The organism is Stenotrophomonas sp. 116085_Sma, assembly GCF_056479585.1.
The window spans coordinates 4,725,869-4,780,000 of record NZ_CM151057.1; the positions used below are offsets into that span (position 1 = coordinate 4,725,869).

Here is a 54,132-nt window from a genome sequence, read left to right on the forward strand (position 1 = left end):
GCACCACCTTGCCGCTGATCGCCGCGCGCGCCTGCGCCTGCAGCCTGGCCTGTTCGGCGGCCGGAACAGTATTGGGCAGCTTCTTGAACGGCGCATACAGCGGCGATTCGGTCGGGTCCTTCAGCTCGGCGACGGTGGCGATGGACACCTCGCGGCCATCGAGCACCGCACGCGGCACGCTGAAACCACGCTTCAGGCCGGCGCGCATGTTCTCGGTCTGCTGACCGAAGTAGCGCGGTACGTCATTCAAGCGTGCGATGTAGTTCTGGTAGTCCTGCACGGTCTTCATCTCGCGCCGCGCCATGAAGGACAGGTTGGACCAGAACGAGGAGTCGGCGTTGAACGGCATCTCATAGCCGCGCAGGCGCACTTCCTCGGCCAGGTTGAACACCTGGTCGTGGTAGATCGCGTAGTTGACCTGGTTGTCGGGCGAGAGCGTCTTCGGATCGATCTTCTTCAATGCGGCCAGGGTTTCATCCCAGACCTTCAGGCGCGCCTGCTGCGCGGCCGGGCCGACGTCGGGCATGCGGGTGGCGTTGGCCGGGGCGTCTTCGTCCTCGCTGGCCTCGCCGCCGCCTTGCTGGCGCCATTTCCATTCCTTCTCATACAGTGCGCGGAAGGCGGCATCGGCAGGCGATTCGGTGGCGACGCTGGCCGGCGCGGCGGCGGGCGGCGCGGCCAGGGCCACGGCGGGGGCGGACAGGGCGATCAGCAGGGCAACGGCAAGACGGGTTTTCACGAGCACAGGTTCCCGGGAAGGCAGACCCCGATCATGGCACCCCCCACCGCCCGTGGCATGGGACGAAGGTCCTGCCTGCAACAAGGCAGGACCGGGCACCGGCCGCAGGCCGGGTCCCCAGCGCCGACCAGGTAGAGCCGACTGTTAGTCGGCTGCTCTTCTGCCAGATGTGGCAAAGCCCGCGCTCCGCGCGAAAGTCGACTGACAGTCGACTCTACCCACAGCAGACCGCGTCCCGGCGCAGCCTCAATGGCCGGCTTTGTCGCGTTTCCAGCCGCGGTGCTTGATGTCCAGGTGCAGGCTGTACAGCGCGGTGAACGCCGGGAACAGGTTCTGCAGCACGCCTACCGAGTCCTGCTTGGCCGAGAACAGGAAATAGCTCAGCGTCATCAGGCTGCCGATCACGCTCATGTACCAGAACAGGCGCGGGATGACCGGCTTGCCGGCGCGCTTGGAGGCAATGAACTGGACCAGCCAGCGGCCGCCGAACATCAGCGCGCCGGTATAACCGATCAGCTTCCAGCCGGTCACATGCAGGCCGGTCCAGTACAGCCAGGTCAACGGCTGGTCCAGCCAGTGCAGCTCCAGATCCATCAACGCTCCTCCACCGCGGTGCGCTTGCTGCGGGTGATCAGCCACGCCACGCCGCGCAGGTCGCGGATGCCGACCAGCGCGCGACCGAGGTTGTTGTACTTGGACACGCCTGCGGTGCGGTGACGGTGGTTGACCGGCACGCTGGTGGTCTTCCAGCCGGCGCGCTGCATCAGCGCCGGCAGGTAGCGGTGCATGTGGTCGAAGTACGGCAGGTCGAGGAACGCGCTGCGCTCGAACAGCTTGATGCCGCAGCCGGTATCGGGGGTATCGTCGCGCAGCATGCGCGCGCGGATGGCGTTGGCCCAGCGGCTGGCCCAGCGCTTGCTGCCGCTGTCCTGGCGGTTGACGCGCCAGCCGGCGAACAGCTTCACCTGGGCCTCGGCGGCATCGCGCGCGGCCAGCAGCTTGGGAATATCGGCCGGATCGTTCTGGCCGTCACCATCGAGGGTGGCGATCCACGGTGCGCGCGCGTGCTTGACGCCGGTGCGCACGGCGGTGCTCTGCCCGCTCTGGTTCACGTGGTGCAGCACCCGCAGTTCCGGCGTGGTCGCCTTCAGGCCCTGCAGCACGGCCAGGGTGTCATCGCGCGAGTGGTCGTCGATGTAGACGATCTCGAACGGCAGCCGGCCGCGCAGCGCGGCGGTGATTTCAGCGACCAGCGGGGCGACGTTGTCACGCTCGTTGAACACTGGAACGACAACGGAAAGCTCGGGTTGGCTCATAAGGCACTCGGCCAAGGGGGGACAAAGAGCGCGCATTCTCCGAAACCGAGGTTATCCGAAGATGAACCCCGTGGCGTGAGGATCCATCCTCAGGCGCGATCGCCAAAATACTCGCGGCACCACTGCACCACAGGCGGCAGGCCTTCTTCGATCGGGGTCACCGCATCGAAGCCGAAAGCGTCATGTGCGCGCCGGGTATCGGCCATCGTGCGCACCATGTCGCCGGGCTGCATGGGCTTGTAGACCTTCTGCGCGGGGCGGCCGGCGGCCTGCTCGATGACGCTGATGAAGCGCTCCAGCTCGACCGGCGTATGGTTGCCGAGGTTGAACACCCGGTGCGGCACCGGGCCGTCGGCCGGATGCGCGAGGGCGCCGAGGATACCGGACACAATGTCGGAGACATGTGTGAAATCACGCTGCATGCGGCCTTCGTTGAACACGTCGATGGGGCGCCCGGCCAGCACCGCGCGCGAGAACAGCAGCGGTGCCATGTCCGGCCGGCCCCACGGGCCATACACGGTGAAGAAGCGCAGGCCGGTGGCATGCAGGCCGTACAGCTGCGCGTAGGTGTAGGCCATCAGCTCATTGGCCGCCTTGGTCGCCGCGTACAGCGAGCGCGGCTGGTCCACGCGCTGGTCTTCGGAGAACGGCGGCGTGGCCGAATCGCCGTACACCGAACTGCTGGAGGCATACACCAGGTGCTGCACGCCGCGATGACGGCACAGTTCCAGCATGTTGACGAAGCCGACCAGGTTGCTGTCAACGTAGGCCTGCGGGTTTTCCAGCGAATAGCGCACGCCGGCCTGCGCGGCCAGGTGGATCACTGCGGTCGGCTGCACTTCATCGAACAGCGCGGCCAGGCCGTCGCGGTCGGTCAGGTCCAGCGTGCGCAGGTCCAGCGCCGGGCACAGCGCGGCGACGCGGTCGCGCTTGATCTGCGGGTCGTAGTAGTCGTTGAAGTTGTCCAGGCCGACCACGGACTGGCCGGCCTGCAGCAGCGCGCGTGCGGTATAGGCACCGATGAAGCCGGCAGCGCCGGTGAGCAGGATGGTCATTGCAGTTGCCTGGAAATCAATGGGTACAGGTGCAGAGGATACGCTGCGGGCTCAGAACAGCCCGAAACGCTTCTTGGCCACGTTGCCGCGGCCGGGTTCGATCACGTCCTGGATCTTCTTCGCATCGAAGCGGTCGAGCAGCGCTTCGGCGCCCTTCTTCAGCTTCAGGTCCATCTCTTCCGGGTACAGCGGAACCAGGGTCATGAAGCTGATGATCTTGCCGTCGTCCAGTTGCAGCGTGGCGAAGTCCTCCGGGGTGGTCACCGGCGGCAACACGATGGCACCGTCGAAGCCCACCCCCGGCGCATAGGGCTCGCTGGGATGGCCGTTGGGAATGGTGTGGCCGAAGCCCAGCCAGGTGTCGTACTCGTGCGGCAGCCGCGCCATGCCCTTCAAAAGGCGCACCGGCCAGTAGTTGCGCTCGTCCTCGAAGGCGTCCTGGGAGATCGGCCAGTCGGCCGGCAGGGTCACCATCAGCTCCATGTAGCGCGGCACGTCCGCATCCACTTCCGCTGGCACGGTCATCGGCAGGTCGCTCATGCCGGAGGTGACCAGGCGCAGGTACGGGAACTGGTCATTGGCCGGCACCACATGCACGTCGATGTGCACCAGGTCGGAGATGATTTCGTGGAAGACACCGGAAACCGGGCCGAGATGGCGCTCGATGTGGGCGCTGATCGCCTCGATGTGTGCTTCGCCCTGCGCGGGGCTGAAGTCTTTCTGGCGGCTGTGCACCATGATCGGGCTGCCGCCCGGACTGACGTCGTCGAATGTGTTGCTCATGTCCTGCTCCCTGGATGAGGCCACGGACCGGAGAGCAGTGCATCCCCCGGCGCGCGCGGCGGTGCGTTCCCTGTCATCTACAGGACGCAGCAGGAACAGGCCGCATCCCCTGGCGCTGCGCCGGGCTCAGCCCTGGCGCGTACGCAGTTTTTCCAGCACGCCGTCCAGGGTATCCAGATCGGTGTAGTGGATGATCAGCTTGCCCTTGCCGCCGCGGCCGTGGCTGATCGCCACCTTGGCACCCAGCGCTTCGGACAGTTCGGTTTCCAGCGACGCGATGTCGGCCTGCTGCACCTTCGGCGTGGCGACCGGGCGGTTGCTCGGCACCTTGCCGGCGGCGAAGGCCTGCGCCCGGCGCTCGACTTCACGCACCGACCAACCCTCATCGGCCGCTTCCTGCGCCAGCTTGCCGGCCAGCTCGGGGGCCAGCGTCAGCAGCGCACGGGCATGGCCCATTTCCAGGCGACGGGTTTCCAGCAGCAGGCGGATGGCCACCGGCAGCTCCAGCAGGCGCAGCAGGTTGGACACCGCCGCGCGCGAGCGGCCGACGGCCTCGGCGGCCTCGGCATGGGTGAGGGTGAATTCGCTGATCAGGCGCTGCAGCGCCTCGGCTTCTTCCAGCGGGTTGAGGTCTTCGCGCTGGATGTTCTCGATCAGCGCCATCGCGATGACGGTGCGGTCTTCCAGCTCGCGCACCACCACCGGCACTTCGTCCAGGCCGGCCAGCTGCGATGCGCGCCAGCGGCGCTCACCGGCGACGATTTCGTAGTTGCCCGCCGGCAGCTGGCGCACCAGGATCGGCTGGATCACGCCCTGCGACTTGATCGAGTCGGCCAGCTCGGACAGCTTGCCCTCGTCCATCTCGCGGCGCGGCTGGTACTTGCCCGGCTGCAGCTGGCCCACGGCCAGCTTGCGCAGCACTTCACCCGGCAGCGGCTCGATCACCGCGGTGGTGGCCTGCACCTGGCTGACCGCTCCCTTGGGACCCAGCAGCGCATCCAGGCCACGGCCGAGGCCTCGCTTCTTGGCTGCCGGCTTGCTGCTGGTCATCAGACGGTCTCCACGGCCTTGGCGGCCTTGTTGCGTTCGTTGTTGCGGCGGATGATCTCGCCGGCCAGGCCCAGGTAGGCCACGCCACCGCGCGAGGCGCGGTCGTAGCCGACGATGCTCTGGCCATGGCTGGGCGCCTCGGCCAGGCGCACGTTGCGCGGCACGATGGTGCGGAACACGCGGTCGCCGAAGTGCTCGGTAAGCTCGGCCGACACCGCGTTGGCCAGGTTGTTGCGCACGTCGAACATGGTGCGCAGCACGCCTTCGATCTCCAGCGCCGGGTTGAGGTTGGCACGCAGCGCTTCGATGGTTTCCACCAGCGCGCTCAGGCCTTCCAGTGCGTAGTACTCGCACTGCATCGGCACGATCACCGAATCGGCGGCGGCCAGCGCGTTGAGCGTCAGCAGCGACAGTGCCGGCGGGCAGTCGATCAGGATGTAGTCGTACTCGTCGCGGATCGGTGCCAGCGCGCGCTTCAGCCGCTGCTCGCGCTCGCTCTGCGCCATCAGCTGGATCTCGGCGGCGGTCAGGTCGATGTTGCCGGGCAGCAGGTCGTAGCCTTCGGCGGTCTGCACGCGTACATCGGCGGCGCTGGACTCGCCCAGCAGCAGATCGTAGGTGGAGGAGACCAGCTCACGCTTGTCCACGCCACTGCCCATGGTCGCGTTGCCCTGCGAATCCAGGTCGACCAACAGCACGCGCTTGGGTGCGTTGGCCAGGGAAGCGGCCAGGTTGACGGCGGTCGTGGTCTTGCCGACGCCACCCTTCTGGTTGGCGATGGCGATGATGCGGGCCATGCGGGTGTGCCTCGTCGACGTGTGCTGGGACCGGTCATTATGCGTACAACCGGCCCCTTGCGGAAATCGTGAATCGCCAACCCGTTGTTCCACAAGGGGCTGGCGGCGGGAATCAGGGACCTGTAACGGTGACCAGGTGGCGTTCGCCGGCCAGGCCGGGCACGCTCAGCGGGGTCACCTCACGCACCTGCCAGCCAGCCGGCAGGTCCGCGATCTCTTCATGCGGGTAGACGCCCTTCATGGCCAGCAGCACGCCGCCGGGGCGCAGCAGGTGGCCACCGACGCGGACGATGCCGGCCAGGGTGTCCATCGCGCGCGCGGTCAGCTGGTCGTAACGACCGGCCTCGTCCAGCGCCTCGGCGCGCGATTCGGCCACGCGGGCGTTGTCCAGGCCGAGCTGGCGCACGGCCTCGCGCATGAAGCGCGCCTTCTTGCCGTTGCTCTCGACCAGGGTGACCTGCAGGCCCGGGCAGGCGATCGCCAGCGGGATGCCGGGCAGCCCGGGGCCGGTACCGAGGTCGGCCAGGCTGCCATCAGCCACGAACGGCTGCATTGCCAGCGAATCGAGCAGGTGGCGGGTAACCATCTCCTGCGGGTCGCGGATGGCGGTGAGGTTGTAGGTGCCGTTCCAGCGGTGCAGCAGGGCCAGGTAGCGCAGCAGCGGCGGCGCCAGCGCGGCGTCCAGGCCCATGCTGGCCAGGCCCTGTTCCAGCGTGGCAGCCACGCTGGCGGGAAGTGGGTGTTCGCTCATGCTGCCATTATCGCTGGTTTTGCACGCTGATTCCCCGCTTCAGTGCGGATACCAAGCCAATGCGGCACGGAACTGGCCGCTGGCCTGCCATTCGTGCAGGTGCCAGCGCGCGGCCTCGCCCAGTTCCGGGTCGCACCAGCGCAGGTGCAGGGCGCCATCGGCCCCCGGCGCCAGCTGCAGGCGGTGCAGGCCGAACGAGATGCCCTGCCCATGCGCCTTCAGGATGGCCTCCTTGATGCACCACACGCGGAAGAACCAGTGCTCGCGCCCGGCCTCGTCCAGGCTTTCCAGCCAGGCCACTTCCTCGGGGTGGAAGAAACGCTGCACGATCTCCAGCAGGCGGGCCCGCGGCCGCAGCAGTTCCAGGTCCACGCCCAGCCGCACACCCTCGCCCAGCGCCACCAGCAACACCTCGCCGCTGTGGCTCCAGCCAGTGCCGTAGTGGGCCAGCGCGCCGCTCAGCTCCGGCCGGCCCTTGTCGTCGCGGACCAGCGGCAGCGCCTCCGGATCGGTACCCAGTGCCTGTGCCAGCACCTGCCGCGCCTGCGGTTCACCACGCTGGCCCGGCACATGCGGGCGCCGCCAGACCGTCACCGGACCGAAGCGCCACGGGCCGTCCAAGGTCGCTGGCAGGCTCATCCGCACGCGCCCATCACGCAATTCCACGACGGGTTCACAGCCCTGCGCGTCAACTGGTCACAGTTCCCCACCGGAGGTTCGATCATGGGCATCATCATCTGGCTGATCGTCGGCGGCATCGTAGGCTGGCTGGCCAGCATCATCATGAAGCGCGATGCCCAGCAGGGCATCATCCTCAATATCGTGGTCGGCATCGTCGGCGCGCTGATTTCCGGCTGGCTGTTCGGCGGCGGCATCAACGAAGCGATCACCATCCGCACCTTCCTGTTCTCGCTGATCGGTGCGGTGATCCTGCTGGCGATCGTCAACCTGTTCACCCGCAAGAGCATACGGTGATCTGAGGGTAGTGTCGGCCGCCGGCCGGCAGACCTTCCAGAACGGGCCCGGCAATCGTCGGGCCCCGTTCGTTCAACCCAACTGCACCCACGCCGGCGCATGGTCGCTCGGGCGTTCCCAGGTACGCGGTTCGCGGTCGATGCCCGAGGCCACCGCACTGCCCTTCAGCGCGTCGGAGACCAGGGTCAGGTCGATGCGCAGGCCCAGGTTGCGGCGGAAACCGGCGGCGCGGTAATCCCACCAGCTGAAGGTACCCGCCTCGTCATTGTGCAGGCGGAAGCCATCGTGCAGGCCCAGCTGCAGCAGCTTGTTGAGCGCGCCGCGCTCGGCGGTGGAGGTCAGGATGTGGTTGTCGTTCCACACCTCCGGATCGTGCACGTCGCGCGCGTCCGGGGCGATGTTGAAGTCGCCCATCACGATCAGCTTCGGGTGCCGCTGCAGTTCTTCGGCGATCCAGGCATGCACCGCGTCCAGCCAGCGCAGCTTGTAGTCGTACTTGTCGGTGCCGATGTCCTGGCCGTTGACCACGTACAGGTTGATCACCCGCAGGTCGCCGAAGGTGCCGGCGATGACGCGCTTCTGCTCGTCCTCGAAGCCGGGAATGCCGATCTGCACGTCCTGCGCCGGCTCACGCGACAGCAGCGCCACGCCGTTGTAGGTCTTCTGGCCGGCGAACACGCTGCGGTAACCCGCGGCGATCAGCGCCGAATCGGGGAACTTGTGGTCCTCCAGCTTGGTTTCCTGGATACCGACGATGTCCGGGCCGAACTCCTTGAGCCACTGCTCCAGGTGCGGCAGGCGGACATTGAGCGAATTGACGTTCCACGAGGCGATCTTCATGGGCGCATTCTACCTGGGTGGGCGGGATGGGGGTCGGCCCGGATTCCCGTGTAGAGCCGAGCCCACGCTCGGCTGCATTGATCGGGCACCCAGCCAAGAGCAGCCGAGCGTAGGCTCGGCTCTACAGAAGAATCGGGCCCTGATTCAGTAGAGCCACGCCCTGCCTGGGTTCACCGCAGCAGCAGCTTCAACAACCCCGCAATCTTCGAATATGGCGGCCGCAGCCGGTCGCTGGCGGCCCAGCGCGACTGCCACAGCACCGGCAGCCGCTTGCTCATTGCATCGAACCCGGCCTGCCCGTGGTACGCGCCCATGCCGCTGGCCCCTACCCCGCCAAACGGCAGGCCATCGGCGGCGAAGTGCAGCAGCGTGTCATTCACCGTCACCCCGCCCGCCACCACCTGGCCGAGGATGCGCTCCACCGTCGCCGTGTCATGGCTGAAGGGATACAGCGCCAGGGGCCGGTCACGCGACAGCACGTCGGCCAGCGCAGCATCCAGATCCGGGTAGGCCCGCACCGGCAGGATCGGCCCGAAGATCTCCTCGCGCATCAGGTCCAGGTCGTCCGGCGGGTCCAGCACCACGGTCGGCACCAGCAGGCGCTCACGGTCAGCACGCGCATCATCCACCTGCGCCAGCGGAATCACTGGCACACCGCGTTCGCGCGCCTGCGCCAGATAGCCCTGCAGGCGCCGGTACTGGCCTTCGTTGATGATGCGCGTGTAGTCGTCGGCATCGCTGAAATCGCCGTAGCGCTCGCGCACCTGCTGCTGCAGCGCCTGTACGAACTCGCGCTGGCGAACGGTATCGATCAGCACATAATCCGGCGCGATGCAGGTCTGGCCGGCGTTGAACCACTTGCCGGTGGCCAACCGCGCGGCGGCCTTGTCCAGCGGGAAATCGCGACAGACAATCGCCGGCGACTTGCCGCCCAGTTCCAGCGTGACCGGCACCAGATGCTCGGCTGCGGCCGCCATCACCTTGCGACCAACGGCCGTCGAGCCGGTGAACAGCAGATGGTCCAGCGGCAGCGACGACACCGCTGCGGCCACATCCGCCCCGCCCTGCACCACCGCCACCCGATCGGGCGGGAACACACTGGCCAGCAGATCGGCCAGGAACGCGCTGGTGCGCGGCGTGTGTTCAGAGGGCTTCAGCAGCACGTGGTTGCCAGCGGCAATCGCGGTGGCCAGCGGCACCAGGGCCAGCGTGACCGGGTAATTCCAGGGCGAGATCACCCCGACCGCGCCCAGTGGCGTCGGCCGCAGCTGCGCGCGCGCCGGCCACAGCTTCCAGCCCGCCGATGCCCGCTGCGGCTTCGACCAGCGCCGCAGGTGGCGGCGCAGGTGGTCGATGGCCGACAGCACGCTCATGCCATCGGCCAGTTTCGATTCGGTGTGGGCGCGGTGGCCGAAGTCCTCGGCGATGGCCTGGGCCATTTCGTCCAAGCGCGGCTTCAATGCCTCGCGCAGGCGGTGCAGGTCATTCTCGCGCTGGTCGAGCGAAGGGCGCTGCGACTGCCAGGCGCTGCGCAGGGTGTGCAGGATGGCGGGGAGGTCGGCTGGGGCGATGGTGGTCATGGGCCGATTGTAGGGTCGAGCCGTGCTTGGCTCGCATGCCAACCTTCACGTCCTGGCACGGGGTCTCATTCGGACACCTCCCAACCGCCTTGCATGCGTTCACCCTCGCATGCAAACCCGTCCATCACTACGCCTTCTTCTGGTCGGTAGGTTCTGCCGGGCATGACTGAGGTTCTGGCAACTCAAGCGGGATTTTGATCGGGTACTCGGGGCTGCTGTACGCGTAACAGGAGGTGGTGACCTGAATCTCATCGCAGGGCAGGAAATGCACGGTGATGCCGCAGACGTCCTGGCCGGTGTAGTCCGGGACGGGGACGACTTTGCTTTGCCTGCGCTTCTGCGCCAGGATTTTTTCTCTCCAAGCCAGAACTTTGGACCAATCTTCTGTCCCAGGAAAATCTATCGAGCTTCCTGCACCCGTTTCCCAGTCAACCCGCACCGTCAGCCCCGGATACCAGCGCTCTGGTGCACCGTAGCAGCAGCCTCCACCCCCGCCTTGATATGGGCCAATGATGTCAACGGCTGAACGACCATCGACACTGAACCGGTTGATCGCCCAGTGGGTGTGGTTGACGCCATAGATCGCACTCGCATCCACAGCGTAGGCAGACAAGAGCAGAGGTGGGCCAGCAAGAAATGCCAGCGCCACGCGCTTCAAAGCAAACATCATTGAAACTCCATAATGTATAGCCCTCATTTCTTGTCCGAGGGCACCAATGCCCTACTCAGGCGCAAACTCCCGCCTCCAGTCACGCAGCATCTCGACCTCCCGCGCGATCAGTGCTGATTCTGCTGCGGGCGCGTCGGAGAACTGTTCGCCCGACACTGGAATCCTCTTCAGGGGGACATTCCGATCACCTACGAAGAAGTGGGGTGTAAAGCAGTAAGGCTCATCCCCCGATTCCGTGGGCTGCTTCACCAACGTCGCGAACACGGCATTCGTCGGCACGCTCGGTTTGGCGGCTGAACACCACGGATGCGACGAGACGATGTCCTGAATCCGCGCACCAGCCCGACGTAACTCCGTGGGACTGAAAACCTTGCCGAGAGAGACGCGATGTACCCGATAGGTGTCGACTTCCGGTTGCGCCTCGACAAGCCATCCTGAGTTGTCATGCGATGTGCAACTGCAATCGCAGGTCACCAGCGTTGCGTTTGGTACGGCGTTGTTCCAGGACAGCCAGACCTTCTCTGTCTTGCAAAGTTGTTTGATCACGGGCGATCTTTCCTCGACTCGCAGGCTTCCCTGCGGTGTCGCACCGTCGGCAGCTACATGCGTTTCAGCGCCAGCCGCTGACGCTGAGACAGTGATGATCGCTGCCAGAAGTACCCTGCGCATGTCCCGATCCGATTCGATGAATCACACATGCTATGGGGCGTACTGACGAACAAAGGGAGTTCGGGCCATTTGCGTCAGAAGTTGGCAGTTCTTGCTAGAAGCCCCCGTCTTCCGTGTGGCTGGATACGTCATCCCGCACCGGTACGATCAAATACTGGGCTGATATGTAGATTCGTACTTGTTTCATTGCCGCACGACGTCAGCGCGCTGAAGGTAGTGTTCCACCTCCAATAACATGCGTAGATGCGACGCGTATTTGCATTTCTGACCGGATGTCTTCTCATGGCCGGAACTGCCGATGCCAGCGAGCAGTCCATTGATGTCGCGGAAGTCGGCCTGAACGCCGAGCACGAACACATCCCGTTGGTAGGCGACACCCTGGCTGCCGTCGTCGGCGATCTCGAGGGCGATGCCACACCCGGTGCCAGTATTGGCAGGGTGCTCGAGATACTTGCAGAGAGACTCGAACGTACGACCTGCTATCTACAGCCCCCCGTCAAAGACAGCTCACGTTCGTCCGGCGTGACCTGCGGCGGACCCGATGTAGACAGCGTCTTCCCGTACTACACCGCCTTGCGGCAGGCGAAGACACCAGCAGAGCACGAGAGTCGAGGCCGTCGCTTCCTGGACGCCTATACGGCGTTGCTCAGGGATGCGCCGGATGTCGCCCTCACGCGACCAAACGAAGATGAGGCGGCAGATGGGTTGTTACATGTGCTCTTCCCGTTCAAGGCCTGGGACGAGAAGCTGAACGTTCCACGCCATGACGTGTACTTCCCGTTTGTTCCTGTGTGCAACCTCGTTGTCGCTCGCGCTGCGCGCTGCCCGGAAGCCGACCAGTTGCGCAGAAAGATCGGGCAGGCAGGCGATGAGAGTGAACAGCGCTTGTTCTGCCTCAAGGAGTTCTCGAGGCGACAGCTGGCGGAGGAAGGTGAATGTCCCGAAGTGACCAACACGAGCCCCTGATGCCCATCGCATGCTCCCGCCTGAAGATGACGGTTTCCTGGAGAATGAACTTGTTGAGCTTGATCTTCACTCTGCTTGCAACACTGGCTTCAACAGAGGATACGAAGGCTGGCAGCGGGAGATGGGTGCACGCTGGCAGCAACATCACACTGCGATACGACGGCGAGGAGAGCGGTCGCTACCGGAACCTGTCGGTGATGAAGCAGGGCAAACTGGTGCGCCGCATGGCACTCGGCAAGCGCTCGTACTCTCTGTTCGAGTACGACCCCGATCCGACGACGTCCCCTGACGGTCGGTATGTGCTTGTCACTGACTTGGAATCCGGGGAGGTTGGCTTGACGGATGGGCGCGGTTCTCTGCATGAAAGGCAGTACTGCGGTTTCATCGACACACAAAGCGGCTGCCTGTTCGCGCGTCAGACCGGGCAATTCTGTGGAGGGCAGTTCAATGACGCTGGCGCCTGGGTATCTTCGGCGCTTCCAGAGCTGATCCTTGCTGATGGGCGCCCCACCGCGGAGGACTATGTCTCAGGCCGCCTGAGTCCCTCGGATGCACCCGATGGTTCCCTCGACAATCTGCTTCGCTGCGACCCACCAGGCCCAGGCAACAGGGACCACTACGGGAAGCTGATCGATGCGGGGATCTTTGACGTCCCTCCCTCGCAGAGAAGGGCACTGTACGGCGGGTAGAGCCTACTGTTGATCGACTGCACCAGGCTCTAACTTGCACTGCCTACCGCGATTGAGTCAGATCCCTTTCGCATGCGAAAGGGATCTGACCCCGGGCGCGATACGGGCTGTGGCTTCGGATGCTTGTCAACCGCGATGACGGCATTGAGTGCTGTCTGTTCGCGTCTGCGGAATTCTGTGCCGCGCGTTGCACGGTCGCCGAGCATGGCTCGGCGCTACAGGGAAACGAAAAGGCCGTGGTCTGCACCACGGCCTCTCCTTCATCTGATGAACATCATTCTTACTTGGTGATATCCACGTCCTTGGTCTCGCGCAGGAACAGGCCGCCGATCACCACCGACATCAGCGCGATGATGATGGGGTACCACAGGCCGTAGTACAGGTTGCCGGTACCGGCCACCAGCGCGAACGAGATCGCCGGCAGGAAGCCACCGAACCAGCCGTTGCCGATGTGGTACGGCAGCGACATCGAGGTGTAGCGGATGCGGGTCGGGAACAGTTCCACCAGGTAGGCAGCAATCGGACCGTAGACCATGGTCACGTACAGCACCAGCAGCCACAGCATGAAGATGGTGCCGGCGATGTTGATGCGGGCGCCATCAGCCTTGGCCGGATAACCGGCGGTGGTCAGGGCAGTCTTCAGTTCCGCACCGAATGCATCGGCCTTGGCCTTGCCTTCTTCCTTGGTCAGGCCAGCGGCCTCATACGAGGTGACGCTGGCACTGCCCACGTTCACCATCGCCAGCGAACCGGCGGCGGCGGGCTGCACGTCGTACGGCACACCGGCCTTGGTCAGCGCGGCGGTGGCCACGTCGCAGGAGCTGGTGAACTTGCGCAGGCCCACCGGATCGAACTGGAACGAGCAGGTGTTCGGATCGGCCACGACCAGCGCCGGCGAGCTGCTGCGGGCTTCTTCGATGGCCGGGTTGGCGAAGTGGGTCAGGCCCTTGAAGATCGGGATGTAGGTAACAGCTGCCAGCAGGCAGCCGGCCAGGATGATCTTCTTGCGGCCGATACGGTCGGACAGCCAGCCGAAGAAGATGAAGAACGGCACGCCCAGCGCCAGCGCCGCCGCGATCAGCAGGTAGGAGGTGGTGGCATCAACCTTGAGCATGCTGCTGAGGAAGAACAACGCGTAGAACTGGCCGCCGTACCAGACCACGGCCTGGCCGGCTGCAGCGCCGAGCAGGACCAGCAGCATCAGCTTCAGGTTGCCGCCCTTCAGGCTGTCACGGAACGGCGTCTTGGAGCCCTTGCCCTCGGACTTCATCTGCTGGAACAGCGGCGATTCGCTCAGCTGCAGGCGGATCCATACCGACACGCCCAGCAGCAGGATCGATACCAGGAACGGGATGCGCCAGCCCCAGGCTTCGAAGGCTTCATTGCCCAGGAAGTAGCGGCAGGCCAGGATGATCAGCAGCGACATGAACAGGCCGAGCGTGGCGGTGCACTGGATGAAGCTGGTGTACAGGCCGCGCTTGTCGTCCGGCGCATGCTCGGCCACGTAGGTGGCGGCACCGCCGTACTCGCCGCCCATCGCCAGGCCCTGGGCCAGGCGCAGGATGATCAGGATCACCGGCGCGGCGAAACCGATCGAAGCGTAGTTGGGCAGTACGCCGACCAGGAAGGTCGAGATGCCCATGATCAGGATGGTGACCAGGAAGGTGTACTTGCGGCCGATGCGGTCGCCGAGGCTGCCGAAGAAGGCCGCACCGAACGGGCGCACGAAGAAGCCGGCGGCGAACGCCAGCAGGGCGAAGATCATGCCCGTGGTTTCATTGACGCCACTGAAGAACTGCTTGGCGATGATGGCCGCGAGCGAGCCGTACAGGAAGAAGTCATACCACTCGAAGACCGTGCCGAGGCTCGAGGCGAAGATGACCTTCTTGTGGCCCTTGGTCAGGGTGCCCGCTTTATGTGCGGTGCTGGGTGTACTGGACATGGGACGTTTTCCCTCTGTAGGTGCCGACCGCCGGTCGGCACTCAATCTCGGTAGGTGCCGGTCACCGGACCGGCTCCGCTTTGGGTAGGTGCCGGCCGCTGGCCGGCACGCTCTTAGAAGCTGTACTTGGTGGTGAACTGCAACCGGGTGATGTCACCCTTGTTGCCGTTCTCCACTTCGCGACGGCCGTACATCAGCTCGGCGCCGATATCGACCTTGGGCAGTGGTGAATAGAAGATGTTGCCGCGGATGCTCTGCACGCTCTTGGTCACCAGCGGGCCGAGGATGCTGTCGTTGTCGTAGTCGCTGCGCGCGTAGATCAGGTTGGTGCGCAGCTTCGGCGAGAACGCATGCCGCCAGCCGACATAGCCGGCCAGCACGCCGGTCGGGTTGAGCTCATCGCGGGCCACGTCGTAGGCGCTGTCGGCGGTGATGCCCAGGCCGATGTAGCGGGCGATGCCTTCGCCGCCGGTCAGCTGGTAGTGCAGCGAGTCGCTGTCACCCATCACCCACTTGCCGCCCAGGGTCAGGCCGCCGGCCACCTTGTCGGCCTTCGCGCCGGTGGCCTGGTTGTCCACCTTCAACTGGCGGACGATGCCACCGACACCGAAGGTGCCCCAGTCGCCCTTCCAGCCATAGCGCAGAGTCAGGTCGGGCAGGCTGCCACGGTCGGAGTTGGCGCTGGCGTTGGTCCAGGCACCGGTGACCGGGTTGCGGGTGCCGGTGAGGGTGGTGGTTTCCGGGTTTTCCAGCGCGACGCTGAAGCCGCCCTGGGTGTAGCGCACCTGGGCCTGGCGCACGAAGATCACGCCATCGGTGGGGCCGACGAAGTCGACCGCTTCGGGCAGTGCGGCCGCGTCCATGAAGTTGGACCAGGTCTGGCCGGCCATCCAGTTGTTCCAGTACATGTAGGCGTGGCGCAGGGTCACACCGTAGGTATTGGTGGCGGTCTGGTTGCCCAGCGAATTGCCGAAGAAATCCATCTCGAAGAACGCACCGGCCTTGTTGCCCGATTCGCTCACGTTGTCGATGCCCAGGTTGAAGCGCGAGAACTTGGCGTGGGCGTTGAAGTCGGTGCCCGAACGCTTGCCGCTGCCGCCGGCGCCTTCCACCGGGGTCTGGCCCGGCAGGTACAGCGAGCGGCCGGTGGCGTCGTCGGCCAGCTGGCCATCGCTGGTCTGGGTGGCCAGGAAGTCGGCCTTGATGAAGCCGCCGATCTTGACCGTGGTACCCGGCGCTGCGCCCGGGGTGATGGTGGTGACCTGGATCGGCTGCTTGCCGGCCGGCACCTGTGCGACCGGCTTCTGCTCGGCCTGCACCGTGCGCACTTCGGTCACCGCCTGCTGGGTCTGGCTGATCTGGGTCTGTTGTTGTTGCTGCGAAGACAGCAGCAGCTGGACCTGGCGTTCCAGTTCGGCAACGCGTGCTTCCAGTGCCTTCTCTTTGGCGGTCTCTGCGAACGCCATGCCCGGTGCGACCAGGGCGACCAACAGGCAGGCCGCCAAAGGTTTGCGCACGGCTTTCAACGTACGGTGGCTCATGTTGCCCTCTCTCCCAAGTGGCAAGGTGATGCCGCGCGTGGGGCACGGTCGAGCCGAGACTGCGGGGCGATTATGTATAGCGGCTATTCGCCATTGGTCGAACCCGGCCCTGCTGGGCGCTCACTTTCGACCATGGTCTAACCAGGGTGGTGACGCGGCCGGGGGTGGATGGGGCAAACTGAGGGGGATCGGTCGCCGCAATGCTGCGACCGCACACACAAAGTCAACGTGCAAGTGAGGGTGCCATGGCTGATATCTACCCCGTCGATCCGCAGTTCGCCGCCAAGGCACGCATCGACAAGACGTCCTACCAACAGCAGTACCAGGCTTCGGTGACCGACCCGGATGGTTTCTGGGGCAAGGCCGCCGAACGGCTGGAGTGGATGCGCAAGCCGACGAAGATCAGGAACGTCAGCTACGACCTGTCCGACTTCCACATCAAGTGGTTCGAGGATGGCGAGCTCAATGCCAGCGTGAACTGCCTGGATCGCCAGCTCGAGAAGCGCGGCGACAAGACCGCCCTGCTGTTCGAGCCGGACGGCCCGGATGCACCCGCCCAGCACGTGACCTATCGCGAGCTGTACGAGCGCACCTGCCGCCTCGGCAATGCGCTGCGCAACCTCGGGGTCAGGAAGGGCGACCGCGTCACCATCTACCTGCCGATGATCGTCGACGCCGCCGTGGCCATGCTGGCCTGCGCGCGCATCGGTGCGATCCACTCGGTGGTGTTCGGTGGCTTCGCGCCGAACTCGATCGCCGACCGCGTCAGCGACTGCCAGAGCAAGCTGATCATCACCGCCGACGAAGGCCTGCGCGGTGGCCGCAGGATTCCGCTGAAGGCCAACGTCGATGCCGCGCTGAAGCTGCCCGGCACCAATACCGTGGAAACCGTGCTGGTGGTGCGCCACACCGGCGGCGCGGTGGACATGCAGGCGCCGCGCGACCGCTGGTTCCATGATGTGGTGGACAGCCAGCCGGCCAGCTGCGAGCCGGAACGCATGAACGCGGAAGACCCGCTGTTCATCCTCTACACCTCCGGTTCCACCGGCAAGCCGAAGGGCGTGCTGCATACCACCGGTGGCTACCTGCTGTACGCAGCCTACACCCATGAAGCGGTGTTCGACCTGCGCGAGGACGACATCTACTGGTGCACCGCCGACGTCGGCTGGGTCACCGGCCACAGCTACATCGTGTACGGGCCGCTGGCCAACGGCGCGACCTCGCTGATGTTCGAAGGCGTGCCGAACTACCCGGACACCTCGCGCTTCTGGAACGTCATCGACAAGCACAAGGTCAGCATCTTCTACACCGCCCCGACCGCCATCCGTGCGCTGATGCGCGAGGGCGAGGAGCCGGTGAAGAAGACCTCGCGCACCTCGCTGCGCCTGCTCGGCAGCGTGGGCGAGCCGATCAATCCGGAAGCCTGGCGCTGGTACTACGAGGTGGTCGGCGACAGCCGTTGCCCGATCGTCGATACCTGGTGGCAGACCGAGACCGGCGGCATCCTGATCTCGCCGCTGGCCGGTGCGATGGATCTGAAGCCGGGTTCGGCCACCCTGCCCTTCTTCGGCGTGCAGCCGGCGCTGGTCAATGCTGATGGCGAGATCCAGGACGGCCCGACCGAGGGCAACCTGATCATCCGTGACTCCTGGCCGGGCCAGATGCGCACGGTGTACGGCGACCACCAGCGCTTCATCGATACCTATTTCCGCACCTACCCGGGCAGCTACTTCACCGGCGACGGTTGCCGCCGCGACGAGGACGGCTATTACTGGATCACCGGCCGCGTTGACGACGTGATCAACGTGTCCGGCCACCGCATCGGCACCGCCGAAGTGGAAAGCGCGCTGGTCTCGCACCCGAAGGTGGCCGAGGCGGCCGTGGTCGGTTTCCCGCACGACGTGAAGGGCCAGGGCATCTATGCCTACGTGACCCTGGTGGCCGAAGAGGCGCCGAGCGACGAACTGCAGAAGGAACTGGTCGCCTGGGTACGCAAGGAAATCGGCCCGATCGCCACGCCGGACCACCTGCAGTGGGCGCCGGGCCTGCCGAAGACCCGCTCGGGCAAGATCATGCGCCGCATCCTGCGCAAGATCGCCGAGAACGCGCCGGACCAGCTTGGCGACACCTCGACCCTGGCCGACCCGTCGGTGGTGGCGTCGCTGGTGGACGAGCGTAAAGTGCGCTGATGCACGACCCGGGGTCGGATCCCTTTCCGCCAGGAAAGGGCTCTGACCCCAGGGGCTCTGACCCCATCTGGTTTCCCCCACGGTTCCCCCCGACCATGACCACCCTCCTGATTGCCGATGACCACCCGCTGTTCCGCGAAGCCCTGCGCGGCGCCGTGCAGCGGGTCATCCCCGGCGTGCAGCTGTTCGAGGCCGACAGCGTGGAAGCGCTGTATGCACTGGCCGATCAGCACAACGACGCCGACCTGGTCCTGATGGACCTGAACATGCCCGGTGCGCAGGGCTTCAACGCACTGGTGCACATGCGCTCGCTGCACCCGCACCTGCCGGTGGTGGTGGTCTCCGCGCGCGAAGAAGCGACGGTGATGCGGCGTGCGCTCGACCACGGCGCGCTGGGCTTCATTCCCAAGTCGGCCGACTCGGACACCATCGGCCATGCGCTGGGCACCATCCTCGATGGCGAGACCTGGGCACCTCCGGAAGCGCACAACGTGCCACCGACCGAGCGAGAGGAGCGCGAAGTCGGCCAGCGTCTGCGCGAGCTGACCCCGCAGCAGTTCCGCGTGCTGCAGATGCTGGGCGCAGGCCGCTTGAACAAGCAGATCGCCTACGACCTCAACGTCTCCGAAGCAACGATCAAGGCCCACGTCACCGCCATCCTGCGCAAGCTCGGCGTGACCAACCGCACCCAGGCCGTGCTGATGGCCGGCAAGCTGGCCATCGACGACGACGCCATTGTGCTGCCGCCGGAAGAAGATTGACCGTGACGGGCTGCGGAGCCGAGCATGGGCATCTCATGATGCCCTTGTAGAGCCGAGCCCACGCTCGGCTGCTCTTCGTCTGAAGACCACACTAGTCCCGCAGAGGCCACCTGCTCCAGGCGTGGGGATATTCACCGAGACAGTTGGCCAGCCCTGCGCGTACTGGATTGGCCGCGATATACACCGCCTGCGTGCGCAGGCATTCATCCCTGCGCAACGCATGGTCGTAGTACCCCGGCTGCCAGATCGGTGCATTCGCATCAACACGCCTGGCGATGGATCGTCCACTCCTGGACTTCAGGATCTGCATGCAGCCGGCGAGCGTGCCGGTACGCAACTCGATCAACCAGTGCAGGTGATCCGGCATGATCACCCAGGCGAGGGAGAAGCTTCGACCCGTCCGCTCTACCGTGCGCAGGGCTTCGATCAGCAGATCAACGTTGGCCTTGTCACTGAACCAGGGACGGCGCGCACGCGTCACCGTGGTGATCGCATAGACATTGCCGGTATGCGACCAACGACCATAACGGAGTGCGGGACTGGCCATGCAGGAAGACTATGACGCAGCAGACGATCTCCACATCAGCGAAATGCTGCGCTGCATGTCGGCCATTGCCGCAATGTAGAGCCGAGCCCACGCTCGGCTGCTTCGCACGCCAGCCGAGCATGGGCTCGGCTCTACAGGTCCGTGTGTTACGCCACACCGTGCAGGTGTTCGTACAGGATCGTCGCGCCGATGATCACCAGGATCACGCCGCCGATGATCTCGGCACGCTTGCCGACCATGCTGCCCAGTACGCGGCCAAGCATGATGCCGACGGTGACCATGGTCAGCGTGCACAGGCCAATGACCGCGGCCATCACGCCGATATGCACGTCCATGAAGGCCAGGCCGATACCCACCGCCATCGCATCGATGCTGGTGGCGAAACCGGTCAGTGCCAGCTTCCAGAAGCCGTGGTGCTGCGAGGGGTCTTCGTCTTCCTCGGCACTGTCCGGACGCAGGCCGTTGTAGATCATGTGGATGCCCAGCGCGCCGAGCAGGCCGAAGGCGATCCAGTGGTCGAAGGCCTCGACGTACTGCAGGGCGGCACGGCCGAGCAACCAGCCGATGATCGGCGTGATCGCCTCGATGACGCCGAAGATGATGCCGGCGCGCAGCGCATCGCGGAACACCGGCTTGCGCATGGCAGCACCCTTGCCGATCGCCGCGGCGAAGGCATCGGTGGACATGGCAAAGCCGATCAGGAGGATCGAAATGGGGGACATTGGCGGCTGCTGAAGGTCGGGCAAGGACGGACGCACGGCTCGCGCTCGCGCCCAACCTGACGTTGCGCGCGCGGGCCGCTGGTCTCGCCAACCATCATGGTTGTCCACGCCACGGCGCACTGGCCGAGTATGTTGACGTGGACGATTCCTGCGAAGGAATCCGGCTACTCCCCAAGGGGACGCGCAGCTTAGCACCGCGATCCGCGCGTGGCGCATTTCCAGACAAACGCGCAGGCAGGGCTGGTTTGTATAGCGATGGCTATATCAGCGCCGCGCTGCACGTGCGAGCCGAGCGTGGGCTCGGCTCTACAGAGGGGTCGCGCAACCGGGAACTTGTAGAGCCGAGCCGATGCTCGGCTGCTGTTCGGTCGGACCACGGAATACCACGCACCACGCGCGAGCCGAGCGTGGGCTCGGCTCTACAGAGGGGTCGCGGAACCGGGAACTTGTAGAGCCGAGCCGATGCTCGGCTGCTGTTCGGCCGGACCACGGAATACCACGCACCACGCGCGAGCCGAGCGTGGGCTCGGCTCTACAGAGGGGTCGCGCAACCGGGAACTTGTAGAGCCGAGCCGATGCTCGGCTGCTGTTCGGCCGAACCACGGAATACCACGCACCACGCGCGAGCCGAGCGTGCGCTCGGCTCTACAGAGGGGTCGCGCAACCGGGAATTTGTAACGACGAGCCGATGCTCGGCTGCTGTTCGGTCGGACCACGGAATACCACGCACAACGCGCGAGCCGAGCGTGGGCTCGGCTCTACAGAGGGGTCGCGCAACCGGGAACTTGTAGAGCCGAGCCGATGCTCGGCTGCTGTTCGGCCGAACCACGGAATACAACGCACCACGCGCGATCCGAGCGTGCGCTCGGCTCTACAGTTGCCCGTCAGGCGTCGCTGTTGCCAGCATCGCGCAGTGCGCCCAGGAAGGCGCGCAGCGAGGCCGGCTTGATCGGCTTGGTCAGCACGCGGTAGCCGCGTTCGCGCGCCATCCGCTTCAGCTCGTCGCGGCCATCGGCGGTCAGCAGTGCACCCGGCAGCGGATAGCCGGCCGCTTCACGCAGCGCCACCAGCGCATCCAGGCCATCCATGCGGTCATGCAAGTGGTAGTCCACCAGCATCACCTGCGGGCGCTCGGCAATCTTCTCCAGCGCCTGGTCGACGGTGGCGGCGGTGATCACCTGCACCTGCCAGCGGCCCAGCAGCGCGCGCATGCCGTCGAGGATCTCCTCGTCATTGTCCACGCACAGCACGCGCAGGCCAGCCAGCGAATCGCTGCGCAGCGGCGTGGCCACGGCCTGCACCGGCGTGGCCAGTTCGGTGTAGCCCGGCAGCGGCGCCACACGCGGCAGGATGATCGAGAACATCGAGCCGCTGCCGACGCGGCTGCGGGCATTGAGGCGATGGTCCAGCAGTCGCGAGATACGCTGGCAGATCGACAGGCCCAGGCCCAGTCCCTGCTCGCCCCAGTCGAACGGCTGCTGGTAGCGGTGGAACTCATCGAAAATCTGCCGCATGTGGTGCTCGGGAATGCCGGGGCCGGTATCCCATACCTGCAGCTCCACTTCGTCGCCACGATGGCGCACCGCCAGCACGATGCGGCCCTGCCGGGTATAGCGCAATGCGTTGGCGAGGAAGTTCTGCAGCACGCGGCGCAGCAGGCGGCGATCGCTGCGTACCCAGGCCGGGCGCGCGAACAGGTCCAGGCGCAGGCCACGACCTGCGGCCACCGGCGTGTACTGCGCCGCCAGCTCGCGCATCAACGCGCTCACGTCGAACTCCCCGATCACCGGGTGCAGGCCACCGGCATCCAGGCGCGACACGTCCAGCAGGCCATCAAGAAGTTCTTCGGCAGCACGCAGCGACGCATCCACGCGCTCGGCCAGGTGCTTCTGCTCGTCGCTCACGTGGTCGCTGTCGCGCAGCGCGGAAGCGAACAGGCGCGCGGCGTTCAGCGGCTGCAGCACGTCATGGCTGATCGCCGCCAGGAAGCGCGTCTTCGATTGCTGCGCGACCTCGGCCTCGTGCGAGCGCTCGGCCACGCGCTGTTCCAGCGTCTCGTTGGCTTCCAGCAGTGCCTTTTCCGCGTGCTTGTAATCGGTGATGTCGTTGTAGCTGGTCACGTAGCCGCCGCCGGGCAGTGCCTGGCCGCGCATCTCGATCACCTTGCCGTCGCTGCGGGTGCGCTCGAACACGTGCGGTGAACCGGCGCGCATGTAGCCGATGCGGCGGTTGATCTGCACTTCGATATCGCCCTCGCCCAGCTCGCCACGCTCGGCGTTGTAACGGATCAGGTCGGCCACCGGGCGGCCCACGTAGAGCATGCCGTCGGGGTAGCCGAACATGTCCTGGTAACGGCGGTTCCATGCGGTCAGGCGCATGTCCGGATCGACCACGCTGACCCCGGCACTGATGTTCTCCAGCGTGGTCGACAGGATCTCGCGGTTGAAGCGCAGCTCCTGCCCGGCTTCGTCCAGCACCGCCACCACTTCGCCCAGGTCCATGCCCGAGCCACGCAGCAGGCTGGTCAGCAGCAGGCGCGCCGATGCCGCACCAATCGATGCGGCCAGCAGGCGCTCGGTGAACTGTACCCACGGTCGGTCCGCAGGCGCAGAGGATTGCAGCTCGCGGCCCAGCGACTGCGCCTGCTCGAAGAACGAACGCCGTGCATGGCGTTCGCCGACCACGCGCGAGGCCAGCGCCAGCAGGTCGCCCACGTGCACGTGGCCGGGCCAGCCACCCGCCACCGACGGGCGTTCGGCATAAGGATCGAGGAACGGCGCGGCACGCAGGCGTTCGTCCACGCCGGGGCGCCAACGCGCGGACACCAGCATCATCGTTGCCGCATTCACCAGCAGCGACCAGAAGGTTCCATGGGTCAGCGGGTCCCAGCCGGTCATGCCGAACAGCTGCTGCGGGCGCAGCCACTCGATGCCGAACGGGCCGTGCTGCACCCAGCCCGCGTCAACCCAACCGGCCATGGTCATCGCCGGCAGCAGCAGGGTGTACAGCCAGGTGGCGAAGCCCAGCAGCATGCCCACCTCGACGCCACGGCGGCTGGCGCCGCGCCAGTACAGCCCGCCGATCAGGCCGGGCGCGAACTGCGCCACCGCCGCGAACGCCATCAGGCCGTACGAGGCCAGCGTGCTGTCGTTGCTGCTGGTGCGGTAGTAGCTGTAGGCCATCAATGCCAGCAGCAGGATCGCCAGGCGGCGGATCCACAGCACGCGCGAGGCGACGTCGGCGGCCTCCTGGTGGTCACCGCTCCGGCGCAGCAGCACCGGCATCACCAGGTCGTTGCTGACCATGGTGGCCAGTGCGATGGACGAGACGATGACCATCCCGGTGGCTGCCGAGAAGCCGCCCACATAGGCGATCAGCGCCAGCGCATTGCGGCCCTCGGCCAGCGGCAGCGCCAGCACCATCGAGTCGTCGGCGACGCTGCCGCCGGTGCCGAACAGGGTCACGCCGGCGGTGGCGATCGGCAGCACCATGCCCGAGATCAGCACCAGGTAGCCACCGAACATCCAGCGCGCGCGGCGCACGTCGCGCACGTCACCACACTCGACCACCGCCACGTGGAACTGGCGCGGCAGGCAGATGATGGCCAGGAAACTGAGCAGCGTCTGCGAGATGAATCCCACCGGCGGCAGCCCGGTGAACAGTGTATGCACCGACTCCACCACCGCGTCGGTGCGGTTGCTCAGCCACAGGTAGGCGAACACGCCCACCGCCACCATCGCCAGCAGCTTGATCACCGATTCGAAGGCGATCGCCAGCATCATGCCGTGGTGGTGCTCGGTGGCATCGACCTGGCGGGTGCCGAACAGCGTGGCGAACAACGCCATCAGCAACGCCACGTACAGCGCTGGGTCGGTGAAGAAACCGGTGGGGCCGGTGTTGCCGGTCAGCACCTGCAGGCTCATCGCCACCGCTTTGTACTGCAGGGCGAGGTACGGAATGATGCCGATCAGCGCGATGATCGCCACCAGCGCCGCCAGCCGCCGCGAGCGTCCGAAGCGCGAGGAGATGAAATCGGCGATGGAGACCACGTTCTGGCTGCGCGCGATCAGCGCCAGGCGCTCGATGATGCGCCAGCCGAACAACAGCAGCAGCAACGGACCGATGTAGATCGGCAGGTAGCCGATGCCGTTGCGCACGGCGGTACCCACGGCGCCGTAGAAGGTCCACGACGAACAGTAAACGGCCAGCGCCAGGCTGTAGACCACCGGCCGCAGCCACGGCCGGTCGGGATACATCGGCCGACGGTCACCCCACCACGCTACGCCGAACAGCAGCGCGGCATAGGCAACCGAGACCAGCAGCAGGATCCAACTGGAGACCACGCGTGTGTTTCCGTCGGAGGAACCCGCAGTGTAGGCCAGGCGTGGCCGGGGGTGCGGGCTCGTTGGGGGCAACCACCCCCACCAAGGTGGGGGTCTACGCGGTGCGGGCCACGACCGTTGGTCGTGGCCGGCTTCTTACTGGGCCGGCACGCCCATTTCCTTCAGCAGCTCGGGCGCCGGGTAGACCTTGGCCAGCAGCCAGCGCAGGTAGCGCATGTCCACGTGCACGGCGCGCTTGTAGCGCGGGTCGAACCACCAGCTGGCGCTGACCGATTCCCAGTTGCTGTCGAAGTTCAGGCCGATCAGTTCGCCCTTGGCGTTGAGCACCGGCGAGCCGGAGTTGCCGCCGGTGGTGTCCAGGTTGGTCAGGAAGTTGACCGTCTGGGTCTTCAGCGCCGGGTCGGCGGTGCTGCCGAAGTCACCCTTGGCGATCGCCGCCAGCAGCGGCTTGGGAGCATCGAACGGATAGGCGTTGGTGTTCTTCTCGACAATGCCGGCCACGGTGGTCACCGGCGAGTAGGTCACGCCGTCGCGCGGGTGCAGCGCCTCGACCTTGCCGTAGCTGATCCGCAGGGTGCGGTTGGCATCCGGGTACACCGCACGGCCCTGCTTGGCACGCCAGGCGAACAGCGCCTGCATGTACGCCGGGCGCAGGCGCAACTGCTCGCCTTCGCGGGTCTTGCTCTCGTTCTCGATGCGCAGCTGCGCGGCCACCAGCGGGCCGGCCACGGCGATGAGCGGGTCTGCGGCCAGGGCCTTGCCTTCGCGGGCGGCAGCAAAGCGCGACAGGCGCTGCGCCTCGTCACCCAGCTGGGTGCCGGCGTACAGGGTGTCCAGCGCCTTGGCCAGCTGCTCCGGGGTGCGGCCGAAGGCAGCGTCGAACTCGGCCACGCGCTGTGCGTCCGGCAGCTGCTGGTAGCGGGTCAGCAATGTGGTCAGCAGGGCCTTCTCGACCTCCGGTGCGTAGCGGCGCTGGACCTGCTTGAGCACGCCTTCGATCATCGCCTGGTCGCGCTGCTGGTAGCCGCTCTCGCGCTGCGCGTCAGGCTTGGCCGATTCAATGCGCAGGCGCTCCAGCAGCAGCGCCGAGCGCAGCAGCTGGCTCTGCGCGGCCATCTGGTCCAGCAGCAGGTCACGCTCGCCCACCGCCGCGCCCTGCGACAGGTTGGCCAGCAGCGCCTTGATATCGCCCTGGTACTTGCGGTCGGTGGCAGCCAGCATCGCCGTCTCGTCGGCGGCACGCTGGGCCTTGGCATCGCTGCGCAGCAGGCCTTCCAGTTCACCGGCAGCGCGCTTGCGGTTGTTCTTCAGCGACTGCAGCTGCGAGGCGTAGCGGGTACGTGCCTGCGCATCCTTGGCGCTGGCGGCCTCAATGGTGTCGATCATCTGCTGGAACACCGACACGCGGCGAGGCAGCACGGCATCGATCTGGCTGGCGAATTCGGCGGCGGTACGGTGGCGGTAGGTGATGCCCGGGTAACCGGCCAGCATCGCGTAATCGCCTTCCTTCGGGCCTTCCACCGACATCTGCAGGTGTGCCGGCGCCTGGTAGGGCACGTTGTCCTTGCTATAGGCGGCCGGCTTGCCGTCCTTGCCGACATAGGCGCGCAGCAGGGTGAAGTCGCCGGTGTGGCGCGGCCACATGAAGTTGTCGATCTCGTCGCCGTAGTTGCCTATCGCGCGCGGCGGTGCATACACCAGGCGCACGTCGCTCAGTTCCAGCTGGGCGATGCGGTAGAAGTCGGTGCCGTAGTACATGTTGGCCACCGAGCAGCGCACGCTGCCATCCTTCTCGCACTCGGCCACGATCTGCTTGCTGGCCGCGTCCACCGCATCGAAATAGGCGCGACCGGTCTTGCCACGGGCCTGCGCGAGCACCTGGTCGGTCACCTTGTCGAAGCCGACGGTGACCAGCACGCGGAAGTCCGGGTTGGCCGGGCGCTCGTCGGCACGATCCTTGGCGATGAAGCCACCGTTGATCAGGTCGTGCTCGGGCGAGCTGTTGTACTGGATCACGCCCATCGCCACGTGGTGGTTGGTCAGCAGCAGGCCATCGGCGGACACGAACGAGCCGGTGCCGCCACCGGCACGCACCACCGCGCTCAGCGGCGGCGCGGTGACGTTGGCCAGGTCGGCCGGATTGCCTTTGAAGCCGGCTGCCTGCAGCGGCTTGGCCAGTTCCGGCAGCTGGGTCGGCATCCACATGCCTTCATCGGCGTGGGCACCCGCGGCGAGGGTCAGGCCCAGGGCCAGGGCGGTGGGAAGGGCTTTGCGTGGTGACATGAGGCAATCCGGTACGACAGAACAGCTCGGGACCATAGCCGCTGGGGCGCTGTCGGGCAACGCCCGATAGTCAGGCCTGCGCCGCACTCCTAGAATTGCCGTTTTCTGCACATCGGACGTCAGCAGATGATCGTCGGTATCGATCTTGGCACCACCCATTCCCTCGTCGGCATGCACACGGCAGCCGGGCCGCAGCTGTTCCCCAATGCCCATGGCGAGCTGTTGACGCCGTCGGTGGTGAGCCTGGTGGATGGCGCCGTGCTGGTTGGCCAGCCGGCCCGCGACCGCCTGGTCAGCCATCCACAGCAGACCGTGGCCCACTTCAAGCGCTGGATGGGCAGCGATCGCGAGACCCGGCTGGGTGAGCGCAGTTTCCGCCCCGAGGAGCTCTCGGCCATGGTGCTGCGCTCGCTGCTGGCTGACGCTGAAGCCGCCCTGGGCCACAAGGTGGAGGAGGCGGTGATCAGCGTACCGGCGTATTTCTCCGACGCCCAGCGCAAGGCCACCCGGGCGGCCGGCGAGCTGGCCGGCATCCGCGTCGAGCGCCTGATCAATGAACCCACGGCCGCCGCGCTGGCCTATGGCCTGCAGGAGCGTGATGGCGAAGGCCGCGTGCTGGTGCTGGACCTGGGGGGTGGCACCTTCGATGTCTCCATCCTGGAACTGTTCGACGGCGTGGTCGAAGTACATGCCAGCGCCGGCGACAACTTCCTGGGCGGCGAGGATTTCCTGCAGGTACTGGTGCAGGCCTTCCATGCCGACCAGGGCACGTCCGCCGGCGACCTGTCCGCTGCCGAACAGGCGCAGCTGCTGCGTCGGCTGGAACTGTTCAAGCGCGAACTCAGCCTGAGCGGCGCCGCCAGCCTGCAGTTGCCCCTGGCCGGCAGCGAACGCCAGTGGCAGATGGACGAGGCACGCTACACGCAGCTCTGCGAGCCACTGCTGCTGCGCATGCGTGCGCCCATCGAACGCGCGATCCGCGACGCCCGGCTCAAGCCCGAGGCGCTGGACGACATCATCCTGGTCGGCGGTGCGGTACGCATGCCGATGGTCAGCAAGCTGGCGACCCGCATGTTCGGCCGGCTGCCGCTGCGCCACGTCCATCCGGACCAGGCAATTGCATTGGGTGCCGCCGTTGCCGCCGGGCTGAAGGCACGCGACGAATCGCTGCGCGAGGTCGTGCTGACCGATGTCTGCCCCTACACGCTGGGCACGCAGGTGTCCCGCCAGGATGCTTCCGGTGGCGAGCGCAGCGGCTATTTCCACCCGATCATCCAGCGCAACAGCGTGGTGCCGGTCAGCCGCGAGGATCGCTTCTACCCGCTGCACGAGCGGCAAAGCGCCATTCGCATCGACGTGTTCCAGGGCGAGAGCCCGACGGTGGATCGCAACATCAAGCTCGGTGAGCTGACCGTGCCGCTGACCCATTCTGTCTCGATGCAAGAACGCAGCGTCACCGCCCGCTTTACCTACGACGTGAACGGGCTGCTGCAGGTCGAAGTCACCGAGGACGCCACCGGCAAGCGCCACGAGCTCATCCTGGAGCAGAATCCCGGACTGCTGTCACCCGAAGAGATCCAGCAGCGCCTGCGCGCACTGGAAGCGCTGAAGATCCACCCGCGTGACGCCCAGCCCAACCTCGCGGTGATCGCCCGCACCGAGCGCCTTTACGAGGAACGCATCCATCACCGCGAACAGTTGCAGTCGTGGCTGAGCAGCTTCCGCCATGTGCTGGAGAGCCAGGATGCCGTTGCCGTCGAGCGTCATCGCCATCAGCTGGACGAGGCACTCGACACCCTCGAGCGCGATGCATGAGCTGGGCACTTCACGTCCTGGAGCTGGACGAATCCGCTGACGAGCGCGCGATCAAGCGCGCCTACGCAAAGCGCCTGCGGGTGACTCGCCCCGACCAGGATCCCGTCGCCTTCCAGCACCTGCATGAGGCCTATCAGGCAGCATTGGACTGGGTCCGCCAGGAAGCGCTGGCCGGTACCGATGCTGCGGACGAGGACGAGGACGAGGACGAGGACGAACCGGCGGAGCATGCAGCCGATATCGGCCCCTGGCCGCACGACGCCGACGTGGCATGGGCGCCACCCGAAACGCGTTCGTACTCGCCTCCGTTGCCACCCCGCGGCACGCCTGTGCTGCTGCGCACGGCACCGGTGGTGGAGCTGGACGGGGTGGTCGATGTAGCAAGCCACGCCCAGTTGATCCTGCGCCAGGCATACCTGTTGCCGGTCGACGACTTCGGCCCCTGGCTGGAAGCCACGCCGGTGCTGTGGTCGCTGCGCTACAAGCCATTGGTGGGCGACGCGCTGCTGGATGAACTGGCACGCAGTCACAACGGCATCAGCGCAGCCAGCATGGGTCTGCTGGCACGCTGCTTTGGCTGGGATGATGTACACGATGGCGTGGATCCGGACAGGCTGGCATCGATCCAGTCGCGCGGTCATCGACGCTGGGCCGCCGAGACCGGGAATGCGGCGGAGCTGTCGGCACTGCTTGAACAAGAGGGCAGCCTGCGGCTGGGGAAGATCACGGTCAGCCGTTGCCTGCGTTACCTGTCGCAGCCATGGCACCCGCGACGATCCCTCTGGCAGGCGCAGCTGCCCGAGCACATCAATGAAGTCAACGCACTGCTGGATGCCATCGAGGCGGGCGGAAGGGAACAGGTGCCCGAGGCATGGGATCCGCAGCAGATCCTGTTCTGGCGAAGTCTTGCAGACATCTCCCGGCCCAACCGGTGGCGCTGGCAGGTGAACGCACTGCGTGGCGTACTGCTGGGCGTTTGCAGCCTGTTGTTCTTTGCTGGAATCGCAGGCGTCTCGCTGGTCCAGGGAAAGACGGGCGAAGCCGCGATTTTCGCCCAGCTGGGGGTGCCTTTTGGCCTGCTGCTGGCTGCGATCGGCGCACTGTGGGTGCCTGTGCGCTGGGCGCTGCGCCAGCTGACGCTGGATCTGCCCCCTTCACGCTGGGGATGGCTGCTGGCGCTGCCAGCGCCCTTGATGGCGATCGGCAGCCTGGTTCTTGTCCATGGCCTTGGCCACCGCATCGAAGGTACCCTGTTGATCTTCATGGCACTGCCCTTGGCGACTGCGCGCCTGTGGCGACGCGTCGGTTCGCGGATACGGTTCGGAATCCGACATGCCGTGTTCATGGTGCTTGCCATGCTGATCGCCGAAGCAGGCATCGTTCTGATCCTGCTGCAGTGGGGAGCCGAGTTCATACATCGCACGCGCCGTCACGCGTCGATTGACGGGCTCCCGCCGGCCTCTGGAAACACCGTGTGAACCGGGCACTGGACGCGCTCGGGCTCGACGCCAGCGCCGACGAACGGGCGATCAAGCGCGCCTACGCGCAGAGACTGCGTGCGGCACGCCCTGACGAAGACCCCGTGGCATTCCAGGCGCTGCACGAGGCTTACCAGGAGGCCCTGCTGTGGGTGCGCAACCGCACGCAATGGCAGGAGGAAGACGGTGCAGAAGCGCTGTCGGCCCCACCTGCAGACAACAGCCCACCCGGCCCACCGGCGCTGTACGACAGCCATTCGTCGATGGACCACATGCCGGTGCTGCATCGTCCAAGCACGTTCGACACCGACCTGCCGGACGATGTGGTGGAGCCGTCATTGAACCTGCCCCGGTTTGCGCGTCTGCTGATCAACACCGCGACCGATGCCGACCCGGCCAGCTTCGAGCACTGGCTGGCCCATCGTCCGGAGCTGTGGTCATTGGCCGACAGGCCGCGTATCGGTGACGTGGTATTGCAGCAGCTGCTGCACGAGGGCCGGCCGCTGTGCGAGTCCAACTTCGATCTGCTCGGTCGATACTTCTGCTGGGATGAGATCCGGGCTGATATCGATCCCTACCGCGTCCGCGCACGGCGCAACCTGCTGCATCGCCACTGGCAGCTGCAGCCGCGCAACCACGCGGCCCTCACTGCAGCCCTGGACCGACCGCAGGACCGGGTGTCCGCAACCGAGGCCCATGCCCGCGTGGAACGCTTGACCCGACCATGGCACTGGCTGCAATCGCTGCTGTCGGCCAGCGTGCCCGGGCGTGCTGCCACCATGCGGCAAACGATGCAGCGTCTGGGGGTGCATGGCGTCCGTGACACGCTGGCGCCCCTGGACGGGGATCAGGTCGCCTTCTGGATGGCGATATCCGAACCCAGGCGCTTCAATCTCATGAAGATGCAGGTGGCAATTGTCCGCTGCCTGCTGGGCGCTCTCGTCGTGCTGGCCGTCCTGGCGGCGCTGGCCTTGCTGGGTGATGCCGCTCGACCCATCGCGATCAGCACGTCCAGCATGAAACACGTGGCAATCCATGCCTCGGTGGTCATCGTGTCTGGCGTCCTCATGCTGACACCCTTCGTTGGAGGGACTCCATCGCGGACGGCGTCCGCGCCAGCGCCCGTCGAGCGACCGTCGCCGCTTGATGGACTCGGCATGCTCACGCACGGGCCTCGTCCGCGCAGGCCAGCCCGTTCCTTCGCCGTTGTCCGCCAGATGGACCCCGGCACAGAGGGGGGTTGAGTGGCGACGGGTTATTTCTCCCGCCGCCAGTTGATCGAACCACGGTTTTCCACCGTGCTCGATTCCACTTCCACGTCGAAGCCGCGGCGCAGCAGGTACTTCAGCGTGATCACCGAACCGGCACCGACCAGCGATACTCCGTAGCCGACGTACAGCTTGGGCGAGATGTACTTGCCGACACCGATCACCGAGCCGCCCAGCGCGCGCGACTGGCTCACACCGGCGTCGTCCAGGCCCAGCTTGGCACCCAGCTGCGACGCCAGCAGGCCGCTGCCGGCCGAGAGTGCCGCCGAGGCCGCGTTGACCTGCTGGGCCTGGTCGCTGCTGGCACCGGTCAGGCTGCGACCCAGCACCAGATAGGCCAGTGCTTCGGACTGCGACATCGCCGGCTCGGACCACACGTCCGCACGCGGCTGCTGCGCACGCCCGGTCACGTCGATGCCGGCAGTGACATCACCGATCCGGCGCTCGGCACGGATGTTGATGCGCGGGTCGGACACCGCGTTGTAGTTCCAGGTGAGGTTGCCACGGGTGATGGTCAGGTCCTGCCCGTACGCCTTGTAGCGGCCACTGACTTCCAGCCCGCCGTTGGCGGTCATTTCGCGGCCAGGCTTGGCCCAGACCTGCATCTTGCCGGTCAGCGCGCCCTTCAGGCCGAAGCCGGTCATCTTCACCTTGTCGCCGAGGCTGACCGTCAGGTCCATGTCCAGCGGCGAGGTGCGCGACTCTTCCGGATCGGCCGGGTCGAGCACCACCACGTCTTCGGACACCGAGGTGCCACGGTCCAGGCGCTCAAGGTCGATGTCGGCCTCGGGCACGTGCACGGTGCCACGCAGCCCCATCGCCGCCTTGGCCAGGGTGAAGTCGAGGTTGGGATTGGCGACGATGCGCAGTTCGCTGGTGTTGGACAGCAGCACGTTCTCGCCGTGGATCTTCAGCTGCAGCGGCTGCGCATCGCCGAACCAGGACAGGCCACCATCCACGTACAGCGTGCCCTGGCCGGAGTTGGCCTGCGCAGTGATCTTCGCCGAGCCATCGGGCTGCGCCACGAAGCTGCCCTTGCCCTGGTCGAAGGTCAGGCCCAGTGCCGGGAATTCACCCTTGAAGTTGCTCAGCTGCGCGTCGCCACCCAGCGACGGCTGGCCACGCGTACCGCGCAGGCTGACGTGGCCTTCGATCAGGCCGGTCGGGCGCACGATGTCCGGCGAGAACAGCTCCAGCCAGTACAGCCGCGACATGTTGAGGTAGAGCTCGCCGTTCAACGGCGCGCTGGCTTCCCAGCCGGTCTGCATCTTCGCGTCGACGAAGCCGTTGCCCTGGAAGCCCATGCCCAGGTAGCCCTTGATGCTGGCTGGGGTCATGTCGAGCTTCAGCGAGAACTGGTCATATCGCACCAGCTCGCCACGGGTGGTATCGCCCACGGTGTTGCGGTTCTCGCCCAGGCGCACGCCGCCTTCCTTCGAGCGCACTTCCACGTGGCCTTCCCAGGCATTGCCGCGCGGGCGGATCTGCGCGTCCAGGCTGACATCGCCGCGCAGGTAGATGCGGCGGCCGGACTGCGGCGGCAACCACGGCTGCACCAGTGCCAACGGCAACGCATCACTGCGCACCACCAGGCCCTCGCGCGGCCAGTTGGCCTGTGCGCACAGTGCGCCGCTGCTGGCGGCGGCCAGGCAGGCCTCGGACAGCGTGTAGGTTCCGCCGTTGATCGCGAACGCCGCCGGTGCACGAAGCGACCAGGCATCGCCCTTCACCGGCGCGATGCGCAGCGAAGCCAGTTCGCCGCGCCACTGCGTGCCCTGCTGGCGCACGATGCCCTGCAGCTCGACCGCGCCCATCTCGTTGCGGGTCTGCGCCGCCAGGCGCAGGTTGGAGACACTGCCCTGCGCGTCCACATTCAAGCGTTCCAGCAGCATGCCGGCGTTGACCTGCTGGCCCTGCACCGCCAGCGTGCCGCTGTCGCCGCGCCACGGCAGGTGGCCCTTGATGCTCACGCTTTCGGCGCCGTAGCCATCCCAGTTGAGGTTGTTGCCGACCAGGTCGGCGGTGATGTCCGGTGCATCGCGCGGGCCCTTCACCTGCACCTGGCCGCGCAGGCCACCATCGGCGCCCGGCAGCAGATCGCTCAGCTGCAGCGGTTCGAAACGCGCATCGATGTCGAGGCGGTCGCCGACCTTGCCCGACGCGGTCACCCGGCTGCTGCCCAGCGACAGCTTCAGGTCACCCTGGCCCTGCGCGCCCTGCAACGCGAACTTGCCCTGCGCGTCGAGGTTGCGCTGGCGCAGCACGCCCTTCAGCGACGGCAGATCGACCGTGGCTTCGAGCGTGCCGGCGGTACCCGGCGGCGCATTGGCCGGCGGCGGCAGCTGGCGGCCCTTCGAGGCCAGGTTGCCGGACAGGCGGCCATTCCAGCCCGGCACGAAATAGCCGGGGTCGAAGTCCTTCAGCGTGGCCTTGGCATCCCAGTCCAGCTGCGGTGCCCACGCCACCTGGCCTTCCACCTGCAGCTGGCCACCCGGGGTCTGTGCCTGCAGCTGGTGGATCGACGCGGCCTGGTCGTTGCCGCGCACATCGAAGCGCAGCTGTGCCTTCTGCGCATCACGCTCGACCTCGGCACGGCCGATCGCCGCCCAGGCCTTGAGGGTACCGGCCAGTCCGAAGCGCGCTTCCTTCAGGGTGACCGGCACCGGTGCGCTGCCGGCCGTGTTCGGATCGGGCGCCGGCACGTAGGTCAGATCGCGTGCGACCACCGAGAAGTTGAGCTTCTGCTGGTCTTCCTGGCTGAAATCGGCCGTGCCTTCCAGCCGCGCTTCGCCGCCAAGCCCCTTCACCAGCAGTGGTGAAACCTTCAGCACCTGGTCCTGCAGCGACACCACCGACGGTGCCAGCTCCAGTTCCTGATCGCCCTGCTTGATCTTGCCGTGCAGGTTGGCGTTGCCGCCCTTGCCGGCCGCGGTGAAATCCAGTGCCAGCGGTGCGATCGCCGTGCTCGCCAGTGCCGGCGACAGCAGCGCCAGGTCCAGTTCGTCGCTGCGCACCGTGGCGTTCCAGGTCGGGTCGGTACGGCCATCGAACACCAGCATCGCGTGCAGCGGCTTCGGCGCGCGCCCGGCTACGGCCACCTCCATGTGCGCCAGGTCGCCACGAGCGACCAGGCCGACGGTGGCGGCGGTACGTCCACGCGGCGCCGGCAGCACGGCAGTGACGGTCACGTCGGTGTCGTAGTCCTTGGCCGGGATATAGCGGCCCTGGGCGGTGAAATTGCCCATGTCGCTGTCCACCACCAGTTTGTGCGCCTGGAACTCGCCGTTGGCGATCTCGATGCCGCCACGCACGCGGCTGATGTCGATCACCGGCTCGTTGGCCTGGCTGATGCGGAAGCCATCGATGGCGATGGCGTCGGCCTGGATCGCCAGCGGCATCTCGATCTGCGGCAGCGAATCCGGCCACGACGGCAGCTTGAACGGCTCCTCACTCTTGGCCAGGTTCAGCGTCGCGTTGGTCAGCTCCAGCTTGTCCAGCAGCAGCTTGCGACCCAGCAGCGGGCGCAGGTCCGGCTCCAGGTGCGCGCGTTCTGCATGGAAATGGATGTCGTCGTAGCGGAAGTCGACGTTGTACAGGGTCAGCGGGCCGGCCACCGGGCCGTCCACCTTGTCCCAGGTGAAGCTGGCGCCCACCGGCAGCCGCGCCACCACCTGCGCCAGCAGCACGTCACGGCCGGCCACGGTCTGCAGCAACCAGTAAACCGCCAGCAGGGCCAGCAGCACCAGGCCTAATACGCCAACGCCCGACCAGGCCCAGAAGCGGCGGCGGCGATAGAAGCGCACGCGCGGCGGCGGCGTGTTCGGGCTCGGTGCGGGCGTGCTCACAGGTCCGCTCCGATGTTCAGGTACAGCTGGAACTGCGAATCCGGGTTGTTCAGGCCATGCGCGATATCCACGCGCACCGGTCCCACCGGCGATTTCCAGCGCACGCCGAAGCCGACGCCGGTATGCAGGTCGATGGTGTTGTCGAAGGCGCTGCCGGTATCGACGAACACCGCCGCACCCCACGGGCCACCGTTGAAGTAGTGCTCGTACTCGGCCGAGCCGATCACCAGGTTCTTGGCGCCCAGCGCGTATTTGTCCGGTGCCGGCGTGCGCGGCCCCACTTCGCGGTAGGCATAGCCACGGATGCTGCGGTCACCGCCGGCGAAGTAGCGCAGGCTCGGCGGCATCGCCACCAGGTCGCTGGTCCAGGTGGTGCCGCCTTCGCCGCGCAGGATCAGGCGATTGCTTTCACCCACCGGGATGTACCAGCGCAGCACGGCGTTGGCCTGTACGAAGCTGGTGTCCGAACCGGCGCCCTCGATGCCGGCACGCATGGTCGCGGTACCGCTGATGCCCTTGCGCGGGAACATCTCGTCGTCGACGTTGACGTAGTCGGCGACCATCTGCGGATACACCAGGGTCGAGGTGTTGTAGACCGCATCGGTGAATTCAGTGCCGGAGGCATAGCGCCAACGCTCGCGCAGTGCGTTGATCGAGGCGATCGCGGTCCAGTGCTCGTTGATCTCGCCGCTGCGGCTGGCGATCAGCTTGAAGTTGCGCAGGTCGATGTAGTCGGTCTGCTCGTCGTAGGCGCTGGCAGCGAAGGTGTACCAGCCATCGAGCCAGTTGAAAGCCGGAATGCGGTAGCTGGTCACCAGGCTCTTGCGCTTCTGCGCATAGTCCAGCTGCGTGTTCATCTTGTGGCCGCGGTTGTTCAGGAACCGCCGCTCGATGCCACCGCGCACACCCGGGCCGCTCTCGCTGCCGTAGCTCAGGCCGGCGGTGTAGATGGTGCGCTTGGCGCGGGTCAGCTTCACATCCACCGGCACCTCGCCGTTGGCATCAGCCTCGTCCGGCCGCGGCTGGATGTCGATCACGCTGAAGTAGTCCAGCTTGGTCAGCGACTCGCGCAGCCGGTCCAGCTTGCCCTCGTGGAAATAGCTGCCCTGTTCCCAGTACACCAGCGGGTCGAACAGCTTGTCGACGAAGTAGTCCTGCTCGAAACGCACCGGGCCCATGTTGTAGCGCCGGCCGCTGTCCCAGGTCAGATCGATGTCGGCGGCATTGTCGGCACGGGTGATCTGCACCTGCCGCTGGGTGTAGTCGGCGTCGAAATAGCCACGTTCGGCCAGGCGGCGGGTGACGGTGATCTTGCTGGCTTCGTACTGCGTATGCTCGAACCGCTGGCCCTTGCGCGGCTTGAACGCGGCCAGGTCGTCCTGCAGGTACTGGTCGTACATCGCTGGGCCGGTGATGTCGATGTGCTCGCGGCGCACGGTCACCGGGGTGCCCTTGTCGACATGGATCAGCACACGCACGTGCTCATCCACGCGCGGCGCTTCGACCTTGATGACCGGGTTGTAGTACCCGAACGGTTCCAGCGCCTGGCGGGTCTGCCGCTCGGCCTGTGACAGCAGGTATTCCAGGCGCGACTCGCCCTGCTCCTTGCCGATCGTGTCGTACAGCGACAGCGATTCCTGGATGTTCTCGATGATCGCGGCGTCGTCGCCCTTGTCCAATCCCTTGATGTCCACCTTGTCGATGGTGCCGCGCGCGTGGGCCACGGAGGTGGCGGCCAGCGACAGGACCATCAGCGGCAGGGCGTATTTCTTTGGCTGCATGCGGCACAGCATACCGACCGGAGGTGACGATGCGAAATGCATCACGTCATTGGGGATCGGTTGTTAAGTGGCGGTCAAAATACGCGCCTTTGTGGCGATCGTCGTGATCGCAGGCGAGGAAGACGGCATCGTGCGCGATGCCGGAAATGACCCCGATGGACATTGTTCGGTGACGCCGGGCGTGGCCCGGCGCTACCGATGGGTCAATGCCAGTAGATCCACGCCATGCGTGGATGGCAGCTGCCCGTCAGCTCGACAGGTGCTCGATCGCTGCCACCTTGCCCAGGCGTTCGCCCAGCATCGTCAGCAACGCCAGGCGGTTGCCACGCAGCGCCGGATCTTCCGCGTTGACCATCACGCCATCGAAGAACGCGTCGACCTGCGGTCGCAGGCGCGCCAGGCGCGCCAGCACGGCCACGTAGTCCTTGTGCTGCAGGCTGGCGCCGGTGTCGTCGATGGCTGCGGTGACCGCTTCGGCCAGCGCGCGCTCGGCGTCTTCCTGCAGCAGCGCGGAGTCGATCTGGGCCGGGATGTCGCCCTCGACCTTGCGCAGGATGTTGCGGATGCGCTTGTTGGCCGCAGCCAGCGCTTCGGCTTCCGGCAGCGCGGCGAAGGTGGCGATGGCATCCAGGCGGCGGTCGAAGTCGTACAGCGAGACCGGCTTCAGCTCGGCCACCGCGTTGAAGTGCGTGGCCGGCACGCCCTTGTCGCCGTAGTAGCCCTTCAGGCGGTCGAGGATGAAGTCGTACAGCTCGCCGACATCGGCCTGCACGTTGCGCGCCGCCAGGCCGGCATTGGCGCTGGCCAGCAGCGCGCGCAGGTCCAGCTCGAAGCCGCTTTCGATGATCGAGCGGGCCAGGCCCAGCGCGTTGCGGCGCAGGGCGAACGGATCCTTGTTGCCGGTCGGCTTCAGGCCTGCGGCGAAGCCGCCGGCCAGGGTGTCCACGCGTTCAGCAATCGCCAGCACCTTGCCCAGCGGCGACAGTGCGATGTCGTCGCCGCCGAAGCGCGGCTGGTAGGCCTCGTCGATGGCCAGTGCCACCTCGGCCGATTCACCACCGGCCGTGGCGTAATGGCGGCCGGCGATACCCTGCAGTTCCGGGAATTCATTGACCATGCGCGACTGCAGGTCGTTCTTGGCCAGCTCGGCAGCCCGCCTGGCCTGCGCCGGATCGGCGCCGACCTGCGGCGCGATCACTTCGGCCAGTGCAGCCACGCGCGCCACCTTGTCGGCCACGCTGCCCAGCTTGGCCTGGTAGGTCACCGTCTTCAGGCCGTCGCCCATCGACGCCAGGCCCTGCTTCAGGTCCTCGTCGAAGAAGAACTTGGCATCAGCGAAGCGCGGGCGGATCACGCGCTCGTAGCCCTTGGCCACTTCTGCCACGTCCTTCGATTCGATGTTGGCGATGCCGATGAACTTCTCGGTCAGCGTGCCTGCGGCATCCAGCACCGGGAAGAACTTCTGGTTGATCTCCATCGTCTCGATCAGCGCCTCCTGCGGCACCGCCAGGAACGCGCGCTCGAAGCTGCACAGCACCGCCGACGGCCACTCGACCAGGTTCACCACCTGCTCCAGGTTGTCGTCGGTGATGCGGGCGCTGCCACCGGCCTTGGCCGCGGCAGCCTCGACCTCGGCGACGATGCGCGCGCGGCGCTCGCCCGGGTCGACCAGCACGAACGCAGCGCGCAGCGCTTCAACGTAGTCCTGCGGCTGCGCCAGCGACACGGTCTGGTCGTGGTGGAAGCGATGGCCACGGCTTGCACGGCCAGCCTGCAGGCCGAACAGTTCGGCTTCGACCACGTTGGCGCCGTGCAGCAGCACCAGCCAGTGCGCCGGGCGGGCGAAGCCCCAGGCGTGGTCGCCCCAGCGCATCGGCTTGGGAATCGGCATCGCCGCGATCGCCTCGCGCAGGATCTCCGGCAGCAGGCTGGCGGTGCTCGCGCCCGGGGTCACCGCGCGGTGCACGAAGCGCTCACCCTTGTTGTCGGTGGTCTTCTCCAGCGCGGTCCAGTCGATCCCGGCCTTGGCGGCGAAGCCCTGCAGGGCCTTGGTCGGCTGGCCTTCGGCGTCCAGCGCGATGTTCAGGTATGGGCCCAGCACTTCGCTGTGCTGCTCCGGCTGTTCCAGGCCGACGCCCGGCAGCAGCACGGCCAGTCGGCGCGGGGTCGACAGCGGGCGTGCATCGCCCAGTTCCAGCGTGACGCCGCGCTTGCGCAGGCCTTCGACGACACCGTCGAAGAACGCCTGGGCCAGGCCCGGCAGCGCCTTGACCGGCAGCTCCTCGGTGCCCAGTTCAATCAGCAGGGGGGACAGTTGGCTCATCGGTTCGATCCTGTGGTGGGGGCGCAGCGCGCAACGCGTCCGGCGCCCCGGAAGTTGAGAGAGGGAGGGAGCGGCCGTCAGGCCTTCTTCGCGCCCGGGAAGCCCAGCTTCTCGCGCTGCTCGTAGTAGGCCTTGGCCACCGCCTGGGCCAGCGCGCGCACGCGCAGGATGTAGCGCTGGCGCTCGGTCACGCTGATCGCACGGCGTGCATCGAGCAGGTTGAAGGTATGGCTGGCCTTCATCACCTGCTCATAGGCCGGCAGCGGCAGGTTCACTTCCACCAGCTTCTGCGCTTCGCGCTCGCAGGCGTCGAAGCGGTGGAACAGTTCTTCCACGTCGGCGTATTCGAAGTTGTAGGTGCTCTGCTCCACCTCGTTCTGGTGGTAGACGTCGCCGTAGGTCACCGGCTGGCCGTCCGGGCCGTAGGTCCAGACCAGGTCGTAGACGTTGTCGCAGTTCTGCAGGTACATGCACAGGCGCTCGAGACCGTAGGTGATCTCGCCCAGCACCGGGCGGCACTCCAGGCCACCGGCCTGCTGGAAGTAGGTGAACTGGGTCACCTCCATGCCGTTGAGCCAGACTTCCCAGCCCAGGCCCCAGGCACCCAGCGTCGGCGATTCCCAGTTGTCCTCGACGAAGCGCAGGTCGTGCACCAGCGGGTTGATGCCCAGCGCCTTCAGCGAATCCAGGTACAGCTGCTGGATGTTGTCCGGCGCCGGCTTCATCGCCACCTGGTACTGGTAGTAGCGCTGCAGGCGGTTCGGATTCTCGCCGTAGCGGCCGTCGGTCGGGCGGCGCGAGGGCTGCACGTAGGCCGCGTTCCAGCCTTCCGGACCGATCGCACGCAGGAAGGTGGCCGGGTGGAAGGTACCGGCGCCCACCTCCAGGTCGAGCGGCTGGATGAGCACGCAGCCCTGCTGGGCCCAGAACTGGTTCAGGGTCTGGATCAGGCCCTGGAAGGTGATCGGAACGGTCGGGGTCGCGGACATGCGTACGAGTCTTGGCCGGCAAGGGGGTGCGCTAGTATAACGGCCGACCTGCGGGGCATTCCGTACCCGGGAGGAGCAGGCAGATGGAACATCGGCTGCCGGCAGGCACGCCCGGCGAGGCGGGCGGCGTCCCGCTGCCCTGGGGACGGCTGCATTTCGAGCAGATTGCCGCGGCCCTGGCCGCCGATGGACTGGTGGCCGAGCAGGACCGCGAGCGCATGCGGTTTTCCGCACAGGGCGCGCGCAACGCCAGTGAAGTGCATCCGCTGGTACTGCTGTCCAACCTCAAGCTGGCCGCCACCGGCGGCGGCGAACTGACCCTGGAACGCCTGACCGAGTGGCTGGCGCAGCGCACCGGCAGCCGCTACCTGCGCATCGATCCGACCCGTGTGGACGTCGCCGCGGTCACCGCGCTGGTGTCGCATGCCTACGCCCGCCGCCACCGCTTCCTGCCATTGGCAGTGGACGCCGAGCGCGTGCTGGTGGCCACCAGCGAGCCGCTGGTGCAGGAATGGCGTCGTGACCTGCAGCACCTGACCCGCCGCCGCATTGAGCTGGCGGTGGTCAATCCACTGGACCTGCATCGCTACACCATGGAGTTCTACGGGGTGACGCGCTCGGTGCGCGGCGCCCGTGGCGATGTGCGCGGCGAGGCCAGCACCACCCTGCCCAGCTTTGAGCAGCTGGTCGAGCTGGGCCGCACCGGCGACGTGAATGCCGACGACCAGCACATCGTGCACATCGTCGACTGGCTGCTGCAGTACGCCTACGAACAGCGCGCCTCGGACATCCACCTGGAGCCACGCCGCGAGATGGGACGCATGCGCTTCCGCATCGACGGCGTGCTGCACAAGGTGTTCGAAGTGCCGCCGGCGGTGATGACCGCGGTGGTCAGCCGTATCAAAGTGCTGGGCCGCATGGACCTGGCCGAGCGCCGGCGTCCGCAGGATGGCCGCATCAAGACCCGCTCGCCGGGGGGCCGCGAGGTCGAAATGCGCCTGTCGACCATGCCCACCGCCTTCGGCGAGAAGTGCGTGATGCGCATCTTCGACCCGGACGCGGCCTTCAAGAGCATCGACCAGCTCGGTTTCAGCCCGCAGGAAGCCGCTGGCTGGAATGCGCTGGTCGAGCGCCCGCACGGCATCGTGCTGGTCACCGGCCCGACCGGCTCGGGCAAGACCACCACCCTGTATTCCACGCTGAAGCGGCTGGCCACCCCGGACGTGAACGTATGCACGGTGGAAGACCCGATCGAGATGATCGCGCCCGAGTTCAACCAGATGCAGGTGCAGACCAACATCGACCTGGACTTCGCCAGCGGCGTGCGCACCCTGCTGCGGCAGGACCCGGACATCATCATGATCGGTGAGATCCGCGACCTGGAAACCGCGCAGATGGCGGTGCAGGCCTCGTTGACCGGGCACCTGGTGCTGTCCACCCTGCATACCAACGACGCGCCATCGGCGGTCACCCGCCTGCTCGACCTGGGCGTGCCGCACTACCTGCTGGCCAGCACCCTCAACGGCATCCTCGCCCAGCGCCTTGTGCGTACGCTGTGCCCGCACTGCAAGCAGCCGCACAGCCTTGGCGCGGCCGATTGGGCGGTGCTGGCTGATAGCCATGCCGCATATCCAGATGCCGCCACGCCCTGTCGGCCGGTCGGTTGCCTGGAGTGCCGGCGCACCGGATTCCTCGGCCGTATCGGCCTGTATGAGTTGCTGCCATTGGGTTCGCGGCTGCGCGGGCAGATCCGCGCCGACATGGACCTGGCCGGTTTCACCCGTGCCGCGCGGACTGAAGGGCTGCGAACCCTGCGCCAGGCCGGGCTTGAAAAGGTGGCGCAGGGGCTGACTACAATCGAGGAAGTCCTGTCAGTCCTGCCGCCCCCGGATGAACCCAGCCCCGTTCCTGATCCTTGAAACCGGCCGCCCGGTGCCGTCGCTGCGCCGCTACGGGCGCTTCCCGCACTGGATCCGCGTCGCCGCCGGGCTGGAGGAACACGAGACCGTGGTGGTCGATGTCGAGCACGGTGGCGCCCTGCCCGATCCGCACGCCTTCGCCGGCGTGCTGGTGACCGGCTCGGCCGCCTTCGTCACCGACCATGCCGACTGGAGCGAGCGCAGCGCCGCGTGGCTGCGCCAGACCGCCCACGACGACCTGCCGGTGTTCGGCATCTGCTACGGCCATCAGCTGCTGGCACATGCGCTGGGTGGTGAGGTGGCCTACAACCCGGCCGGCCGCGAGTCCGGCACGATCGAGCTGGAACTGCAGCCGCAGGCCGCGCAGGACCCGCTGTTCCAAGGCCTGCCTCAGCATTTCGCCGCCCACGCCACCCATCTGCAGACCGTGCTGCGCGCGCCCGACGGGGCCGAGGTGCTGGCCCGTTCGCCGCTGGACGGCTGCCATGCCTTCCGCTGGGGGCGCCAAGCCTGGGGCGTGCAGTTCCATCCGGAGTTCGCCACCCACCATATGCGTGGCTACGTGCGTGCCCGCGCCGACTGCATCGGCCGCCATGGCGGCTGCGCCCGCAGCATCGAGCGCGCGGTCAGTGCCGCGCCGCTGGCCCGCCAGCTGTTGCGGCGCTTCGTCCGCCAGGCGCGGCTGTCTTCAGCCCAGCCGATGGCAAAACAGGGATAATCGGCGGCACGGGCAGCCGCCCGGCCCCCTCCTGTCCTTCCCGGATGTCCATGAAAGAGATTCGCAAGCTGCCGGCTTCGGCGGGCGCCCAGTGGTTGCTGGATACGTTCTCCCTGTACCGGCGTGCGCCGCTGCAGCTGGCCCGGATCGGCCTGACCTGGCTGCTGGTGAGCTGGGTGGTCACGCTGTTGTCGACGCTGATTCCCGGCGCCGCCGGCATGGCGGTGCAGCTGATGACGCTGGCCATCTCGCCGATCATGTTCGGCGGCATGCTGTATGCCGTGGGCGAGATCGACGAAGGCCGCCCGGGCCTGGCTTCGCACCTGCTGCAGCCGATCCGCGACCACCGTGTCAGTCACCTGCTGGTGCCGCTGGCCATCCAGGTGCTGGCGGTGCTGCTGCTGGGCGCGCTGCTGTTCCTGATGATCGGCCGCGAGGGCTTCACCGCCTTCAGCGAGGTCATGACCAAGATGGAAGAGATCAGCCGCAGTGGCCAGCAGATCAAGCCGGACGATGCCGCCGCGCTGGTTGCCAACCTGCCGGCCAAGCGCATCGCGCTGTGGATGCTGCTGGTGTTCCTGAGTGCGGTCGCGCTGTCGCTGGCGATGTTCACCCAGCCGGCGCTGGTGGTGTTCGACAAGCAGAGCGGCATGCACGCGCTACGCCTGAGCCTGCAGGGCTGCATCGAGAACATCGGCGCGATGATCGTGTTCGCCGCACTCGGCCTGATCGCCGCGTTCTGCATGTACATCCTGTTCGTGATCGTGATCCAGATCGCGATGCTGATCGGTGGCCCGCTGGCCGCCGCCTTCATCGCCCAGCTGGTGCTGACCACGGTGCTGATGCCGCTGTATGTCGGCGCGGTCTATGCCGCCTGGAAGCAGATGTTCGTGCACCGCGGCAGCCGCGCAGCCCCGCCGATTCCGACCACGCCGACCTCCAGCGACGTGTTCCACGCCTGACCGGTCCCACCGGTAGCGCCGGGCCATGCCCGGCGGTGGCATCACGTCGAACCCGGCACGCCGGGCATGGCCCGCCGCTACCGCATCATGCAGCGGGCTTCTTCACTACCGACGATGGCACCAGCCAGCGTGCGGCGTGGATGCCCAGCTCGTACAGCAGGCACATCGGGATCGCCAGCATCAGCTGCGACACCACGTCCGGCGGGGTCAGCACCGCCGCCACCACGAAGATGCCGACGATCGCGTAGCCGCGGCCTTCCTTGAACTGCTGCGGCGTCACCCAGCCCAGCAGCACCAGGATCACCATCGCCACCGGCAGTTCGAAACTGCCGCCGAAGGCGAAGAAGATCGCCAGCACGAAGTCCAGATAGGCGTTTGCATCCGGCGTAATGGCGATCACGTCCGGGCTGAAGGTGGTGAGGAAGTGGAACACCGCCGGCAGCACCAGGAAATAGGCGAAGGCGCAGCCGGTGTAGAACAGCAGCACCGATGACACCAGCAGCGGCACCGCCAGGCGCTTCTCGCGCGCGTAAAGGCCCGGCGCGACGAACGCCCACAGCTGGTACAGCAGCCACGGCACCGCCACGAACAACGCGACGAAGAAGGTCAGCTTCAGTGGCGCGAAGAAAGCACCGGCCGGATTGGTGGCGATCATCGTCTGCCCATTGGGCAGCTGCGAGACCAGCGGTTCGGCCAATGCGTTGTAAAGCTTCTGGGTGAACGGCAGCAGCGCCAGCAGCGCCACCCCCAGGCCCAGCAATGCGCGCACCAGGCGGCCGCGCAGTTCCACCAGGTGTTCGACCAGCGAGCTCTCGCCGAAATCCTGTCCACTCATGGCTGGCGCTCCGTGCTCTGCGCTGGCGGCGGCGTACCGGCTTCAGCGGGCGCGGCCGAAGCCGGCTCGGCGGCACCACCGTCCTGCATCGGTTCAACCGCATCGGGCGCGGCGCTCATGTGCGGCGGCAGATCCGCTGGCGCCGGTGCACGGACTTGCTGCACCAGGTCATCGCCCTGCTGCTGTGCCTGCTGGGCTTCGCGACGGATCGCTTCGCCGCTGGCGCGCAGCTGGTTCTCGGTGTCCTGCATGCCCTGGCGCACGTCCTGCATCTGCCGCTTGATGTCCTCGGCCTGCAGTTCGCGCTCCAGTTCCTGTTTCACCGAATCCCATTGATTGCGGGCACGACGCACCCACAGGCCGGCGAAGCGGGCCGCCTTGGGCAGGCGCTCGGGACCGAGCACCACCAGGGCGACCACTGCAATCACCAGCAGTTCGCTGAAGCCGATATCGAACACCGCAACCGCTCCGGATCAACGTGCGTTGCGGTCGTGCTCGTCCTGCACGGTGCGCGGGGCGTCCTGGCTGCGCGACTCATCGCCCAGCTGCGCGTTCGGCTTGTCTTCGTCGCGCATGCCCTTCTTGAATTCCTTGACCGCCGAACCGAGGTCCTTGGCGCCGCTGGTCAGGCGCTTGGTGCCGAACACCAGCAGGACGATGGCCAGCACGACCAACCAATGCCAGATGCTGAAACTGCCCATAAAGACGCTCGTTACGTTAGTGATCAGGCTGTCGAGCATAGCGCACCGGGTGTTAGCCGGCGCGCGTGACGAAAGTCAGTTTCCGCCCAGCGTTTCCGTGCGGATTTCGCCGTCGTTGACCGGCTGGAAACCCTGCTGCTGCGGCGGCGGGTTCTGCGGCACGTTCTGCAGCGGCGCGGTGGTGGCCTCGGCTGGGGCGGCCGGCGCTGCCTGAACAGGCGCCGGGGCGACGGCCGGGGCCGCTGCCGGGCGCGGCGCGTTGCCGCCGTTGCCGCTGCGGTTGTTGCGCGCAGCGTAGGTGGCCTCTTCCAGGCGATCGCGGAAGGCGACCACGTCCATCGACGGCGAACCGGCGGCGCGGCCTTCGAAGATCATCCGCGGCGTGGTGTTGCTGCCGTAGGCGTCGAGGTTGGCGGCGTCGTCGATCTGCAGCACCGCACCATCCAGGGCGACACCGGCGAACAGGCCGCGGGCACGCGACCACGACCAGATCTCGGCCTTCAGCTGGCCGTCGGTGGCCGCGGCGGCGTTGCGGCCCACCGGACCGGCGGCGACGCCAGCGTCGGCACCCAGGGTGAACTTGCCGTTGACCAGGTTGTCCAGGCTGCGATCGTTGCGGAACACCAGCACCACGTCCGAAGACTGCACGCCGGCCTGGAAGCCGATGCTGCCCCCGGTGAGCTTCACGAACACCGGGTTGGACCAGGCGCCATTGGCCATGCGCACCGACATCAGGCCGTGGCCACGGCGACCGCCGATGACTAGACCGGCCTTGATCGTGTCGGGAATGACGATGACCGCGCGGCCTTCGTCGAGCAATTTGTCCGGAATGCCCTGTTCAGGGATTTCCTGGATTTCAGCCAGCACGCGCACGGCATTGCGGGCACGCTGGTCTTCCTGCGGTCCGGCCATGGCCTGGCTGGACAGCAGGCTGGCGGCGATCAGCAGGGCTTGGATCGGGCGACGCATGGCAGGCTCCAGAAGTCAGTCCATAGGAAGATATAGCAAGTGACTGAAATTAGTAGTGTTGTCATGAATCTCCAATGAGCGTTCCCTGCTCACATTGATGCGCGCTATGCCTGCAATCCGAACCCTGCATCCCGGCGCGGCACCGGATCGGCGACAATACCGCCCATGCTCGACGCACCCGATACCGCCGTGCTGGCGGTCAACCTAGGCACGCCCGAAACGCCGACGGCCCCCGCCGTACGCCGTTACCTGGCTGAATTCCTGTCCGACCCCCGCGTGGTCTCGATCCCGGCGCTGCTGTGGCAGCCGCTGCTGCGCGGGTTGATCCTGCCGCTGCGCAGCGGCCGTTCGGCGGCCAAGTACGCCCAGGTCTGGCTGCCCGACGGCTCACCGCTGATGGTGCATACGCGCCAGCTGGCGCAGGCCATGCAGGCCCTGCTGCCGACCCTGACTGTGCGCCACGCGATGCGTTACGGCGAACCGGCGCTGGCCAGCGAGCTGGACCGGCTGGCCGCCGACGGCGCGCGCCGCATCGTGGTACTGCCGCTGTATCCGCAGTATTCCACCACCACCACCGCCTCGGTCGAAGACCGGGTCGATGCGTGGCAGCGCCGCAACCCGGGTGTAACCGTCAGCCTGGTTCGCGACTACTCGGTCGATCCGGGCTGGGTCGAGGCCGTGGCCGGCTCGATCCGGCGTTACTGGGAACAGCACGGTCGTGGCCAGACACTGATGTTCTCCTTCCATGGCATTCCGCAGCGCCTGGCCGATGCAGGCGATCCGTATCCGCAGCGCTGCGAAGCCAGCGCACAGGCCATTGCCAACGCGCTGGGCCTGGACAGGGACGAGTGGCAGATGGGTTACCAGTCGCGGTTTGGCCGCGAGCGCTGGCTGCAGCCCTATGCCGAACCCAGCCTGTGGGCGCTGGCCGAATCCGGCGTGAAGCAGATCGACGTGGTCTGCCCGGGCTTCGCCACCGACTGCCTGGAGACGCTGGAAGAGGTCGCGATGGGCTTCACCGAGACGCTGGCCGAGCGCGGCGCAACAATGCGCTACATCCCCTGTCTCAACGCCGAACCGGAGCACGCACGCGCCCTGGCGCGACTGGCCGTGGCCTCGCTGGCATGAGCCTGCAGCCGCTTGAGCTCGAGGTCGGTGGCGCCCGCGTCGCCGGCCTGCGCAACCACGGCGACGGCCCACGCGTGCTGGCCCTGCATGGCTGGCTCGACAACGCAGCCAGCTTCGTGCCACTGGCCCCGCACCTGTCCTCGCTGCAGCTGGTGGCCATCGACCTGCCCGGTCATGGCCACAGCGCGCATCTGCCGGCCGGTGCCAGCTACACCACGGCCGCCGCGATCTGCCACGTACTCGATGTCGCCGACGCGCTGGGCTGGGACCGTTTCAGCCTGCTCGGCCATTCGATGGGCGCCGGCATCGCCAGCCTCACCGCCTCGGTCAGTGATCGCGTGGAGCGGTTGGTGGCGATCGAAGCGCTCGGCGGCCTGCGCGGTCCGGAAGAAGACACCGCCAACCGCCTGCGCGAGCACGTGAATGCCACGCGTGGGCTGGCACGCAAGCAACTACGCGTGTTCCCCGACCTGGCCGCGCCGATCCGCGCACGGATGATGACCAACCAGCTGAGCGAGCGCTGTGCACGGCTGCTGGTCGAGCGCGGCGTGGAACCGGTCGAGGGTGGCTACCGCTGGTGCAGCGATCCGCGCCTGATGCTGCCTACAGCGATCCGTCTCAGCGAAGGCCAGATCGACAACCTGCTGCAGGCCATCGCCTGCCCGACGCAGGTGATCTATGCCACGCCGGCGCAGTCCTACTATCCCGAGCCGATGCGCAGCGATCGCCTGCAGCACCTGCGCGATGGCCGTCTGGCGGTGTTTCCCGGCAACCATCACCTGCACATGGAAGATCCGGCGCAGATCGCCGAGGTGATCCTGCGCTTCTTCAGCAACGACAACGCCGGCTGAGTCGCGGCGTCCGCGCACTTCACTCTGCGCAGTTGCGGCCGATACATCAGTTGCGGGCCGCTGCGCCTGCAGCACGCAGGTCCGGTCGGGCCTGCGGCGTGTGTCTGGTTCTGCAAGGAAGTCCGCATGCCCGCTCCATTGCACCGTTACCCACAGGATGTGGTCACGGCGCCCCGTCTGCGCGACGTTGATTGCGTCGCATTCCCCGAATTCCCGGTCCATGCCCTGGCCACGCACTCCTGCGTGCGTCGCCGCATGGCCGCTGTCGTCTGCTGATCCAGGAGTCGCCGATGTCCGTTGCATTCTCCCGTCCCCCCGATACTGCTCGCCTGCCGCACCTGCAGCAGCTCGCCCGCCGCGCTGATCGCCGCCTGCTGATCGGCAGCGCAGCACTGGGCCTGGCTGGCCTGGTGCTGGCCCTGCGTGGTCCACAGGTGCAGGCCGCCGTGCTGGCTGCCGCTGCAGTGCTGCCTGCGGCGTGGCTGGGCGGATCCCAGGCTGGCCATGGCTTCGCCCGCAATGGCCTGGCCTCGCTGTTGTCACTGCAACTGGCGCTGGTGTGCGCGATCGTCGGCCTGTCACCGGCACTGCCGGTTGCCCTGTTGCTGGGCGTGCTGCTGGGACACCGCGATCGGCTGCCGGTGTGGCTGGCCGGTGGGGTCGGCACGCTCGCACTGCTGGCCCCGTTGCTGAGCGGTGCCACAGTGTGGCCGACGCTGCTGCAGGCCGGCATGTTCGCGGGCCTGACCCTGTTCCTCGGCCAGGTCGCGCTGCGGCTTCGCCAGCAGACCGAGACACTTGGGCATGGCCCGCGTCGCCTTGCCGCGCTGGCACGCGATATCGCCACCGGCGCCGATCTTGGTGCACATGCCGACACCAGCGCCTATGCGCCGGGTTCACTGGCCCACGCCCTGGCCGACACTGCACGCCACGTGCAGGCCCAGCGAGGGCGCGAGGCGGCGGCGCATGCCGAGAACGCACAGATCCGCCAGGCGCTGGATGCCTCGCGCACCGCGATGATGATCGCTGACAACGACCACGTGATCCGCTACGTGAACCGCTCGGTGGTAGCACTGCTGCGCAACCAGCAGGCAACGTTGCGACAGGCTTTCCCCGATTTCGACGCCGAGCGCCTGGTGGGCAGCAGCATCCATCGCTTCCATGCCAACCCTGACCGCATCCGCGCCATCCTCAATGGCCTGCAGGTCACGCACAACGGCAAGGTGCAGATCGGCCCGGTGCACTTCGCGCAGGTGGTCACACCGGTGTTCGACGACCAGGGCGCGCGCCTGGGCTTTGCCGTGGAGTGGCATGATCGGACCCACGAACTCACGCTGGAGAACGCCGTGGCCGGCATCGTCGCTGCCGCCGCCGCCGGTGACCTCGACCAGCGCCTGCAGGCCACCGAAGGGGCGAGCTTCCTCGATGGCCTGACCGGTGGCATCAACCAGCTGCTGGATACGCTGGGCCGCACCATCGACGAAGTGCGGCAGATGCTCTCGGCACTGGCCAACGGCGACCTGGATCGGCGCATGCACGGCGAGTATCACGGCGCCTTCGCCGCCATCCAGCGCGACGCCAATGCCACGGCGGAACAGCTGGCACGCATGGTCGGCCGCATCCAGGACTGCGCATCGTCGATCAGTACCGCGGCCAGTGAGATCGCTGCCGGCAACGGCGCGTTGTCCGAGCGCAGCGAGCGGCAGGCGGCGCATCTGCAGGAAACCGCGGCCTCCATGGAGGAACTGACGGCCACCGTGCGCCAGAACGCCGCCCATGCGCGGGAGGCCAGCGCGCTGGCGTCCTCCACGCAGGACGCGGCCAGCGACGGCAACCTGGCCATGCGGCGGGTGGTCGACACCATGCAGGCCATCGAGGGCGCGTCGAAGCGGATCGGCGACATCACCGGCGTCATCGACGGCATCGCGTTCCAGACCAACATCCTGGCGCTGAATGCCGCCGTGGAGGCGGCGCGCGCCGGCGAGCAGGGCCGAGGCTTCGCCGTGGTGGCCAGTGAAGTGCGGGTTCTGGCGCAGCGTTCGGCGGCGGCGGCCCAGGAGATCAAGAAGCTGATCGACGAAGCCGGCCGCCAGGTGGGCGAAGGTGCCCAGCTGGTGGCGGATGCCGGCCAACGCATGCAGGGGATCGTGGGGGGTGTCGAGAATGTCAGCCACCTGATGCGCGAGATATCCGCGGCGTCGCAGGAGCAGTCAATCGGTATCGAGCAGATCAACCAGACCGTGGTGCAGATGGACCAGGCCACGCAGCAGAATGCTGCGCTGGTGGAGGAAGCAACTGCCGCAGCACGCGAGCTGCAGTCGCAGGCGGGAACGCTGGATGATGCGGTGTCGGTGTTCCGTCGGCAGGAGTCACAGGGCGTGGCGCTGGTCGCCTGATCCCGGCCTTCAACACGAGCCATGTGAAGACGGCGCCCGCAGGGCGCCGTCTTTTTTATGTGTCCTGCGTGACGGATCACGGGAGGCACAGGACCCGGTGGTATCGATCCTTTGGTAGTGCCGGCCGCTGGCCGGCAACCACGCCGCGCGCAGTGCGCATGCCCACACCACGCATCACGCATCACGCATGGCGTGGACCTACCGATACCACCACCGGATGCATTGCATGGCCCCATCACCGGTAGTGCCGGGTGCTGGCCGGCAACCTCGACACGTCCATTGCGCAGGCCCATGCACGTATCCACGCATGGCGTGGATCTACCGGTGCATTCCGGCAGCTGCATTTTCCTGCGCACAAAAAACCCCGCTGCGTGAGCAGCGGGGTGGTTTGGGTATAAACCCTGGCGATGACCTACTCTCGCATGGCTTGAGCCACACTACCATCGGCGCAGCTGCGTTTCACTTCCGAGTTCGGGATGGGATCGGGTGGTTCCACAGCGCTAATTTCACCAGGGAGGCTTTTGGAGAGTCGCACTCGTCCCGGGGGACAAGGCGCCAGCCTCGCATAGTTCTTGTGACGTAGCGTGCACTTGGATGCTCTTACGACGCTGTCGTAAAGCCAAGGCAACTTGAGGTTATATGGTCAAGCCGCACGGATCATTAGTATCAGTTAGCTCAATACATTGCTGTACTTACACACCTGACCTATCAACCACGTAGTCTACATGGTTCCTTCAGGGGGCTTGTGCCCCGGGAGATCTCATCTTGAGGCGCGCTTCCCGCTTAGATGCTTTCAGCGGTTATCGCTTCCGAACATAGCTACCCGGCAATGCCACTGGCGTGACAACCGGAACACCAGAGGTTCGTCCACTCCGGTCCTCTCGTACTAGGAGCAGCCCCTCTCAAATCTCCAACGCCCATGGCAGATAGGGACCGAACTGTCTCACGACGTTCTGAACCCAGCTCGCGTACCACTTTAAATGGCGAACAGCCATACCCTTGGGACCGACTACAGCCCCAGGATGTGATGAGCCGACATCGAGGTGCCAAACACCGCCGTCGATATGAACTCTTGGGCGGTATCAGCCTGTTATCCCCGGAGTACCTTTTATCCGTTGAGCGATGGCCCTTCCATACAGAACCACCGGATCACTAAGTCCTAGTTTCCTACCTGCTTGATCCGTCGATCTTGCAGTCAAGCACGCTTATGCCTTTGCACACAGTGCGCGATGTCCGACCGCGCTGAGCGTACCTTCGAGCTCCTCCGTTACTCTTTAGGAGGAGACCGCCCCAGTCAAACTACCCACCATACACGGTCCCCGACCCAGATAATGGGCCCAGGTTAGAACGTCAAGCACGACAGGGTGGTATTTCAAGGATGGCTCCGCTGCAGCTAGCGCCACAGTTTCATAGCCTCCCACCTATCCTACACAGACGAACTCAACGTTCAGTGTAAAGCTATAGTAAAGGTTCACGGGGTCTTTCCGTCTTGCCACGGGAACGCTGCATCTTCACAGCGATTTCAATTTCACTGAGTCTCGGGTGGAGACAGCGCCGCTGTCGTTACGCCATTCGTGCAGGTCGGAACTTACCCGACAAGGAATTTCGCTACCTTAGGACCGTTATAGTTACGGCCGCCGTTTACTGGGGCTTCGATCAAGAGCTTCGCCTTGCGGCTGACCCCATCAATTAACCTTCCAGCACCGGGCAGGCGTCACACCCTATACGTCCACTTTCGTGTTTGCAGAGTGCTGTGTTTTTGATAAACAGTCGCAGCGGCCTGGTTACTGCGACCCTCTTCAGCTATAGCTCGCACGAGCCACCAAAAAGGGTGCACCTTCTCCCGAAGTTACGGTGCCATGTTGCCTAGTTCCTTCACCCGAGTTCTCTCAAGCGCCTGAGAATTCTCATCCTACCCACCTGTGTCGGTTTACGGTACGGTCTGCGTAAGCTGAAGCTTAGGAGCTTTTCCTGGAAGCGTGGTATCAGTGACTTCGCCATAAAGGCTCGTCTCGGTGCTCGGTCTTAAAGGATCCCGGATTTGCCAAAGATCCAAACCTACCGCCTTTCCCCAGGACAACCAACGCCTGGTACACCTAACCTTCTCCGTCCCTCCATCGCACTTACGCGAGGTGCAGGAATATTAACCTGCTTCCCATCGACTACGACTTTCGTCCTCGCCTTAGGGGCCGACTCACCCTGCGCCGATTAACGTTGCGCAAGGAAACCTTGGGCTTTCGGCGTGCGGGTTTTTCACCCGCATTATCGTTACTCATGTCAGCATTCGCACTTCCGATACCTCCAGCAGACTTCTCAATCCACCTTCAACGGCTTACGGAACGCTCCTCTACCGCGCATAACAAAGTTATGCACCCCAAGCTTCGGTTCTGTGCTTAGCCCCGTTAAATCTTCCCCGCAGACCGACTCGACCAGTGAGCTATTACGCTTTCTTTAAAGGGTGGCTGCTTCTAAGCCAACCTCCTGGCTGTCTGTGCCTTTCCACATGGTTTTCCACTTAGCACAAAATTTGGGACCTTAGCTGTGGGTCTGGGTTGTTTCCCTTTTCACGACGGACGTTAGCACCCGCCGTGTGTCTCCCATACAGTCCGTCTCGGTATTCGGAGTTTGCAATGGTTTGGTAAGTCGCGATGACCCCCTAGCCATAACAGTGCTCTACCCCCGAGAGGATACATATGAGGCGCTACCTAAATAGCTTTCGAGGAGAACCAGCTATCTCCGGGTTCGATTAGCTTTTCACTCCTAATCACACCTCATCCCCTACCTTTGCAACGGGAGTGGGTTCGGGCCTCCAGTGCGTGTTACCGCACCTTCACCCTGGGCATGACTAGATCACCCGGTTTCGGGTCTACTGCCCGCGACTATGCGCCCTTATCAGACTCGGTTTCCCTTCGCCTCCCCTATACGGTTAAGCTTGCCACGAACAGT

Annotated in this window: 41 protein-coding genes, 2 rRNA genes and 1 riboswitch (2 of these 44 only partly in view); of the genes, 14 read left to right on the top strand and 29 right to left on the bottom strand. The window is 66.2% G+C overall.

What is annotated here, in order from left to right:
- From ACZK0Z_RS21855 to ACZK0Z_RS21895, 9 genes are all read right to left on the bottom strand, one after another.
- On the bottom strand, positions 1–739 hold the start of the coding sequence (locus ACZK0Z_RS21855) for a DUF885 domain-containing protein (protein WP_049426736.1). 1,031 nt of this gene lie to the left of the window's left edge; the window shows 739 of its 1,770 coding nt (coding positions 1–739); the start codon lies at positions 737–739; its stop codon lies beyond the left edge, outside the window.
- 246 nt (positions 740–985) lie between these two features.
- On the bottom strand, positions 986–1,333 hold the full coding sequence (locus ACZK0Z_RS21860; RefSeq protein WP_197632582.1) for a lipid-A-disaccharide synthase N-terminal domain-containing protein: 348 nt from the start codon (positions 1,331–1,333) through the stop codon (positions 986–988).
- The gene (locus ACZK0Z_RS21865) at positions 1,333–2,055 is read right to left on the bottom strand and encodes a glycosyltransferase family 2 protein (RefSeq protein ID WP_049443806.1); all 723 of its coding nucleotides are present in this window, start codon (positions 2,053–2,055) and stop codon (positions 1,333–1,335) included. The genes ACZK0Z_RS21860 and ACZK0Z_RS21865 overlap by 1 nt, the downstream gene beginning before the upstream one ends.
- A gap of 89 nt (positions 2,056–2,144) precedes the next feature.
- Positions 2,145–3,110 (bottom strand): NAD-dependent epimerase/dehydratase family protein, encoded by a 966-nt coding sequence (locus ACZK0Z_RS21870; RefSeq protein WP_197632581.1) that lies wholly within the window; start codon positions 3,108–3,110, stop codon positions 2,145–2,147.
- Positions 3,111–3,161: 51 nt separating this feature from the next.
- Positions 3,162–3,893: a suppressor of fused domain protein gene (locus ACZK0Z_RS21875; protein WP_336339720.1), complete on the bottom strand. Its 732-nt coding sequence runs from the start codon at positions 3,891–3,893 to the stop codon at positions 3,162–3,164.
- A gap of 126 nt (positions 3,894–4,019) precedes the next feature.
- Positions 4,020–4,943: a ParB/RepB/Spo0J family partition protein gene (locus tag ACZK0Z_RS21880; protein ID WP_019338308.1), complete on the bottom strand. Its 924-nt coding sequence runs from the start codon at positions 4,941–4,943 to the stop codon at positions 4,020–4,022.
- The gene (locus ACZK0Z_RS21885) at positions 4,943–5,740 is read right to left on the bottom strand and encodes a ParA family protein (protein WP_032128472.1); all 798 of its coding nucleotides are present in this window, start codon (positions 5,738–5,740) and stop codon (positions 4,943–4,945) included. Before ACZK0Z_RS21885 ends, ACZK0Z_RS21880 begins: the two co-directional genes overlap by 1 nt.
- A 112-nt stretch (positions 5,741–5,852) precedes the next feature.
- Positions 5,853–6,491 carry a 16S rRNA (guanine(527)-N(7))-methyltransferase RsmG gene (gene rsmG / locus ACZK0Z_RS21890; RefSeq protein ID WP_049436024.1) on the bottom strand — a complete coding sequence of 213 codons (639 nt, stop codon included), beginning with the start codon at positions 6,489–6,491 and terminating at the stop codon, positions 5,853–5,855.
- A 39-nt stretch (positions 6,492–6,530) separates the two neighbouring features.
- Positions 6,531–7,130 carry a 4'-phosphopantetheinyl transferase superfamily protein gene (locus ACZK0Z_RS21895; RefSeq protein WP_197632610.1) on the bottom strand — a complete coding sequence of 200 codons (600 nt, stop codon included), beginning with the start codon at positions 7,128–7,130 and terminating at the stop codon, positions 6,531–6,533.
- An 84-nt stretch (positions 7,131–7,214) separates the two neighbouring features.
- Between ACZK0Z_RS21895 and ACZK0Z_RS21900 the strand changes: the two genes are divergently transcribed.
- Positions 7,215–7,466, top strand: a complete 252-nt coding sequence (locus tag ACZK0Z_RS21900) for a GlsB/YeaQ/YmgE family stress response membrane protein (protein WP_005411656.1) — start codon at positions 7,215–7,217, stop codon at positions 7,464–7,466.
- Between the two features lie 72 nt (positions 7,467–7,538).
- Here ACZK0Z_RS21900 and xth read toward each other — a convergent pair whose 3' ends face one another.
- From xth to ACZK0Z_RS21920, 4 genes are all read right to left on the bottom strand, one after another.
- Positions 7,539–8,306, bottom strand: coding sequence for an exodeoxyribonuclease III (gene xth / locus ACZK0Z_RS21905; RefSeq protein ID WP_197632579.1), 768 nt, complete (start codon positions 8,304–8,306; stop codon positions 7,539–7,541).
- 170 nt (positions 8,307–8,476) lie between these two features.
- Positions 8,477–9,886, bottom strand: coding sequence for an aldehyde dehydrogenase family protein (locus tag ACZK0Z_RS21910; protein ID WP_197633287.1), 1,410 nt, complete (start codon positions 9,884–9,886; stop codon positions 8,477–8,479).
- 127 nt (positions 9,887–10,013) lie between these two features.
- The gene (locus tag ACZK0Z_RS21915) at positions 10,014–10,553 is read right to left on the bottom strand and encodes a DUF3304 domain-containing protein (RefSeq protein ID WP_049432129.1); all 540 of its coding nucleotides are present in this window, start codon (positions 10,551–10,553) and stop codon (positions 10,014–10,016) included.
- 54 nt (positions 10,554–10,607) lie between these two features.
- Positions 10,608–11,102 (bottom strand): hypothetical protein, encoded by a 495-nt coding sequence (locus ACZK0Z_RS21920; protein ID WP_152906616.1) that lies wholly within the window; start codon positions 11,100–11,102, stop codon positions 10,608–10,610.
- A 405-nt stretch (positions 11,103–11,507) separates the two neighbouring features.
- On the opposite strand from ACZK0Z_RS21920, the gene ACZK0Z_RS21925 reads away from it, so the two are divergent.
- Both ACZK0Z_RS21925 and ACZK0Z_RS21930 read left to right on the top strand, forming a co-directional pair.
- Positions 11,508–12,191: a hypothetical protein gene (locus ACZK0Z_RS21925; RefSeq protein ID WP_197633288.1), complete on the top strand. Its 684-nt coding sequence runs from the start codon at positions 11,508–11,510 to the stop codon at positions 12,189–12,191.
- A 44-nt stretch (positions 12,192–12,235) separates the two neighbouring features.
- Positions 12,236–12,880 carry a hypothetical protein gene (locus ACZK0Z_RS21930; RefSeq protein WP_197633289.1) on the top strand — a complete coding sequence of 215 codons (645 nt, stop codon included), beginning with the start codon at positions 12,236–12,238 and terminating at the stop codon, positions 12,878–12,880.
- 280 nt (positions 12,881–13,160) lie between these two features.
- On the opposite strand, the gene ACZK0Z_RS21935 is transcribed toward ACZK0Z_RS21930, so the two are convergent.
- Complete coding sequence (locus ACZK0Z_RS21935) at positions 13,161–14,822, bottom strand: MFS transporter (protein WP_057494016.1); 1,662 nt, start codon at positions 14,820–14,822, stop codon at positions 13,161–13,163.
- Between the two features lie 113 nt (positions 14,823–14,935).
- Positions 14,936–16,363 carry a DcaP family trimeric outer membrane transporter gene (locus ACZK0Z_RS21940; protein ID WP_197633290.1) on the bottom strand — a complete coding sequence of 476 codons (1,428 nt, stop codon included), beginning with the start codon at positions 16,361–16,363 and terminating at the stop codon, positions 14,936–14,938.
- 245 nt (positions 16,364–16,608) lie between these two features.
- Between ACZK0Z_RS21940 and acs the strand changes: the two genes are divergently transcribed.
- Both acs and ACZK0Z_RS21950 read left to right on the top strand, forming a co-directional pair.
- Positions 16,609–18,552 carry an acetate--CoA ligase gene (acs, locus tag ACZK0Z_RS21945; protein ID WP_049432091.1) on the top strand — a complete coding sequence of 648 codons (1,944 nt, stop codon included), beginning with the start codon at positions 16,609–16,611 and terminating at the stop codon, positions 18,550–18,552.
- A gap of 95 nt (positions 18,553–18,647) precedes the next feature.
- Complete coding sequence (locus tag ACZK0Z_RS21950) at positions 18,648–19,313, top strand: response regulator transcription factor (protein ID WP_005411662.1); 666 nt, start codon at positions 18,648–18,650, stop codon at positions 19,311–19,313.
- A gap of 91 nt (positions 19,314–19,404) precedes the next feature.
- Here the strand turns inward: ACZK0Z_RS21950 and ACZK0Z_RS21955 are convergent, their stop codons facing one another.
- The 4 genes from ACZK0Z_RS21955 to ACZK0Z_RS21970 form a co-directional block, all read right to left on the bottom strand.
- Positions 19,405–19,860: an REP-associated tyrosine transposase gene (locus tag ACZK0Z_RS21955; RefSeq protein WP_049432088.1), complete on the bottom strand. Its 456-nt coding sequence runs from the start codon at positions 19,858–19,860 to the stop codon at positions 19,405–19,407.
- Between the two features lie 146 nt (positions 19,861–20,006).
- On the bottom strand, positions 20,007–20,582 hold the full coding sequence (locus ACZK0Z_RS21960; RefSeq protein WP_049432085.1) for a manganese efflux pump MntP: 576 nt from the start codon (positions 20,580–20,582) through the stop codon (positions 20,007–20,009).
- Positions 20,583–20,671: 89 nt separating this feature from the next.
- Positions 20,672–20,761: riboswitch (yybP-ykoY riboswitch) on the bottom strand.
- Between the two features lie 705 nt (positions 20,762–21,466).
- A complete protein-coding gene (locus ACZK0Z_RS21965) occupies positions 21,467–24,925 on the bottom strand; it encodes a hybrid sensor histidine kinase/response regulator (protein ID WP_049430260.1) in 3,459 nt (1,152 codons plus the stop codon).
- A 135-nt stretch (positions 24,926–25,060) separates the two neighbouring features.
- Positions 25,061–27,208 (bottom strand): S46 family peptidase, encoded by a 2,148-nt coding sequence (locus ACZK0Z_RS21970; RefSeq protein ID WP_049430261.1) that lies wholly within the window; start codon positions 27,206–27,208, stop codon positions 25,061–25,063.
- A gap of 126 nt (positions 27,209–27,334) precedes the next feature.
- On the opposite strand from ACZK0Z_RS21970, the gene ACZK0Z_RS21975 reads away from it, so the two are divergent.
- Genes ACZK0Z_RS21975 through ACZK0Z_RS21985 form a run of 3 tightly spaced genes read left to right on the top strand, consistent with a single transcriptional unit; the run spans position 27,335 to position 31,745 of the window.
- Positions 27,335–29,023, top strand: coding sequence for an Hsp70 family protein (locus ACZK0Z_RS21975; RefSeq protein ID WP_197633291.1), 1,689 nt, complete (start codon positions 27,335–27,337; stop codon positions 29,021–29,023).
- On the top strand, positions 29,020–30,501 hold the full coding sequence (locus tag ACZK0Z_RS21980; protein ID WP_197633292.1) for a heat-shock protein: 1,482 nt from the start codon (positions 29,020–29,022) through the stop codon (positions 30,499–30,501). Before ACZK0Z_RS21975 ends, ACZK0Z_RS21980 begins: the two co-directional genes overlap by 4 nt.
- Positions 30,498–31,745: a heat-shock protein gene (locus ACZK0Z_RS21985; protein ID WP_197633293.1), complete on the top strand. Its 1,248-nt coding sequence runs from the start codon at positions 30,498–30,500 to the stop codon at positions 31,743–31,745. The genes ACZK0Z_RS21980 and ACZK0Z_RS21985 overlap by 4 nt, the downstream gene beginning before the upstream one ends.
- A gap of 11 nt (positions 31,746–31,756) precedes the next feature.
- Here ACZK0Z_RS21985 and ACZK0Z_RS21990 read toward each other — a convergent pair whose 3' ends face one another.
- From ACZK0Z_RS21990 to glyQ, 4 genes are all read right to left on the bottom strand, one after another.
- The gene (locus ACZK0Z_RS21990) at positions 31,757–35,614 is read right to left on the bottom strand and encodes a translocation/assembly module TamB domain-containing protein (protein ID WP_197633294.1); all 3,858 of its coding nucleotides are present in this window, start codon (positions 35,612–35,614) and stop codon (positions 31,757–31,759) included.
- Complete coding sequence (locus ACZK0Z_RS21995; protein WP_080355060.1) at positions 35,611–37,407, bottom strand: autotransporter assembly complex protein TamA; 1,797 nt, start codon at positions 37,405–37,407, stop codon at positions 35,611–35,613. Before ACZK0Z_RS21995 ends, ACZK0Z_RS21990 begins: the two co-directional genes overlap by 4 nt.
- Positions 37,408–37,642: 235 nt before the next feature.
- On the bottom strand, positions 37,643–39,718 hold the full coding sequence (glyS, locus tag ACZK0Z_RS22000; RefSeq protein WP_197633295.1) for a glycine--tRNA ligase subunit beta: 2,076 nt from the start codon (positions 39,716–39,718) through the stop codon (positions 37,643–37,645).
- A 77-nt stretch (positions 39,719–39,795) separates the two neighbouring features.
- Positions 39,796–40,707, bottom strand: a complete 912-nt coding sequence (gene glyQ, locus ACZK0Z_RS22005; RefSeq protein WP_197633296.1) for a glycine--tRNA ligase subunit alpha — start codon at positions 40,705–40,707, stop codon at positions 39,796–39,798.
- An 83-nt stretch (positions 40,708–40,790) separates the two neighbouring features.
- Here glyQ and ACZK0Z_RS22010 point away from each other — a divergent pair, with 83 nt between their 5' ends.
- Genes ACZK0Z_RS22010 through ACZK0Z_RS22020 form a run of 3 tightly spaced genes read left to right on the top strand, consistent with a single transcriptional unit; the run spans position 40,791 to position 44,306 of the window.
- The gene (locus ACZK0Z_RS22010) at positions 40,791–42,626 is read left to right on the top strand and encodes a GspE/PulE family protein (protein ID WP_100443728.1); all 1,836 of its coding nucleotides are present in this window, start codon (positions 40,791–40,793) and stop codon (positions 42,624–42,626) included.
- Entirely contained in the window at positions 42,598–43,344 is a 747-nt protein-coding gene (locus ACZK0Z_RS22015; protein ID WP_049430273.1) for a glutamine amidotransferase, read from the top strand. The genes ACZK0Z_RS22010 and ACZK0Z_RS22015 overlap by 29 nt, the downstream gene beginning before the upstream one ends.
- Before the next feature lie 50 nt (positions 43,345–43,394).
- The gene (locus ACZK0Z_RS22020) at positions 43,395–44,306 is read left to right on the top strand and encodes a BPSS1780 family membrane protein (protein WP_005411674.1); all 912 of its coding nucleotides are present in this window, start codon (positions 43,395–43,397) and stop codon (positions 44,304–44,306) included.
- A gap of 85 nt (positions 44,307–44,391) precedes the next feature.
- Here the strand turns inward: ACZK0Z_RS22020 and tatC are convergent, their stop codons facing one another.
- From tatC to ACZK0Z_RS22040, 4 genes are all read right to left on the bottom strand, one after another.
- Entirely contained in the window at positions 44,392–45,141 is a 750-nt protein-coding gene (gene tatC, locus ACZK0Z_RS22025; RefSeq protein WP_049430274.1) for a twin-arginine translocase subunit TatC, read from the bottom strand.
- The gene (gene tatB / locus ACZK0Z_RS22030; protein WP_049430276.1) at positions 45,138–45,599 is read right to left on the bottom strand and encodes a Sec-independent protein translocase protein TatB; all 462 of its coding nucleotides are present in this window, start codon (positions 45,597–45,599) and stop codon (positions 45,138–45,140) included. The genes tatC and tatB overlap by 4 nt, the downstream gene beginning before the upstream one ends.
- A gap of 15 nt (positions 45,600–45,614) precedes the next feature.
- Positions 45,615–45,842, bottom strand: coding sequence for a Sec-independent protein translocase subunit TatA (gene tatA / locus ACZK0Z_RS22035; RefSeq protein WP_197633297.1), 228 nt, complete (start codon positions 45,840–45,842; stop codon positions 45,615–45,617).
- Between the two features lie 75 nt (positions 45,843–45,917).
- On the bottom strand, positions 45,918–46,811 hold the full coding sequence (locus ACZK0Z_RS22040) for a lipid-binding SYLF domain-containing protein (RefSeq protein WP_049430279.1): 894 nt from the start codon (positions 46,809–46,811) through the stop codon (positions 45,918–45,920).
- Between the two features lie 165 nt (positions 46,812–46,976).
- On the opposite strand from ACZK0Z_RS22040, the gene hemH reads away from it, so the two are divergent.
- The 3 genes from hemH to ACZK0Z_RS22055 all read left to right on the top strand — a co-directional run bounded on the left by hemH (position 46,977) and on the right by ACZK0Z_RS22055 (position 51,186).
- Complete coding sequence (gene hemH / locus ACZK0Z_RS22045; RefSeq protein WP_197633298.1) at positions 46,977–47,939, top strand: ferrochelatase; 963 nt, start codon at positions 46,977–46,979, stop codon at positions 47,937–47,939.
- Complete coding sequence (locus ACZK0Z_RS22050) at positions 47,936–48,790, top strand: alpha/beta fold hydrolase (RefSeq protein ID WP_197620591.1); 855 nt, start codon at positions 47,936–47,938, stop codon at positions 48,788–48,790. The genes hemH and ACZK0Z_RS22050 overlap by 4 nt, the downstream gene beginning before the upstream one ends.
- Positions 48,791–49,080: 290 nt before the next feature.
- Positions 49,081–51,186, top strand: coding sequence for a methyl-accepting chemotaxis protein (locus ACZK0Z_RS22055; protein WP_197633299.1), 2,106 nt, complete (start codon positions 49,081–49,083; stop codon positions 51,184–51,186).
- A 399-nt stretch (positions 51,187–51,585) separates the two neighbouring features.
- On the opposite strand, the gene rrf is transcribed toward ACZK0Z_RS22055, so the two are convergent.
- Both rrf and ACZK0Z_RS22065 read right to left on the bottom strand, forming a co-directional pair.
- Positions 51,586–51,700, bottom strand: a 5S ribosomal RNA gene (gene rrf, locus ACZK0Z_RS22060).
- A gap of 125 nt (positions 51,701–51,825) precedes the next feature.
- Positions 51,826–54,132 (bottom strand): 23S ribosomal RNA (locus tag ACZK0Z_RS22065); it runs 573 nt beyond the window's last position.

Bases quoted from the DNA above. Each gene is read 5' to 3' on its own strand.
- ACZK0Z_RS21860 (WP_197632582.1), bottom strand. From the start codon at position 1,333: ATGGATCTGGAGCTGCACTGGCTGGACCAGCCGTTGACCTGGCTGTAC.
- ACZK0Z_RS21865 (WP_049443806.1), bottom strand. From the start codon at position 2,055: ATGAGCCAACCCGAGCTTTCCGTTGTCGTTCCAGTGTTCAACGAGCGT.
- ACZK0Z_RS21870 (WP_197632581.1), bottom strand. From the start codon at position 3,110: ATGACCATCCTGCTCACCGGCGCTGCCGGCTTCATCGGTGCCTATACC.
- ACZK0Z_RS21875 (WP_336339720.1), bottom strand. From the start codon at position 3,893: ATGAGCAACACATTCGACGACGTCAGTCCGGGCGGCAGCCCGATCATG.
- ACZK0Z_RS21880 (WP_019338308.1), bottom strand. From the start codon at position 4,943: ATGACCAGCAGCAAGCCGGCAGCCAAGAAGCGAGGCCTCGGCCGTGGC.
- ACZK0Z_RS21885 (WP_032128472.1), bottom strand. From the start codon at position 5,740: ATGGCCCGCATCATCGCCATCGCCAACCAGAAGGGTGGCGTCGGCAAG.
- rsmG (WP_049436024.1), bottom strand. From the start codon at position 6,491: ATGAGCGAACACCCACTTCCCGCCAGCGTGGCTGCCACGCTGGAACAG.
- ACZK0Z_RS21895 (WP_197632610.1), bottom strand. From the start codon at position 7,130: ATGAGCCTGCCAGCGACCTTGGACGGCCCGTGGCGCTTCGGTCCGGTG.
- ACZK0Z_RS21900 (WP_005411656.1), top strand. From the start codon at position 7,215: ATGGGCATCATCATCTGGCTGATCGTCGGCGGCATCGTAGGCTGGCTG.
- xth (WP_197632579.1), bottom strand. From the start codon at position 8,306: ATGAAGATCGCCTCGTGGAACGTCAATTCGCTCAATGTCCGCCTGCCG.
- ACZK0Z_RS21910 (WP_197633287.1), bottom strand. From the start codon at position 9,886: ATGACCACCATCGCCCCAGCCGACCTCCCCGCCATCCTGCACACCCTG.
- ACZK0Z_RS21915 (WP_049432129.1), bottom strand. From the start codon at position 10,553: ATGTTTGCTTTGAAGCGCGTGGCGCTGGCATTTCTTGCTGGCCCACCT.
- ACZK0Z_RS21925 (WP_197633288.1), top strand. From the start codon at position 11,508: ATGGCCGGAACTGCCGATGCCAGCGAGCAGTCCATTGATGTCGCGGAA.
- ACZK0Z_RS21930 (WP_197633289.1), top strand. From the start codon at position 12,236: ATGAACTTGTTGAGCTTGATCTTCACTCTGCTTGCAACACTGGCTTCA.
- ACZK0Z_RS21935 (WP_057494016.1), bottom strand. From the start codon at position 14,822: ATGTCCAGTACACCCAGCACCGCACATAAAGCGGGCACCCTGACCAAG.
- ACZK0Z_RS21940 (WP_197633290.1), bottom strand. From the start codon at position 16,363: ATGAGCCACCGTACGTTGAAAGCCGTGCGCAAACCTTTGGCGGCCTGC.
- acs (WP_049432091.1), top strand. From the start codon at position 16,609: ATGGCTGATATCTACCCCGTCGATCCGCAGTTCGCCGCCAAGGCACGC.
- ACZK0Z_RS21950 (WP_005411662.1), top strand. From the start codon at position 18,648: ATGACCACCCTCCTGATTGCCGATGACCACCCGCTGTTCCGCGAAGCC.
- ACZK0Z_RS21955 (WP_049432088.1), bottom strand. From the start codon at position 19,860: ATGGCCAGTCCCGCACTCCGTTATGGTCGTTGGTCGCATACCGGCAAT.
- ACZK0Z_RS21960 (WP_049432085.1), bottom strand. From the start codon at position 20,582: ATGTCCCCCATTTCGATCCTCCTGATCGGCTTTGCCATGTCCACCGAT.
- ACZK0Z_RS21970 (WP_049430261.1), bottom strand. From the start codon at position 27,208: ATGTCACCACGCAAAGCCCTTCCCACCGCCCTGGCCCTGGGCCTGACC.
- ACZK0Z_RS21975 (WP_197633291.1), top strand. From the start codon at position 27,335: ATGATCGTCGGTATCGATCTTGGCACCACCCATTCCCTCGTCGGCATG.
- ACZK0Z_RS21980 (WP_197633292.1), top strand. From the start codon at position 29,020: ATGAGCTGGGCACTTCACGTCCTGGAGCTGGACGAATCCGCTGACGAG.
- ACZK0Z_RS21995 (WP_080355060.1), bottom strand. From the start codon at position 37,407: ATGCTGTGCCGCATGCAGCCAAAGAAATACGCCCTGCCGCTGATGGTC.
- glyS (WP_197633295.1), bottom strand. From the start codon at position 39,718: ATGAGCCAACTGTCCCCCCTGCTGATTGAACTGGGCACCGAGGAGCTG.
- glyQ (WP_197633296.1), bottom strand. From the start codon at position 40,707: ATGTCCGCGACCCCGACCGTTCCGATCACCTTCCAGGGCCTGATCCAG.
- ACZK0Z_RS22010 (WP_100443728.1), top strand. From the start codon at position 40,791: ATGGAACATCGGCTGCCGGCAGGCACGCCCGGCGAGGCGGGCGGCGTC.
- ACZK0Z_RS22015 (WP_049430273.1), top strand. From the start codon at position 42,598: ATGAACCCAGCCCCGTTCCTGATCCTTGAAACCGGCCGCCCGGTGCCG.
- ACZK0Z_RS22020 (WP_005411674.1), top strand. From the start codon at position 43,395: ATGAAAGAGATTCGCAAGCTGCCGGCTTCGGCGGGCGCCCAGTGGTTG.
- tatC (WP_049430274.1), bottom strand. From the start codon at position 45,141: ATGAGTGGACAGGATTTCGGCGAGAGCTCGCTGGTCGAACACCTGGTG.
- tatA (WP_197633297.1), bottom strand. From the start codon at position 45,842: ATGGGCAGTTTCAGCATCTGGCATTGGTTGGTCGTGCTGGCCATCGTC.
- ACZK0Z_RS22040 (WP_049430279.1), bottom strand. From the start codon at position 46,811: ATGCGTCGCCCGATCCAAGCCCTGCTGATCGCCGCCAGCCTGCTGTCC.
- hemH (WP_197633298.1), top strand. From the start codon at position 46,977: ATGCTCGACGCACCCGATACCGCCGTGCTGGCGGTCAACCTAGGCACG.
- ACZK0Z_RS22050 (WP_197620591.1), top strand. From the start codon at position 47,936: ATGAGCCTGCAGCCGCTTGAGCTCGAGGTCGGTGGCGCCCGCGTCGCC.
- ACZK0Z_RS22055 (WP_197633299.1), top strand. From the start codon at position 49,081: ATGTCCGTTGCATTCTCCCGTCCCCCCGATACTGCTCGCCTGCCGCAC.